The organism is Gemmiger sp. An120 (assembly GCF_002160955.1).
Classification (GTDB): Bacteria; Bacillota; Clostridia; order Oscillospirales; family Ruminococcaceae; genus Gemmiger_A; species Gemmiger_A avium.
Genome location: NZ_NFLN01000021.1, coordinates 1 through 44,832, shown reverse-complemented (window position 1 = coordinate 44,832; position 44,832 = coordinate 1). Strand labels below are relative to the sequence as shown.

The 44,832-nt window shown below is 65.1% G+C and carries 42 protein-coding genes and 1 tRNA gene; 18 read left to right on the top strand and 25 right to left on the bottom strand.

Annotation, left to right across the window (positions count from 1 at the left end; translation table 11 throughout):
* From B5E65_RS16865 to B5E65_RS13585, 7 genes are all read left to right on the top strand, one after another.
* Positions 1-157: hypothetical protein (locus B5E65_RS16865; protein WP_158098601.1), on the top strand; the 157-nt coding region annotated here is incomplete at its 5' end.
* A complete protein-coding gene (locus B5E65_RS13610; RefSeq protein WP_087172311.1) occupies positions 154-648 on the top strand; it encodes a metallophosphoesterase family protein in 495 nt (164 codons plus the stop codon). The genes B5E65_RS16865 and B5E65_RS13610, both read left to right, overlap by 4 nt.
* On the top strand, positions 645-1,376 hold the full coding sequence (locus tag B5E65_RS13605) for a biotin--[acetyl-CoA-carboxylase] ligase (RefSeq protein WP_087172310.1): 732 nt from the start codon (positions 645-647) through the stop codon (positions 1,374-1,376). The genes B5E65_RS13610 and B5E65_RS13605 overlap by 4 nt, the downstream gene beginning before the upstream one ends.
* A gap of 142 nt (positions 1,377-1,518) precedes the next feature.
* Positions 1,519-1,595 (top strand) — tRNA-Arg (locus tag B5E65_RS13600).
* A gap of 161 nt (positions 1,596-1,756) precedes the next feature.
* Positions 1,757-2,824, top strand: coding sequence for a branched-chain amino acid aminotransferase (locus B5E65_RS13595; protein WP_087172309.1), 1,068 nt, complete (start codon positions 1,757-1,759; stop codon positions 2,822-2,824).
* Positions 2,825-2,851: 27 nt separating this feature from the next.
* Complete coding sequence (locus B5E65_RS13590) at positions 2,852-3,340, top strand: PH domain-containing protein (protein WP_087172308.1); 489 nt, start codon at positions 2,852-2,854, stop codon at positions 3,338-3,340.
* Positions 3,341-3,495: 155 nt separating this feature from the next.
* Entirely contained in the window at positions 3,496-4,140 is a 645-nt protein-coding gene (locus B5E65_RS13585; RefSeq protein WP_087172307.1) for a nuclease-related domain-containing protein, read from the top strand.
* A 480-nt stretch (positions 4,141-4,620) separates the two neighbouring features.
* Here the strand turns inward: B5E65_RS13585 and B5E65_RS13580 are convergent, their stop codons facing one another.
* The 3 genes from B5E65_RS13580 to B5E65_RS13570 all read right to left on the bottom strand — a co-directional run bounded on the left by B5E65_RS13580 (position 4,621) and on the right by B5E65_RS13570 (position 6,630).
* Entirely contained in the window at positions 4,621-5,025 is a 405-nt protein-coding gene (locus B5E65_RS13580) for a GNAT family N-acetyltransferase (RefSeq protein WP_087172306.1), read from the bottom strand.
* A gap of 97 nt (positions 5,026-5,122) precedes the next feature.
* Complete coding sequence (locus tag B5E65_RS13575) at positions 5,123-5,809, bottom strand: tRNA1(Val) (adenine(37)-N6)-methyltransferase (RefSeq protein WP_087172305.1); 687 nt, start codon at positions 5,807-5,809, stop codon at positions 5,123-5,125.
* The gene (locus B5E65_RS13570; RefSeq protein WP_087172304.1) at positions 5,806-6,630 is read right to left on the bottom strand and encodes an MYG1 family protein; all 825 of its coding nucleotides are present in this window, start codon (positions 6,628-6,630) and stop codon (positions 5,806-5,808) included. The genes B5E65_RS13575 and B5E65_RS13570 overlap by 4 nt, the downstream gene beginning before the upstream one ends.
* 243 nt (positions 6,631-6,873) lie before the next feature.
* Here B5E65_RS13570 and B5E65_RS13565 point away from each other — a divergent pair, with 243 nt between their 5' ends.
* The 5 genes from B5E65_RS13565 to B5E65_RS13545 all read left to right on the top strand — a co-directional run bounded on the left by B5E65_RS13565 (position 6,874) and on the right by B5E65_RS13545 (position 12,763).
* Positions 6,874-9,036 (top strand): N-acetylmuramoyl-L-alanine amidase family protein, encoded by a 2,163-nt coding sequence (locus tag B5E65_RS13565; RefSeq protein ID WP_087172303.1) that lies wholly within the window; start codon positions 6,874-6,876, stop codon positions 9,034-9,036.
* Between the two features lie 659 nt (positions 9,037-9,695).
* On the top strand, positions 9,696-10,358 hold the full coding sequence (locus B5E65_RS13560; RefSeq protein ID WP_087172302.1) for a rhomboid family protein: 663 nt from the start codon (positions 9,696-9,698) through the stop codon (positions 10,356-10,358).
* An 89-nt stretch (positions 10,359-10,447) separates the two neighbouring features.
* Entirely contained in the window at positions 10,448-10,771 is a 324-nt protein-coding gene (locus tag B5E65_RS13555; protein ID WP_087172301.1) for a cyclic-di-AMP receptor, read from the top strand.
* Positions 10,771-11,682, top strand: coding sequence for a hypothetical protein (locus B5E65_RS13550; protein ID WP_087172300.1), 912 nt, complete (start codon positions 10,771-10,773; stop codon positions 11,680-11,682). Before B5E65_RS13555 ends, B5E65_RS13550 begins: the two co-directional genes overlap by 1 nt.
* Positions 11,683-11,917: 235 nt before the next feature.
* Complete coding sequence (locus tag B5E65_RS13545) at positions 11,918-12,763, top strand: PSP1 domain-containing protein (protein WP_087172299.1); 846 nt, start codon at positions 11,918-11,920, stop codon at positions 12,761-12,763.
* Positions 12,764-12,823: 60 nt separating this feature from the next.
* Here B5E65_RS13545 and B5E65_RS13540 read toward each other — a convergent pair whose 3' ends face one another.
* From B5E65_RS13540 to B5E65_RS13520, 5 genes are all read right to left on the bottom strand, one after another.
* Entirely contained in the window at positions 12,824-14,086 is a 1,263-nt protein-coding gene (locus tag B5E65_RS13540; RefSeq protein ID WP_087172298.1) for a shikimate kinase, read from the bottom strand.
* A 33-nt stretch (positions 14,087-14,119) separates the two neighbouring features.
* Positions 14,120-14,602 (bottom strand): GNAT family N-acetyltransferase, encoded by a 483-nt coding sequence (locus tag B5E65_RS13535; protein ID WP_087172297.1) that lies wholly within the window; start codon positions 14,600-14,602, stop codon positions 14,120-14,122.
* Positions 14,603-14,939: 337 nt separating this feature from the next.
* Positions 14,940-16,334 carry an NAD(P)/FAD-dependent oxidoreductase gene (locus B5E65_RS13530; RefSeq protein WP_087172296.1) on the bottom strand — a complete coding sequence of 465 codons (1,395 nt, stop codon included), beginning with the start codon at positions 16,332-16,334 and terminating at the stop codon, positions 14,940-14,942.
* Between the two features lie 210 nt (positions 16,335-16,544).
* Positions 16,545-17,126 (bottom strand): HdeD family acid-resistance protein, encoded by a 582-nt coding sequence (locus B5E65_RS13525; RefSeq protein ID WP_087172295.1) that lies wholly within the window; start codon positions 17,124-17,126, stop codon positions 16,545-16,547.
* 16 nt (positions 17,127-17,142) lie between these two features.
* The gene (locus B5E65_RS13520; protein WP_087172294.1) at positions 17,143-18,096 is read right to left on the bottom strand and encodes a hypothetical protein; all 954 of its coding nucleotides are present in this window, start codon (positions 18,094-18,096) and stop codon (positions 17,143-17,145) included.
* 214 nt (positions 18,097-18,310) lie between these two features.
* Between B5E65_RS13520 and B5E65_RS13515 the strand changes: the two genes are divergently transcribed.
* On the top strand, positions 18,311-19,375 hold the full coding sequence (locus B5E65_RS13515) for a tetratricopeptide repeat protein (RefSeq protein WP_087172293.1): 1,065 nt from the start codon (positions 18,311-18,313) through the stop codon (positions 19,373-19,375).
* Positions 19,376-19,397: 22 nt separating this feature from the next.
* Here the strand turns inward: B5E65_RS13515 and B5E65_RS13510 are convergent, their stop codons facing one another.
* The 5 genes from B5E65_RS13510 to B5E65_RS13490 form a co-directional block, all read right to left on the bottom strand.
* Positions 19,398-20,222 carry a hypothetical protein gene (locus tag B5E65_RS13510; RefSeq protein ID WP_087172292.1) on the bottom strand — a complete coding sequence of 275 codons (825 nt, stop codon included), beginning with the start codon at positions 20,220-20,222 and terminating at the stop codon, positions 19,398-19,400.
* A 252-nt stretch (positions 20,223-20,474) separates the two neighbouring features.
* Complete coding sequence (locus B5E65_RS13505; protein ID WP_087172291.1) at positions 20,475-21,188, bottom strand: hypothetical protein; 714 nt, start codon at positions 21,186-21,188, stop codon at positions 20,475-20,477.
* A 16-nt stretch (positions 21,189-21,204) separates the two neighbouring features.
* Entirely contained in the window at positions 21,205-21,834 is a 630-nt protein-coding gene (locus tag B5E65_RS13500; protein ID WP_087172290.1) for a hypothetical protein, read from the bottom strand.
* A complete protein-coding gene (locus tag B5E65_RS13495) occupies positions 21,831-22,739 on the bottom strand; it encodes an ABC transporter ATP-binding protein (protein WP_087172289.1) in 909 nt (302 codons plus the stop codon). The genes B5E65_RS13500 and B5E65_RS13495 overlap by 4 nt, the downstream gene beginning before the upstream one ends.
* Complete coding sequence (locus tag B5E65_RS13490) at positions 22,736-23,128, bottom strand: GntR family transcriptional regulator (RefSeq protein WP_481810361.1); 393 nt, start codon at positions 23,126-23,128, stop codon at positions 22,736-22,738. The genes B5E65_RS13495 and B5E65_RS13490 overlap by 4 nt, the downstream gene beginning before the upstream one ends.
* 181 nt (positions 23,129-23,309) lie before the next feature.
* Here B5E65_RS13490 and B5E65_RS13485 point away from each other — a divergent pair, with 181 nt between their 5' ends.
* Positions 23,310-24,341, top strand: a complete 1,032-nt coding sequence (locus B5E65_RS13485; RefSeq protein WP_087172287.1) for a LacI family DNA-binding transcriptional regulator — start codon at positions 23,310-23,312, stop codon at positions 24,339-24,341.
* A gap of 188 nt (positions 24,342-24,529) precedes the next feature.
* On the opposite strand, the gene B5E65_RS13480 is transcribed toward B5E65_RS13485, so the two are convergent.
* The 9 genes from B5E65_RS13480 to B5E65_RS13440 form a co-directional block, all read right to left on the bottom strand.
* Positions 24,530-25,912 carry an MATE family efflux transporter gene (locus B5E65_RS13480; protein WP_087172286.1) on the bottom strand — a complete coding sequence of 461 codons (1,383 nt, stop codon included), beginning with the start codon at positions 25,910-25,912 and terminating at the stop codon, positions 24,530-24,532.
* A 21-nt stretch (positions 25,913-25,933) separates the two neighbouring features.
* Positions 25,934-26,524, bottom strand: a complete 591-nt coding sequence (locus B5E65_RS13475; RefSeq protein WP_087172285.1) for a cytidylate kinase-like family protein — start codon at positions 26,522-26,524, stop codon at positions 25,934-25,936.
* Positions 26,525-26,573: 49 nt separating this feature from the next.
* On the bottom strand, positions 26,574-27,926 hold the full coding sequence (locus B5E65_RS13470; RefSeq protein ID WP_087172284.1) for a C39 family peptidase: 1,353 nt from the start codon (positions 27,924-27,926) through the stop codon (positions 26,574-26,576).
* Positions 27,927-27,981: 55 nt separating this feature from the next.
* Positions 27,982-28,878 (bottom strand): GNAT family N-acetyltransferase, encoded by an 897-nt coding sequence (locus tag B5E65_RS13465; protein ID WP_158098600.1) that lies wholly within the window; start codon positions 28,876-28,878, stop codon positions 27,982-27,984.
* A 78-nt stretch (positions 28,879-28,956) separates the two neighbouring features.
* Positions 28,957-29,124: a DUF362 domain-containing protein gene (locus B5E65_RS13460; protein ID WP_087172282.1), complete on the bottom strand. Its 168-nt coding sequence runs from the start codon at positions 29,122-29,124 to the stop codon at positions 28,957-28,959.
* Positions 29,125-29,964: 840 nt separating this feature from the next.
* Positions 29,965-30,822 carry a diaminopimelate epimerase gene (gene dapF, locus B5E65_RS13455; protein WP_087172281.1) on the bottom strand — a complete coding sequence of 286 codons (858 nt, stop codon included), beginning with the start codon at positions 30,820-30,822 and terminating at the stop codon, positions 29,965-29,967.
* Between the two features lie 25 nt (positions 30,823-30,847).
* Positions 30,848-32,605 carry an ABC transporter ATP-binding protein gene (locus B5E65_RS13450; protein ID WP_087172280.1) on the bottom strand — a complete coding sequence of 586 codons (1,758 nt, stop codon included), beginning with the start codon at positions 32,603-32,605 and terminating at the stop codon, positions 30,848-30,850.
* Positions 32,602-34,350: an ABC transporter ATP-binding protein gene (locus B5E65_RS13445; protein WP_087172279.1), complete on the bottom strand. Its 1,749-nt coding sequence runs from the start codon at positions 34,348-34,350 to the stop codon at positions 32,602-32,604. Before B5E65_RS13445 ends, B5E65_RS13450 begins: the two co-directional genes overlap by 4 nt.
* A 459-nt stretch (positions 34,351-34,809) precedes the next feature.
* On the bottom strand, positions 34,810-35,604 hold the full coding sequence (locus B5E65_RS13440) for a ZIP family metal transporter (RefSeq protein WP_087172278.1): 795 nt from the start codon (positions 35,602-35,604) through the stop codon (positions 34,810-34,812).
* 237 nt (positions 35,605-35,841) lie between these two features.
* Here B5E65_RS13440 and B5E65_RS13435 point away from each other — a divergent pair, with 237 nt between their 5' ends.
* Genes B5E65_RS13435 through B5E65_RS13425 form a run of 3 tightly spaced genes read left to right on the top strand, consistent with a single transcriptional unit; the run spans position 35,842 to position 40,363 of the window.
* Positions 35,842-36,366, top strand: a complete 525-nt coding sequence (locus B5E65_RS13435) for a MarR family winged helix-turn-helix transcriptional regulator (protein WP_158098599.1) — start codon at positions 35,842-35,844, stop codon at positions 36,364-36,366.
* The gene (locus B5E65_RS13430) at positions 36,360-38,510 is read left to right on the top strand and encodes an ABC transporter ATP-binding protein (RefSeq protein ID WP_087172276.1); all 2,151 of its coding nucleotides are present in this window, start codon (positions 36,360-36,362) and stop codon (positions 38,508-38,510) included. Before B5E65_RS13435 ends, B5E65_RS13430 begins: the two co-directional genes overlap by 7 nt.
* Positions 38,510-40,363 carry an ABC transporter ATP-binding protein gene (locus tag B5E65_RS13425; protein ID WP_242957561.1) on the top strand — a complete coding sequence of 618 codons (1,854 nt, stop codon included), beginning with the start codon at positions 38,510-38,512 and terminating at the stop codon, positions 40,361-40,363. The genes B5E65_RS13430 and B5E65_RS13425 overlap by 1 nt, the downstream gene beginning before the upstream one ends.
* 123 nt (positions 40,364-40,486) lie before the next feature.
* On the opposite strand, the gene B5E65_RS13420 is transcribed toward B5E65_RS13425, so the two are convergent.
* From B5E65_RS13420 to B5E65_RS13410, 3 genes are all read right to left on the bottom strand, one after another.
* Entirely contained in the window at positions 40,487-41,221 is a 735-nt protein-coding gene (locus B5E65_RS13420; RefSeq protein WP_087172275.1) for a class I SAM-dependent methyltransferase, read from the bottom strand.
* A gap of 54 nt (positions 41,222-41,275) precedes the next feature.
* Positions 41,276-42,658: a sodium-dependent transporter gene (locus tag B5E65_RS13415; RefSeq protein WP_087172274.1), complete on the bottom strand. Its 1,383-nt coding sequence runs from the start codon at positions 42,656-42,658 to the stop codon at positions 41,276-41,278.
* Between the two features lie 98 nt (positions 42,659-42,756).
* Positions 42,757-43,413: an HAD family hydrolase gene (locus B5E65_RS13410; protein WP_087172273.1), complete on the bottom strand. Its 657-nt coding sequence runs from the start codon at positions 43,411-43,413 to the stop codon at positions 42,757-42,759.
* 230 nt (positions 43,414-43,643) lie between these two features.
* Here B5E65_RS13410 and B5E65_RS13405 point away from each other — a divergent pair.
* On the top strand, positions 43,644-44,832 hold a 1,189-nt coding region (locus B5E65_RS13405), incomplete at its 3' end, for a PIG-L family deacetylase (RefSeq protein ID WP_087172272.1).

Genomic DNA, 44,832 nt, shown 5'->3' with positions numbered 1-44,832 from the left:
CGCCACCCCCGAGGACGGCGCGGCGCTGGCCCGCCGCCTGATGGAGGAGGAGGGCCTCTCCCCCGCCGCCGCCGCCAAGGAGGCCGCGGGGCGCACCGGCGCCAACCGCCGGCAGATCTACAAAGCCCTGCTGGAGGGCGAGGAGGAAACCGAATGACCAAACTGATCGTCGCGTCGGACAGCCACGGCAGTTCCATGGCGCTGCAGCGGGTGCTGGATAAAGAGCAGGACGCCCGGGCGCTGTTCTTTCTGGGGGACGGCCTGCGGGACCTGGAAACCGCCTGCGCCCCCTTCCCCGGCCTGTGGGTCTACGCCGTGGCCGGCAACTGCGACATGGGCGCGCTGGAACCCAACGAAGCCGTGACCTCCTTTGACGGGGTCAACCTGCTGTATACCCACGGCCACCTGTACGGGGTCAAAAGCGGCGAGGAACGGCTCTGGTACGCCGCCCGCAGCCGGGGCGTCCAGCTGGCGCTGTTCGGCCATACCCATATCCCGTTCTGTGAAGAGTCGGAGGGGGTCACCCTGTTCAACCCGGGCAGCGTGGGCCGGCCCTGGCGGGGCCAGGCCACCTACGGCGTGATCCTGCTGGATAAAGGCAAAATCGTGGAGTGCCGGCATGAGAACGTCCCGGCACTGTGGGAATGAGCGCCCCGCTGGTATACCTGCCCCGGGTGGACAGCACCAACACCTGGGCGCGGGATCACATGAACGAACTGGCCCCTTTCGGGGCGGTGTACACCACCTGCCAGACCGCCGGCCGGGGCCGCCTGGGCCGGGCCTGGCAGGGCGTGGAGGACGGCGGCCAGCTCTGCGTGACGGTGGCCTTTGCCCCGCCGCTGGCCGACCCCTCCGGCCTGCCGCTGCTCACCGGGCTGGTGCTGGCCGCCCGGCTGGAGGCGCTGTACGGCGTGACCTGCCAGGTCAAATGGCCCAATGACATCCTGATCGACGGCAAAAAACTCAGCGGCACCCTCTGCGAGGGGGTGCCCGGCGGCTGGCTGTCCGGCACCGGGGTCAACCTGTGCCAGACCCAGAGCTATTTTGACCGGATGAACCTGCCCCACGCGGTCAGCTTGCGCACCGCCGGGGCCGCAGTGGACGAGCAGACCGACCCCGCCCGCCTGGCCCGGGATATTCTGGAAAACGGCTTTGCCCCCCTGCGGGAAGAGTTTGCCGCCCGGGGCATCGCCCCCTTTATGGAGGAGTACCGGGCCCGCTGCATCAACCTGGGCCGGCAGGTCTGGTTTGAGGGCGGCACCGGCATCGCCCGGGACATCGACGACGAGGGCCGCCTGGTGGTGGACACCCCCGACGGCCGCCGCCTGGTTTTCACCGGCGACGTGAGCGTAAAGGGCATCTACGGCCGGGTGTAAGCCACCAGGTTTCCCACAATCCGCGCCGCGGATGTGGAAAACTTCCCCGCTTCGCCTCCACTAAAAAGAAAATTGAAAATAAATCAAAAAATCGTTGACATTCGCCGGCAACTGTGCTATCATATCTCTTGCACTCGAAGATGCGCTGGTAGCTCAGTTGGATAGAGTGTCTGGCTACGAACCAGAAGGTCAGGGGTTCGAATCCCTTCCAGCGCACCAAAAATCCCGGATGCTTTTGCATCCGGGATTTTTATTTTTCCCGGGAAAAATCGCCGCCCCCCTCTTGTTCTTGCCGGCACAGTTTACTATAATAAAGAAAATGCCGGCCGCGGCCGCCAGCTGGCCCCCGCCTCCGGAGATACAGAAAGAGGGAAAGTATCATGTTGGATATCCAGATCACCCGAACCACACAGCCCAAGGCCCGTCCCCAGGACGAGACCAAGCTGGGCTTTGGTTCCATCTTTACCGATCATATGTTCCTGATGGACTATGACGCCGGGCAGGGCTGGCACGACGCCCGCATCGTGCCCTACGCGCCGCTGACCCTGGACCCCTCCGCGCTGGTGTTCCACTACGCCCAGGAGTGCTTCGAGGGCATGAAGGCCTACCGCTGCGACGACGGCCATGTGCAGCTGTTCCGCCCGGAAAAGAACGCCGAGCGTATGCAGTCCACCCATGACCGGCTGTGCATCCCCCGCATCCCGGTGGAGGATTTTGTGCAGGCGGTCAAGGCGCTGGTCAAGGTGGACGAGGCCTGGGTGCCCAGCGCCCCGGATACCAGCCTGTACATCCGCCCCTTCACCATCGCCACCGAGGCGGTGCTGGGGGTCAAGGCCAGCAGCAAGTATCTGTTTGCCATCATCTGCTCGCCCTCCGGCGCGTATTATGAGGAGGGCATGGCCCCGGTGAAAATCTATGTGGAGGACGAGTACGTCCGCGCCACCCCCGGCGGCACCGGCTACATCAAGTGCGGCGGCAACTACGCGGCCAGCATCATCGCCGGCGAAAAGGCCCACAAGCTGGGCTACAGCCAGGTGCTGTGGCTGGACGGCGTGGAGCGCAAATACGTGGAAGAAGTGGGCAGCATGAACATCTTCTTCAAGATCGACGGCGAGATCTACACCGCCGCCACCGTGGGCACCGTGCTGCCCGGCATCACCCGCATGAGCTGCATCGAGCTGCTGAAAGAGTGGGGCTACACCGTGCACGAGGGCAAGCTGCCCATCGCCGACGTGATGGCCGCCGCCAAGGACGGCCGGCTGGAAGAGGTGTTCGGCACCGGCACCGCCGCGGTGATCAGCCCGGTGGGCAGCCTGATGCTGGACGGCGACACCGAACAGGTGGCCGACGGCCAGACCGGCCCCGTCACCCAGAAACTGTACGATACCCTGACCGGCATCCAGTGGGGCCGTCTGCCCGACGAGCGCGGCTGGACCGTGCGGGTATAAACCCGGAACGACAAGGAGGTACTTCCCATGGCCAAGACCCGTCTGAAAAGCGGAGAATTTGCAATGGAGCTGGAGCAGGACCCGCCCCTGTGGACCGACCGCAAGCGCATCCTGGGCCTGCCCATCAGCTTTACCCGCTATACCCTGACCGCCCGCAAGCTGCTGCTGAACACCGGCCTGCTGAACCTGCGGGAGGAAGAGGTGCTGCTGTACCGGGTGCGGGACGTAAGTTTGAGCCAGAGCCTGCTGGACCGGCTGTTCGGGGTGGGAACCCTGTGCGTGGATTCCAGCGACCTGAGCGTGCCGCATCTGCATCTGCGCCATGTGAAGAACCCGGATAAGGTCAAGGCGGCGCTGAGCCAGTGTGTGGAAGAAGCCCGGCGCAAGAACCGCATCCGCTCCACCGAGCTGATGGGCGTGCCCGACGAGGGCGAGGACGGCCTGCCGGACGATCTGGACGGCGACGGCGTGCTGGACAACCCCGGCGACGAGGGTGCCGACGTGGCGGGCGATTAAAAACCAGACAAAACCCGCAGGGGCCATGGCCCCTGCGTGTTTTTTGTAAAGGGGCCCGGCCCGCCTTGTTTGCCGGGGCAAACCGTGCTATACTATTGTTTAACTGACAAATACCGGGCGTATCCGCGCCCGCAGGGACCGGAGGTTGACCCCGTATGAACGAACAGATGATCTACACGATTGTGGTGGTGGCCGCGATGGCGCTGGCCGCCGCGCTGGTGGTGTATTTTACCACCCGCGGCAATTCCGGCGGTGAAAAGGTGGCCAAGGGCGGCGTGGGCGCCGACGAGAAGAACGGCGCGTCCGATGTGGTGGCCCGGGTGCGCCGGTACGCCCGTCTGAATGATTTTCAGGTAGTGGTGCCCGCCCGCTGGGCCAAGGACGGCAAGCTGGCCGAGTTTGACTGCGTACTGGTGGGCTATTTCGGCGTGCTGGGGATTCGCTGCATGGGCTACAGCGGCCGGATCTTCGGCGGCGAGAAAGAGGCCGCCTGGGTGCAGACCAAGGGCGACAAGCGGTACGAGTTTGAAAACCCGCTGGACCGCAACGCCCGGGACGCCCGTATCCTGCGGGAGGTGCTGATAGGCGGCGGCCTGCGCAATACCCCGGTGGAAACGGTGCTGGTCTGCACCGGCGGCAAGAACCAGGAGCTGGCCCTGCCCCGCAGCACCCCGTTCTATACCCCCAAGGCCCTGGGCCGGTACCTGAACACCAGCCATTTTGACCAGGACAAGAAGGTGGACGTGGAAAAGACCGCCGAGCTGCTGCGTCAGGCCGTGGTGCAGGTGGAACAGCGCTGAACAAAAACAAAACTGCCCGGGCCGGAAATCCGGCCCGGGTATCCTTTTGCAGCGGGGTAAAACCCGTGCATCTTTGAGAAAATGCACAATTTACAATTTGTTCACAGCCCTGCTATATTTTACACGCATCTTATGGATATACTAAAATCACAGGAACGGCGGAGCCGCAACCGCCACCCTGTACATGATTCCTCCTCACACCAAAGCGATACCCCAAGAAAGCACCCTGTGAACCGCAAGCGCAGGGTGCTTTTCCTTTTGTATTGCCAATCTGGGGGGACAACGGGGGCTGCGGGCGCAGCAACGATGCGCCCGCTCGGCTGCGCCGACCGCCCTGCCGGTCCAAGGCCACACCGTGGCCTTGGCCGCTTCGCGGACCCGGGCCCCCATACCCCCATTTGACGGGCCGGAATACTCCGGCCCTGGAGATATTTTATAAAGAAGGCCCACGCAAACTTTTTGAGTTTGCGCGGGCCTTAGTCAGAATATTTTCAAAAAAGAAAGGCAGCCGATATCCGGGGCCGGGGTGAAACCGGCGGATGTATAGAAGCGGACCGTCTTTTCAGTGTTGTCGGTCATCAGGATTTTTTGGTAGACGTGTCGGTAGTCTTCCAGAACCCGCCGCAGCAGCGCGGCGCCGATGCCTTTCCGCTGATAGTCCGGCAGCACCAGGATATCCTGGATATACACGATCGAATACCCGTCCCCCACCACGCGGACAAGCCCTACCAGCATTTCGTCCTCATAGGCGGCCAGCACCTTTAAGGAATGGCGGAACGCATTTTCCAGCATCGCGGGCCGGGCGGTGTAGTTTGTCCATCCCACCTGCTCATACAGCGGCAGAATCTCCTCTTCCCTGTAACCCCGGTATTCCCTGATAACCACCGGCCTGACCTCCCTGCGTATTTTATCCCCTGGGGTCGGAGTATTCCGGCCCCGTTTTTTTGGGGGGGCTGGGGGGATATATTATATTCCCCCAGATTCAGCTATCCCTGCCATACCGCGCGCCCGCCTGCAAACACAGGTCGGGTTCCACCCGCAGGCCGGGGCGGCGGTTTTTCTGGGCTTCGCACAAAAACAGCCAGGGCGCGCGGTCCGGCTCCTTCTTCACAAACCGCAGCCGTTTCGGTTCCAGCCGGGCCGCCGCCAGCGCCGCGAATGCCTGGGCCAGCCGGTCCGGCGGCAGGCAGAACGCAAATTTTCCCCCGTCCCGCAGCAGCCGCCCGGCGCAGTCCGCCACGTCGGTGAAGGCCGCCGTCTCCTCGTGCCGGGCCGCCGCCCGCTGTGGGTCCGGGCTGGGCCGCCCCGCCGTGAAATAGGGCGGGTTGCAGGCCACCAGATCAAAGGCCGGGGCCTGCCCGGCGCCAAACTGCCGCAGATCCCCCAGCACTGCCCGGATATGCGCCGCCGCTTCGGGCTGCTCGGCCAGCGCCTGTGCCAGCAATCCGTGGGCCGTGCCGTTCAGTTCCACCGCCGCGCAGGGCCCCCGGTGCCCGGCGTCGTGCCAGGCCAGCGCAATGATGCCGCACCCGCTTCCCAGATCCGCCGCCCGCTCGGCCCGCCGCGGCACGCAGAACCGGGCCAGCAGCAGCCCGTCGGTGCCGATCCGGTGGGGCGGCGCGGTGCATACCACCGTGCCGTTGTCCAGGATTTCCCGCCCGGGGTTCATCGCTTGGCCGCCCGCAGCGCCCGGCGGCAGGCCTCGATCACATCCGCCTTTTCCGCGCCGGTCACCATAAACCGGCTGGCATGGCAGAACCGCAGCCCCGGGATCCCGCTGCGCTGGGCCAGGCCTTCCCCGTTCTGCCCCGCCCAGGCCGCCGGGAACGGGATCTTGCTCTTTTTGGTGCGCCGGTCGGTCACCGCCTGGGCCGCCCATCCGCCCCGCTGGCTGGGATATACCACAAACAGCGCGTCGGTGCGGTACAGCGCGTTCTTCCAGGGCGCGTAGCAGGGCAGGATCACAATGCCGTCCTGCATCCGGTCGTAGGCATCCCGTACCAGATCGTCCGCCCGGTTCACCGCCTGGGCTTCCCCGATCCGCTTTTCCAGAATATTCTGCGCCACGGCCACCGCTTCCCAGAAGGGTTCGTCGCCCCGGTCCGGCTCGTCCCAGCGGGGATTGAACGCCCCGATGGCATCGGCCAGACTGTCCTTTTCGCCGGTGTTGTCGTTCAGATCCAGCGGCTGGATGAAATTCTCGTCCATCAGCCGGGCCTGGTTCGCCCCCACCAGCTGTGTACCCAGCAGCTGCCACAGCAGCCCGAACGCCGCGTAGGGCACCCCGTTGGGCCGGATGGGCCGGGGCTCGAAATGATGGTCAAACATCCCGCCGCCGATGTCGTATACAATGCCGTCGAAATTCTCCGGAACTTCAAAACCCCGGGTGATCTGGATATCCGGGCGCACGATCCGCAGCAGCGCGGTGGAAAAAACATCGTCGGCGTGGAATTTGCCGGCGTGGGTAAAGCCTTGGGCGGGGATCTTCATGGGTCTGCCTCCTGTGGTAAACAAAATCATATACTTTATTATTATAGCATGAGCGCCAGCGAATGGTATAATTCGCCATCTTTTTCGGTTGCCCCGCAAGGGGCGAGAAAAAGGGCAATTTAGATAATGGGCCGCTTGCGGTCCATTATAGCATACAAACGCCCGGTGGAGAAATGTTCCGGTGTCCCCCGGCGTAGATTTATGTTATACTGAACGTAAGATTTCCCAAGGAGGACCCGTTTCATGAAAACCCGAACCCGCCGCTCGGCGCTGCCCGCCGCGCTGGCCTGCTTTCTTTGCCTGGCGGCTCTGGCCGCCCTGCTGATCCTGGGCGTCAGCCTGCTGCGGCCCTCGTCCCGCAACGCCCTGACCCTGACCCGCCCCACCGCCTTGGTGCTGGACGACGCCTGGGCCGACAGCCTGAACAGCCTGTCCGACGCGGCCGCCGTGCGGCAGGCGGTCACCGACGCGCTGGACACCGCGTCCGCCGCCGGGGCCGATACGGTGTTGTTCAGCGGCCTGTCCGGGCAGGGGGCGCTGTTTGACACCAAGGAACTGACCGCCGCCCCCGCCGCCGCCATGCCGGACGGCTTTTTCCGCAAACTGGACCCGGTGGCCGAGCTGATCAAGCAGGCCGCCGAGCGGGGCATGGGCGCGGGCCTGCTGGCGGTGGACGATACCGGCGCGGCGCTGGCCCCCGGCAGCGAGCTGCCCGCCTGGGCCGCCGACCTGGCCGGGACCTACGACCTGCTGGTCTATTACCTGACCCCCGCCGACCCGGAAACCCCCGGCGCGGTGGACGTGTACACCGCGGAGGGCGGCACTCCCCTGCTGCGCCGGGACGACAGCCCGTCGGTGCTGGCGGCGGCCCGCCGGCAGCAGACCGGCGCGGGGCTGGTGCTGGGCAGCTGGGGCCAGCTGCCGGAGGAAAAAGGCCGCATGGCGGTGACCCTGGCGTTTTGCGCCGGGGATGACGAATCCGGCAATGTGACCCTGCTGAGCAGCGGCGTGTCCGGCGAGCTGGCGTTCAGCTATCCCGACCCGGACGCGGTGGTCTACACCGATACGGTGTTCCTGATGGGCACCAGCGACCCGGCCGAGACCCTGACCGTCAACGGCCAGGAGGTCACCCGCTACGGTACCGAGGGCGTCTGGGGCCTGCTGGTGGAGCCGGAGCTGGGCGAGAATACATACACCGCCAGCCAGGGCGGCCAGGAGGTCTCCCTGACCATCACCCGGCGCAAATCCAGCTGGACCAGCGCCAAGCCCACCTCCGACGGCAGCCGTGCCGCCGAGGAGGGCGAATATGTGCGGATCACCGAAACGCTGGCCAGCGTGCTGTCGGACAAGGCGGTGAACGGCAGTATCCAGACCACGGCCTATGCGGGCGGTATGGCCCGGGTGGCGGACAGCGTGCGGTTTGTGCGCAGCAACAAGTATACCTATGCCTATCAGCTGGATACCGGGGATTACGTGCTGGCCAAGGACTGCGAGCTGGTGGAGGACGCGGACGCCGCGGCCTTTACCGGCCTGACCGCCGCCCAGGAGGATGGCGGCGACGTGGTGCTGACCCTGCCGGGCAGCGGGTCGCCGATCTGGTACGCGGAGCAGACCGAGACCGGCCTGACCCTGCGGTTTTTGTCCGCGTCGCTGGAGGGCGATGTGGCCGGCAGCTGCGGGTTTGCGAAAGCGGTGTCGGTATCGGATTGGGACGAGGGGCAGGGATTTGCCCTGACGGTGGAATTTGACGCCGCCGAACCGCTGTGGGGCTATACGGTGGACTATACCGCCGACGGCATGCGGGTGTATCTGCAGCACGCCCCCGCCCGGGAAACCGACGACGCGCCGCTGGCGGGCGTGAAGGTATTGCTGGACCCGGGCCATGGCGGCGATGATAACGGCGCCATGGGCGCGGCGGGCATGAGCGCGCCGCTGGAAAAGGATCTGAACCTGGCGCTGGCCCAGACCGCCGCCGCCCGGCTGGAGCAGCTGGGGGCCACGGTGACCTTTACCCGGCAGGACGACACCGCCCTGAGCCTGGGCGAGCGGGTGGAGATCCTGCGGCAGGAAAAGCCGGATTTCTTCATAGCGGTGCACCACAACAGCGCCGCGCTGACCAGCGATCTGAACCAGACCGGCGGGACCGAGGCCTATTATTTCTTTGATTCGGGCGCCACGCTGGCGGAAAACCTGACCGCTTATATGACCGGGGTCACCGGCCGGGCGCTGCGCGGCAGTTTCCAGGATTATTATTATGTGACCCGCAGCGCGGTCTGCCCGGCGGTATTGCTGGAAACCGGGTTCATGACCGTGCCCGCCGAGTACGAAACCTGCGCCGACGAAACGACCCTCTGGGCCGAAGGCGGCGCCATCGCCCAGGCCGTCCTGGCCAGCATGCCGGGGTAAAAGCTAATCTGGGGGGACAACGTCCCCCCAGACCCCGGAAATCATGGCCAAAACAATTTGGCCATGGGAAAATATATAATAGGAGGCCCGCACAGAACCATTATGGTTTTGCGCGGGCCTTGTTCTATATCATTCCCTGGGGCCGGAGTATTCCGGCCCGATCTCCGGGGGGTATGGGGGCCCGGGTACGCGAAGCGGCCGGGTCTCCGGTGGAGACCCGGACCGGCAGGGCGGTCGGCGCAGCCGGGCGGGCGCATTCTTGTTGCGCCCGCAGCCCTTGGTTCTATCCCCCCATATCAGCAAATTCCCCGTCACACTTTATTCACAAAAAGGATGCAAATTTCCATGTCCGGGTTTTCCACAGCGTTTTCAACAGACTGTTGAAAATTATGCCGATTTTTCCACGATTACAGGTTGTATATTCCCCAAACCCCGGATTTCGGTGGAAAACTCTGTGGAAAGTGTTGAGAACCCTATATTTTGGGGTGGGTTTTTCCACACGAGATTCCACGAAAACTGCCGGTCGATAACTTTTTGTTGAATGCGGCTGGGGAAAATGGTACAATATCCCCATGCCAGCGCGCCGATTGCGGCCAAAACGCGCGGGCAACAATTTTACAAAACACCGATTGTGAACAAGAAAGAGAGGCCTCTGGCATATGCAATCCTGGCTGCAGAAACTCGAATACAAATACGGCCGCCGCGGCGGTATTCCCAACCTGATGATAATCCTGATCGCGGGGCAGCTTCTGATGTACGTCGCCTACAATCTGGGCATGTACAACCTGCTGGGCATGATCAGCCTGACCCGCAGCGGCGTGCTGCACGGGCAGGTATGGCGCCTGATCACCTTTGTGTTCATGCCGTCCAGCGGTTCCAACCCGTTGTTCTTCCTTTTATATCTGTACTGTGAATACTGGATCGGCATGGCGCTGGAACGCGCCTGGGGCAATTTCCGGTTCACCGTCTATGTGGCGGCGGGCATCGTGGGCGCCTGGCTGGCCTGCCTGCTCACCGGCTGGTCCGATAACCTGGGCATCTACTATTCCCTGTTCTTTGCCTTTGCCTGCCTGTATCCGGAGCAGCAGCTGCTGCTGTTCTTCGTCATCCCCATCAAGGTCAAGTGGATCGGGCTGTTCTCGGGCGCTTTGTACCTGCTGCAGATCCTCACCATGCCCGGCCTGCTGAACAAACTCAGCCTGGTGCTGGCGCTCAGCGGTTTTCTGCTGTTCTTCGGCCAGGACCTGTGGCACGACGGCATCAACAGCTACCGCAACTATAAACGCCGCCGGGATTGGCAAAACCAGTGGAAGAATCGCTGACAGTGTGATACAATAGAAAAAAGCGCGGGGCAGTGCCCTGCGTGTTTATCCACCGCCCGCAAGCGGGCGGTACAGGGAGGTTTGCCGTTATGAAAATGATCACCGCTATCGTCAACAAAGAGGATTCCCGCGCCGTGTGTACCGAGCTTATCAAGGCCGGGTTCAGCGTTACCCGTCTGTCCACCACCGGCGGATTCCTGATGGCCGGCAACATGACCCTGCTCATCGGTACCGATGACGAAAAGGTTGACAACTGCATCGCCGTGATCGCCCGCTGCTGCAAGCAGCGCACCGAGGTGGTTCCCAGCACCGCCAGCTATGGCCTGGGCGTGGCCACCGCCTACCCGCTGGAGGTCACCGTGGGCGGCGCTACCGTCTTTGTCACCAACGTGGAGCGGTTTGAAAAGCTGTGATGCTGGCCCGTCTGGCCGGCAATGAGCTCACCCGCCAGGCCCTGACCGAGGCGCTCAGCGCCGGCCGGCTGGGCCACAGCGTGCTGCTGTGCGGCGAGGCGGGCTGCGGCGCCGGGTTTGCCGCCCGGTGCCTGGCGGCCGATTACCTGTATCCGGCGGGCGGCCCCGCCGCCGAAGCGGTACTGCGGGGCGAAAGCCCGGAATGCGCCGCGCTGCGGGGCTCCGGCAGCGGCGGCATCATCAAGGTGGAGCAGATCCGCGCCGCCCGCGCCGCGCTGTACGAGACCAGTCTGTCCGCCGCCGGGCGTGTGCAGATCGTCTACGGCGCCCATAAAATGAACCCGGCCAGCGCCAACGCGCTGCTGAAGATCCTGGAGGAACCCCCGCCCGGGGTGCTGTTTATCCTGACGGCACCCGGGGCGGGTTCCGTGCTGCCCACAATCCGCAGCCGGTGCCGTCTGTACACGGTGGCTCCTCTGCCCCAGGCGGACTGCGCCGCCCTGCTACGGGCGGAATACCCCGCCTGTGACGAGCCCCATGCCCAGGATCTGGCCCGGGCGTTCGGCGGCCGGGCGGGCGCGGCGCTGGCGCTGCTGCAAAGCCCCGACGGGGACGCCCTGCTGCGGGAAGCCCGGGAACTGGCGGCGGCCGCCGCGGCCCGGGACCGGTATGCCTGCATGCGGGTGCTGGCGGGCGTGGAAAGGGACAAATCCCGGGCCACCCGGCTGATCGAGCTGCTGCGCAGTTTGTGCGGCGCCTGGATGCGCTCCCCCGCCCCGGAAGATCCCCTGCCCCCCGCCCGGGCGGCCCACGCGGCCCGGCAGGCAGGCCGCGCCCTCACCGCGCTGGAATCCAACGCCAACCCCCGCCTGACCCTAACCGCCCTGGCCCTGCGCCTATGTCGTGTATAATTTTTGTCAATTATACGAAATGTATTACACGTGCGGCCTTTTGCGTATGCAAAAAGGTTAAATGTGATTTCCCCCGAGGGCCAATGTATTGGCCCGACAAAGGGGGGCATGGGGGTCTTTGACCCCCATATTGGCTATATAATAGCATTCCAACCTTATCAAACCCCAGCCCAACCCACTGCCGCGCGGGCCGGGACGTGACACCCAATGCTTGCGGCAGAGAAAAAGGAATGGTATGAAGAAAATCGTATCGGTGCGGTTCAAACCGGCCGGAAAAGCCTACTATTTTGACCCGGTAGACCTGGACTGCCAGCCGGGCGACTACGTGATCGTGGAAACGGCCCGCGGCGCGGAATGCGGCGAAGTGGTGCCGGGCCCGGCGGAACTGCCGGACAGCCAGATCCCCCGGGAACTGAAAAAGGTTCTGCGCGCGGCGGACAGCCTGGACGTGCGGGCCATGAAACAGAACCGGGCCGATGAAAAGAAAGCCTTTACCATCTGCCAGGAGCGCATTGCCAAGCACGGCCTGGAAATGAAGCTGGTGGACGCGGAATACAACCTGGACCGCAGCAAGATCCTGTTCTACTTCACCGCCGACGGGCGTGTGGATTTCCGGGACCTGGTCAAGGACCTGGCGGGTGTGTTCCATACCCGGATCGAGCTGCGCCAGATCGGCGTGCGGGACGAGAGCAAGATGCTGGGCGGTATCGGCATCTGCGGCCAGCCCTTCTGCTGCAGCCGTTTCCTGCGGGACTTCCAGCCGGTCAGCATCAAGATGGCCAAGGAACAGGGCCTGAGCCTGAACCCCACCAAGATCAGCGGCAGTTGCGGCCGGCTCATGTGCTGCCTGGCCTATGAGCAGAAAAGCTACGAGTACCTGAACAGCATCACCCCCATGAACGGCAGCATCGTCCGCACCCCGGACGGCGAGGGCGTGGTGCTGGAAGCCAACCCGGTTTCCGGTATGCTCAAGGTCCGGGCCGAGGGCAGCAGCCTGGCCCCCAAATGGTACAAGCGCAGCGAGTGCACCTACCTGCGGGGCGGTAAACGCGCTCCCAAGGTGGCCGATCCCAAGGAATAAGAAAAAGCAAGGCCCGCGCAGGGACGGTATCCGTCCCCGCGCGGGCCTTGTTCTGTTTTGTTATAACACCCCGGCATCCAGTGCCTGGCGGAATGCCGCCAGCACGTCCCGGCGGGCCAGGCTGGGCGGGCCGCCGGTGTTGAACACCACCCGGTGCGCCGCCGCCTCGTAGAGGGGCGCGCGGGCGGCGAGCATCTTTTCCAGTGCCTCCCGGCTGGAACTCAGGGGCCGGTTGCCCCCCACCGCCAGCTGATCCAGCGACCGCTGCATGTACACGATCACGCCGTTCTGGCGCAAAGCCCGCACATTTTCCCCCCGCAGCACCGCGCCGCCGCCGGTGGCGATCACCAGCCCGGTGCGGGCGCCCAGGATTTCAGCCACCCGGGTTTCCCGGTCCCGGAAGCCCTGCTCCCCTTCCCAGGAAAAGATATCCGGAATGGACATCCCGGCGGCTTTTTCAATCTCCGCGTCCATGTCCACAAAATCCCGGCCCAGCGCCTGCGCCGCCAGACGGCCGATGCGGGTCTTGCCGCAGCCGGGCATCCCCACCAGCACCAGGTTGGCCAGACGGCCCAGCAGGGTGCGGTGTACCCGGTCGATCTCCTCGTCCGGGATGGAGCGGCCGGTGAAATGCTCCGAGGCGTATTTCGCCTGCCCCACCAGCATGGCCAGACCGTTCACCGCGGGCAGACCCCGCTGCTTGGCCTGCCAGAGCAGCCGGGTTTCCAGTGGGTTGTATACCGCGTCAAACACCGATTCCAGCGCGGGCCAGACCGACAGATCCACCAGGCATTCCCCGTTGTGGGGCCACATCCCGGCGGGGCTGGCGTTCAGCACCACCTGCACGTCGGCGCGGCGGGCAGCTTCCCCGTAGGTCAGTACCCCGTCGCCGCCGCTGCGCCCGGCCACCAGGATCTCCCGCGCGCCCTCGTCCCGGGCGATGGCGGAAAAGGTGCGGCGGGTGCCGCCGGTGCCCAGAATCAGCACCACCCGGTCCGCCAGCTCTACCCCGCCCCGGCGCATGGCGCGGCGGGCCCCGGCGTAGTCGGTGTTGTAGCCGGAGAGCACGCCGTTCCGGTTCACGATGGTGTTCACCGCGCCGATGGCTTTCGCCGCCGGGTCCAGGTAGGCGCAGGCCGGCATCACCGCCTGCTTGTAGGGGATGGTCACGTTGATGGCCTTGAACTCCCGCTTGCGCAGAAACTCCGCCAGCGCGGTTTCGTCGGGAAGTTCCCGCAGCTGGTAGCGGTAGCCGCCCAGCTCCTCATGGATGGGGGCGGAAAAGCTGTGGCCCAGTTTTTTGCCGATCAGTCCGTAGTCCATGGCGTCCTCCTTGGCGGTAGGGTGGGAAAAGGGTCAGAATTCCAGCAGCATGTCGTACCAGACCGCGCCGCCGTGCTGGGACGCGGACAGGCCCAGAAGCCGGTATCCGAACTTTTCATAGTAGTGGATCAGCGCCTGCTTGCAGGTGAGCGCCGCGCCCCGGCGGCCCTCGGCGCGGGCGGCGTCCAGCAGCGCATTCATCAGCGCGGCGGCCACGCCGCGGCGGCGGTAGTCGGGCAGGGTGTTCAGGCCGTACACCGCCTGCCAGGCGCCCAGCGGCCGGTGCAGCGACGGGTCTTCAAACATCGCGTCGGTCAGGGTGGGGCGGTCGATCACCGCCCCGTCGATGAAGCCGATCACGTTGCCGTCTTCTTCGGCTACAAAGAATTTGTCCGGGAACACCGCCAGCCGGGCGGCGATCTGCGGTTCGGTGGCCGCCTCCGCGGCCGGGAAACAGGCCGCTTCCACGGCGGCCAGCGCCGCTGCGTCAGCGGCAGTTGCGTTGCGAATGGTCATGATTGTCCTCTCTTCTCCCGCGGGGCTCATCTCCCGCACAGACCAAAGGCCCGGCGCCCCGCCTTGTTCGTTTGTTCAAACACGCATCAGTATAACACGTTTTGGGCAGCGGTGCAAACGGGAGATAGGCTAATCTGGGGGGACAACGTCCCCCCAGACCCCGGAAATCGGGCCGGAATACTCCGGCCCTGGGGAAAAGAAAACAGATAAGGCCCGCGCAGACAAAAAATGTCCGCGCGGGCCTTATCTTGTATAAATTTCCCCTATGGCCGAAGATATTCGGCCATGTGTTCCGGGGGGTATGGGGGGATAGGTTCTATCCCCCCATATTTGCCAATTACCGCACGCCCATGATCTTGCGGGCCATGAGCACGCCCATGACGCTGGCCATCATCAGGCCGCGGGTCCAGCCGGAGGAATCGCCCAGGCAGTACAGGTTCCGGATGCTGGTACGCAGTTCCTCGTCCATGTTCACCCGGTTGGAATAGAACTTCAGTTCCGGGCTGTACAGCAGGGTCTCGGTGCTGGCAAAACCCGGCACCACCTGATCCACCATCTGGATAAACCCGATGATGTTGGTCATGGCCCGGTAGGGCATGGCGGCGGTGATGTCACCGGCCACCGCGTCCTTCAGGGTGGGCCGCAGGTTGCTGAACGCCAGCTCCTTCTGCCAGGTGCGCTTGCCGTCCAGAATATCGCCGAACCGCTGCACCAGGATATGCCCCGCGCCCAGCATGTTGGTCACCTCGCCGATCTTCTGGGCGTAGGCGATGGGCTGGTTGAACGGCTCGGTGAAGTTGTGGCTGCACAGAATCGCCACGTTGGTGTTGTCGCTCTTCTTCTCCTTGTAGCTGTGGCCATTCACCACCGCCAGGTCGTTGTCGTAGTTTTCCTGGCTCACAAACCCGCCGGGATTCTGGCAGAAGGTGCGCACCTTGTTCTTGAACGGCCGCGGATACCCGATCAGCTTGCTCTCATACAGCACCTTGTTCACCGTCTCCATCACCTCGTTGCGGCACTCCACCCGCACGCCGATATCCACGGTGCCGGGCTTGTGGTCGATGTGATGCTCCGCGCACAGGGCCTCCAGCCAGTCCGCGCCGCGGCGGCCGGTGGCCACCACCACCGTCTTGCCGCTGATCTCGGTCTCCTTGCCGCCCTCGGCCACGATCACGCCGGTGCAGGCGTCATCCTTCAGCACCAGGTTGCGGCACTCCACGCCGAACCGGATCTCCACCCCGTGCTCCAGCAGATACTGCTGCAGATCGTAGTACAGCTGCTGGGCCTTCTCGGTGCCCAGATGCCGCACCGGGCAGTCCACCAGCTTCAGGCCCGCCTGAATCGCCCGCTTGCGGATGGCCTTGATCTCGTCAGTGTGCTCCACACCCTCGATATGCTCGTCCGCGCCGAACTCCAGATAAATGCCGTCGGTATAGTCGATCAGCTCCTGGGCGTAAAACTCCCCGATCAGGCTGGGCAGATCCCCGCCCACCTCATGATTCAGGCTCAGCTTGCCGTCCGAAAACGCGCCCGCGCCCGAAAATCCGGTGGTGATATGGCAGTAGGGCTTGCAGTTCATGCAGCGGCCGGTCTCCGCCTTGGGGCAGTGGCGCTTCTCCACCGGCCGCCCCTTTTCCAGCAGCAGGATCTTGTGACGGCTGCCCTTGCGCAGCAGTTCCAGCGCGGTAAAGATGCCGGCCGGGCCGGCGCCAACGATCACAACGTCATACATGGTGTGCATCCTCCTGCAAATTGCTTTCTTATTTGTACGCAGCAAAAAACCAGCTGCCGCCTAGAGCAACGCCCGAAACCGGACGGCGGCCCGGCGGCGGGCAGCTGGTTACAAAGCCATAGGAGTTTATAGCATACGGGGGCCTGAAAGTCAAGTCTTTTTGTGCAGAAAGGCAAAAATTCACAGAATAAGTACGACTTTTGGGGCTGCTTAGACCTCCATCAGGTCGTCGCCGGCATCCCGCACGGCCTTTTCCAGTTCCCGCAGCACCAGGCTGGTGTAAAGCGCGCAGGCCAGCCCCAGCACCGATTCGATCAGCAGCACCGCCCCGATCACCCGCACGGTGGTGGTCAGCGCCGCAAAGGGATTGATCAGGATCAGCACGCCCAGCACCACGCTCAGCAGCGCGAAAAACAGCATCCCCCACCAGCGCACCAGGCCGGCCCGGCGCAGTTCCAGCGCGTTCTGGATCCGGCCCAGACTGTCCAGCAGCACAAACACCCCGAACACCGCGGGCAGGACGGTCAGCACCGTGTCCGGCTGCACCAGCAGAAAGATGCCCAGCACGGTGAACAGCACCCCGTATACCAGGCTGAACCAGGCAAACAGCAGCCGCTCCTGCCGGGCGGCGGCGAACCGCCACACCGCCAGCAGACCCACCGCCAGCAGCGCCGCGCCGCAGGCGTAGCACAGCACCCGGGCCGACATGTCCGGCGCGAACACCAGCGCCAGACCCAGCGCCAGGTAGACCAGCTGCATCACAAACATACTGGCTTTCAGATGACGAAACATGGGTTTTCCTCCTTTGTTACAGCTGGGGCCCGGGGCCCTGCAGCGGACGGACCACGCCGGCCTGGCGGCTTGCGCGCAGCCCGGACAGCACCGTGGGCACCATGCCCAGCAGCAAGAACAGATACAGCATTACCAGGTTGCCCCAGTACATGGCGCCGTCGATGGCCTGCATTTCCAGCAGCACCCCCACCGAGCGGAACCCGGTAAACACATCCACGCCCAGTTCCCGGGCGATCACGATGCCCCAGTCCAGCCGGTCGGCCGCGTAGGTCATGAGCAGCATGATCACCACGCTGACCGCGGCCCCCTTGCCCGAAAGCCGGCCGCCCAGCATCTCGTAGCCCTTGATGGCGCACACCCCCATCACCAGGCCGCTCAGCGCCGCCACATAGCCCAGCTGGCTGAGCAGGATGATGCACGCCGCGCCCGCCAGGCTGCCGATCAGCGCGCCCACCGCCCCGGCCACCGGGTTTTCCGGCTTGACGGGCGCGGTGGCCGCCTGCTGCTGCATCCGGGCCAGACATTCCGGACAGAGCTGCAGCAGCCGTCCGCCGGCAAAGCAGCTTTGGGTTTCGCCCGCCGCGCCGCAGCTCTGGCAGACATTTTCAAAGCCCGCCTGCCGCAGAAACTCCGCAAAGCCGTCCAGCAGCCCGGGCAGCACCTCCGGCATGTGTTTGGTTACCTTCAGCGAGTTCTTGATGGTCATGTTCACCGTCTGCCCCTGCTGAAACAGCCTGGCGCAGGCCCACTGCCCGGCCCGGAACTCCTTGATCTCTCCGGCGGTCAGCGGCCCGGCGGCCCGCTGCACGCAGACGGTCACGGTCAGGATGCCCGGCTGGGAGGGCTTGAGCGGATGCACCAGAAGGTCGAACCCGCCCCGATTGCCAAACAGAGCCGGCTGTCCTGCGTCCGGCGTCAGCCCGGTGGCCTCGGCCACCATCTGATAGAACTTCTGAAAACGGTTTGCCATGCGCAATCCTTCCTCTCTTTTCGGTTTGCTTTCAGTATACCATATCCGGTGAAAACCGGCGAAAAAAATCGCCGCACCGGCCTAAAAAACTCCTTTTTGCAATTTTCACCCGGTTGGGGTCGTTTTTGGTTCTGGCAGGCGATTCCCGGGAGGCGCTATACTGAAAGAAAGCGGGCGTCTGTACCCCGCCACGAGAAAAGAGGAGAGAGGAACCATGAAACGAAAAATCCTGTGCCTGCTGCTGGCGCTGGCCCTGCTGGCGGGCTGCGCCAGCCTGGAGGAGCGCTGGCAGGAGCAGTACGACCTGGGTATGCGCTACCTGACCGAGGGCAGCTTTGACGAGGCGCTGGCAGCCTTTACCGACGCCATCGCCGTGGACCCGAACCGGCCCGAGACCTACCTGCAGCGGGCCGAAGCCTACCTGGCCCTGGGCATGGTCAATGAGGCCCTGGCCGATTATGAGACGGCCCGCAGCCTGGACGGCGGCGCAGCGGCCTGGGCAGGCATGGTGGAGGTGTACATCCAGCAGGAGGACTATGACGTCGCCCAGCGCGTGCTGGACGAGGCCCTGGCCCTCTACCCGGAGGACCCGGCCCTGGCCGAGCTGCAGGCCCGGCTGGAGCAGCTGATGATCCCGGAACCGGGCAGCGACGAATTTCTGGAAGCGGCCGCCGCCCATCTGGATACGGCCGCCATCTTCACCGGCGTGAGCCTGAACGGCATCCCGGCGTCACAGGCCAGTATGGAGAGCTTTCTGCCGATGCTGCCGTACTACCAGATGGGCAACTTTACCAACAACCCGGATCTGGGGATCACCCTGTCCGGCGACTACGACTATTTCATGGCCCACCGGGACAATGAGGAAACCTATGCCAGCCTGATGACGATCACGGTCATGCGGTATGACGACACCGAACCCCGCCGCCCGGCCATCTGGCTGGACGAAGGGCAGCTGGCCGGTATCCAGCCGGAGGACACCCTGGCCACCGCCCTGGAAAAGCTGGGCTTTACCCCGGAGGAGATCCAGTGGCTGGCCGGCTGTACCTACATCGGACTTGCAGAGCAAGCGGATGGAGGGGTGCGGCTGAGCGTCCGCCTTCCCGGAGAAAACGCCAACGATGCACAGAGCAGCTGTGCCCTGTCGATCGGTGACCAGACGGGGGTCAGCAGTACCTTCACCTTTGTGATGAACCCGGCGGAACGGCACGCCGACACCCCCGCGATAAATGGGGATGCCCGGCTGATCGAACTGCAGGTCTTCAACGGCAACGCCGCCTGACGATAGCAAAAAACAGGACGCATCACCGATGCGTCCTGTTTTTTATGGATTTATGGAAAGCGCAGGCGTCCTCCCGCTGGGCGCGGCGCAGCAGCATCGCCAGCTGGGCGGCGGCCAGGGGCAAGGTCCAGATGTCCGCCAGGCCCATGGGCAGGGTCAGGTCCAGGGTCAGGATCAGGATCACCACCGCGCAGGCGGCCACCGCTACCGGCGCCAGGCGGGCGGCGCCCATCCGGCGCAGGCCGGCGGGAATGGCCAGCGCGATCCCGGCCAGGGTGAACAGCAGGTTCAGCAGCGCCCAGTGCGCACCGGCGGTCTGGGCCAGCGGGGCGGGCTCCTCCTCCACCGTCTCTGCGGCGGCGGGGGCGGCCAGGGTCTGCACGGTCACAGCGGCCGGGGCAGCGGTCAGATTCTGCACCGGGGCCGGAGCCGGAACAGCCGGGGTCACCGTGCTGCCGCCATTGCTGCCGGTGTTGCCGGAATTGCTGCTGCCGCCATTGTCGCCGGTGTTCTCGCTGTCGCCAGTGTTCACACCGTCATCTTTGTCATCATCGTCGTCGTCGTGATCATCGCGATCGTCGTCATCATCGTCGTCATCATCTTTGTCGGGCTTGTTGTCCGGCTCCGAATCCTCGCCGGTCAGAGAGCCGTTGCCGGTGCCGTCCTGGCCGTGGCCGGTGTTGGCGTTGTTGCCCTGATCAAAGCCCGGGGTGCCCTGGGTCTGGCTGTTGCCCGGATGATTGTTGCTGGGGCTGTCGGCAAAGACGCCGGTGCTGGCGGCCGAGGTCAGCATCCCGGCGGCGATCAAATCGCAGATAAAGCGGCGGATGTTGTGGTTCTTTTTCATGATTGGTTCCTCTCCCTGTATAGCAGATACCTGGCCGTCCGGCAGGGCGTTTCGGTTGTTTGGCGGGGCGTGTTCGCTCCCTGTGGTTATAGAATACCACCGGCCGGTCACAAAACAGGAAAATCAGGACAAAGGCCCGGCTGATCCCGGTCAGAAAAGCCGATCCCCACCCAAAAGGTTAAAAATGAGCTGTTAAAAGGTTAAAAAATCTCCCGGAGAATTGAATCTCCGGGAGAAAAACTATTATTTGGGTCAGCCTCCGCCGCCGGTAGCGGGCAGACGCAGTATCCAGCGGGCGCAGAGCACCAGATAGACCAGCGCCGCCGCGGTGCCCAGAATACCCAGCCCCAGCGGGTTTGCCGCCACAAAGGGGCCAAAGACCCCGCCGAACAGCCGGGACAGCTGGTCGTCGAACAGCACCACCGCCATCCAGATGCACCAGAGCACCCAGCCGGCCTTGCCGCCGAACTTCAGCAGCGGCGCGCCGATCAGGTAGGCCACCGCGACGGGCCCGGCCAGCAGCAGCGCCAGCACCGCCGGGCTCATGAAGGTCCAGACCGAGAACACCAGCTGCACCCCGCGGGGCTGCCACAGCAGCCGGTAGATGCCCTCGCTCACCCCGGCCAGGGCCAGCGCCAGCCCCACCGGCGCCAGACTGTGCAGAACACAGGCCAGCATCTCCCCCGCCAGCAGCCCGCGGCGGGTGGCCCCCAGCCGCAGCCCCCGGCGGAAATCCATCCATACCCGGCCCACATTGATAAAGGCCGCCATCACCGCGGTGCCGAACACCGCCAGCGTCCCGGCAAACCCCACCGTGCCGCAGGCGGGGCCGTCCTTATAAAAATAGTATCCGGTCACCAGATTGGTGCCCAGCTCCACCAGCAGCCAGACCCCGGCCACGGCGGCCAGCTCCAGCCACAGATCCCGCAGGCTGATGGCCACGCAGGCTTTGATGGTTCGCAGCATCAAAACTCCCTCCTTGTCACGCGTTTTTCGGGGCCAGCCGCATCGCCAGCCGGTGGCTGGCCGCAAACAGCGCCACCACCGCCACGGCGCAGACCACCTGTGCCGCCATAAAGCCGGGGTCGGGCAGTATCCCGGTCTCGTGCATCGCGCCCAGGATCAGCCCGCCCAGCATCAGCACAGAACCGCCCCCGGCCACCAGACCCCGGCCCAGCCGGCCTTCCAGCAGCCCCGCCGGCAGCGCCAGCTGCCCGGCCAGGGCCAGGAACAGCCCGTTGAACACCGCTCCGCTGGAAAAAATCGTCTCCATCCCGAAGGCCTGCCCCGCCCGGAACATCCCCAGGCTTACCACCAGCAGCACCGCCCAGCACAGCCAGGTCACGATCTGCATCCCGGCCCAGGCGGCCCGGCGGGTGCAGCCCATGGCCACCATCAGCGGCAGCATGGGCATGGCCATCGACGCCCCGCTTATCAGAAAGATAAACTCCGCCAGCAGCGGAAAGGCGATCAGATAGTTGGCCATAAAGTTTTCCCGGCTGTCGGTGCCCCACAGGGCGGCGGAGCCCAGCGTGATCAGGGCAAACAGCACCACCACGCCCAGCAGCATGGCCGCCCACCGCAGCGAAAACCGAACTGCCCGCGCCGTCATGCCGCGCCGCCCCCTTTCTCCTCGTGGCCGCACAGAGTCACGAACACCTTTTGCAGGGTCAGGGGTTCCACGTACACCTCACTGCCGGCACGCAGCGCCCCGGGCCCGCCGGGCAGCCGCACCACGCACTGTTTCTGGCGGCCCAGCCGCTCACAGGTCAGCACCCTGTGCCCGGCGCAGACCGCGTCCACCGCTTCCTCGGCGCCGGTCACCGCCGCAAACTGGCCCACCAGCTCGTCGGTCTCGCCCATTTCCAGGATGTTGCCCTCGTCCAGCAGGATGACCTCCTCAAACACCGAGGCGGCCTCCTCAATAATATGGGTGCTGATCACAAAGGTGCGCTCGGTCTCGGCGTAGTCCTCCAGCAGCAGCTTGTAGAAGTCCTCCCGGGCCACCACGTCCAGGCCCGCCACCGGCTCGTCCAGGATGGTGATGGGGGCCCGGCTGGCCAGGGCGATCACGATGGTCACCATGCTCAGCATGCCCTTGCTCAGCTTGCAGATCTTCTTGCGCTCGTCCAGCCCGAACCGTTCCACCAGCCGGGCGGCATACTCCTTGTCCCAGTGGGGCAGAAACAGCGCCGCCGCCTCCAGGTAGTCCCGCACCTTCATGTTGTTGGGGCCGCCGCCCAGGGTGGTGCCGATCTCCCGGGAAAAGCACAGGTTTGCCAGCGCCGCCGGGTTCTCCCACACCGGCTGCCCGCCGCACATCACGGTGCCCTCACTCACCGCCAGCTGACCGGTCAGGCAGCTGAGCAGGGTGGTCTTGCCCGCCCCGTTGCGCCCCACCAGGCCGTAGATGCAGCCCGGACGCAGGGTCAGGTCGATGCCGTGCAATACTTCGTTCTTTCCGTACCGCAGCCGCAGGCCGCGGGCCTGCAGTTCCGGGTGCTGGTTACCGTTCATCCTTGTTCCTCCTTTTCGGCGGCGGCCCGGCGCACCATCTGCGCCAGCTCCTCCGCATCGATACCCAGGCTGGCGGCTTCCTTCGCCAGCGCGATCACATAGTCGTTGTAAAAGGCTGCCTTGCGCCGGGCGGCGATGGCCTGCGCCGCCCCCGGGGCCACAAACATCCCGATGCCCCGCCGCTTGTACAGAATCCCCTCATCCACCAGCAGGTTGATGCCCTTGGCCGCCGTGGCCGGGTTGATCTTGTACACCCGGGCCAGCTCGTTGGTGCTGGGCACCTGTTCTTCCGCGGGGTAGATCCCCCGCAGGATGCCATCCTCCAGCATCCGCGCCACCTGCAGGTAGAGGGCGCTCTGGTCGTTAAAGGGTTGCAGCAACCCTCTCACCTCCTTATCTGTCCGTTCTACCCATGGGTTAAGTGGTTCATTACTTGTGTAACTAACCATAGCACCTAAACCGGACGCTGTCAAGGGGACGGGGGCAAAAAAATTCCCGTCTTGTCAAAAAGGCGGGAACTGGGTATGATAAAAGACAAGGAAAACGTTTGCGCGAAAGGAGGCGCATTCCATGGCAACGCTGAAAGAGGTGGCCCGGCTGGCGGGGGTATCGGCCAGCACGGTGTCCCGGATCATCAACGGCAAGGGCGAAAAATGTGCGGGCGCGGCGGTGCAGAAGCGGGTGTGGGACGCGGTGCGGGCCACGGGCTATGTGCCGAATCAGGAGGCCAAGCGGCTGAAGGAGGGCGGCGGAACACCGAAGGAGGCCATCACGGTGAGCTGCCTGTTTGCGCGGGCGGAGGATTATAAAGAGGACAGTTTTTTCAACGCGCTGGCGGCCTGTGTGGAGGAGGAAGTGCTGCGGCAGGGGTGCCGGCTGGGGCTCCGGTACAGCCATAAGGACGCGCTGCGTCTTTGCCGGGAGGAAGCCTTTGCGCCGGGCCGCACGGAGGGCCTGGTGGTGCTGGGCAAGAGCGGGCCGGACTGCGAGGGGCTGATCGGCCGGTTCAAGAAACGGGTGGTGCACATCACCCTGAATCAGATGGAGATACGCCGGGATCACATCGTGTGCGACGGATGGCACGCAGCGGAGATGGCGCTGCAGTATCTGTACGAGGCGGGGCATCGGGTGATCGGGTACGTGGGCGAGACGGAAAAGGAGATCCGCTACCGGGGATACCGGGCGTTCATGCTGGATGTGGGATTGACGCCGGGACCGATTTTTCCGGCGGCGATGAATCCGGCGGGCGGGCACCGGGCGGTGGAGCGGATCCTGGCGGCCAAAACCCGGCCCACGGCGCTGTTCTGCGCCAACGACGCCACCGCCCAGGGGGTATTGCGGGGATTGGCGGAGGCCGGGGTGGCGGTGCCGGCGCAGATGAGCGTGATCAGCATCGACAATATCCCGGAAGCGGAACAGACAAAACCCCTGCTGACCACCGTCAAGGTGCCGTTCCGGGATCTGGGCAGTTTCGCCGTCAAGACCCTGCTGGACCGGATCGATCACGGCCATACCGTGCCCCTGAATATCTTCATGCCCTGCGAGCTGGTGGTGCGCCAGAGCGTCGCGGCTCCGCGCAGCGATGCCAATATGGGGGGATAGAACCTATCCCCCCATACCCCCCGGAAATCAGGGCCGGAATACTCCGGCCCTTGGGAAAGAAAATGAACAAAGGCCCGCGCAGACCAAAATGGTTTGCGCGGGCCGTATTTTATATTTATCCCCAGGGCCGAATAGTTTCGGCCCTGATTTCCGGGGTCTGGGGGGACGTTGTCCCCCCAGATTGGCCTTTACGCCGCAGCCTGGCGGGCTTTTTCCACCAGGGGATGGATGATAGTTTTTTTCACCCGCAGCAGGAAGAACAGGGTCAGCGCCAGGCTGACCAGTTCGGCGGCGGGGAAACTCCACCAGACGGCGGTCAGGTTGCCGGACAGGCTGAACAGGTAAGCCAGCGGCACCAGCACCAGCAGCTGCCGGGCCACGCTCACGATCAGGCTGAACAGGCCCTGGCCCACCGCCTGGAACACCGATCCGCACACCACCGCGACCCCCGCCAGCAAGAAACTGACCGAGATGATCCGCAGCGCGGGCACGCCGATGGCCAGCATGGATTCCGAGGCGTTGAACATCCGCAGCAGCGCGTCCGGCAGCAGCTGGAACACCGCGAACCCGATCACCATGAACCCTTCGCCCAGGATCATGCTCAGCCGCATGGTGGCCCGCATCCGGTCGGGGCGCAGCGCGCCGTAGTTGTAGCTGATGATGGGCACCATGGCGTTGTTCATGCCGAATACCGGCATGAACACGAAGCTCTGCAGCTTGAAGTATACACCGAACACCGCGGTGGCCGTTTCGGAAAACACCAGCAATACCTGGTTCATGCAGAAGGTCATCACGCTGCCCACGCTCATCATGGCGATGCTGGGGAACCCGATCCCGTAGATCCGACGGATGGTAGCGCCGTGCGGCCGGAAGATCCCCCGCAGGGTCAGTTTGACCTCCTTGTTATGGAACTGCTGCAGATACAGCCCCAGCGCAAAAGCCAGGCACTGGCCGATCACGGTGGCCCAGGCCGCGCCGGCCACGCCCATGGCCGGGCATCCCAGCAAACCGAAGATCATGATCGGGTCCAGGATGATGTTGGTCACCGCGCCCACCATCTGGCAGATCATCGACAGCATGGTGCGCCCGGTGGCGCTCAGCAGCTTTTCCATCATGGTCTGGCCGAACACCCCGATGCTGACCACCGTCACGATGGTCAGATAGGCCGTGCCGGCCTCCCCTACCGCCTGCGATACGTTCTGCATCCGGAAATACGCGCCGCTGAACAGCCCGCCCAGCACCATGAACACCACCGTGCTCACCAGCGCCAGAAAAATACCGTTGTCGGCGGCCCGGTCGGCCTGGTCAAAATTCTTCTCGCCCAGGCTCTTGCTCAGCAGGGCGTTCACACCCACGCCGGTGCCCACGCCCACCGCGATCATCAGGTTCTGGATCGGGAACGCCAGCCCCACGGCGGTCAGCGCCGCCTCCGATACCTGGCTGACAAAGATGCTGTCCACCACATTGTACAGCGCCTGCATCAGCATGGAGGCGATCATCGGCAGCGCCATGCTGATCAGCAGCGGGCCGACCGGCCGGGTTCCCATCTTGTTTTCCGCAAGTTGATTCATCCTGTCTCCTTGTTCCTTCCTTTATTTGGCCGCCTTGTAGGCCGCCAGCAGCGCCTGCACGCAGGCCTCCTCTCCCAGGGCGGCGTTCAGCGCCAGGTCACAGTGGCGCACGTCCCCCCACCGGTTCTGGGTATAGTATTCATAGTAGGACGCCCGGGCCTTGTCCTGCTTGTAGATGCGGGTGTCCATCTCCTTGTCCTCGCCGGTCCAGCCCAGTATATCCCGGGCGTACTGGCGGCGGAACTCCATCGGGGCATGCACCATCACCCGCAGAAGCCCCGGATGATCCCGCAGCACATAGTCGGCGCAGCGGCCCACGATCACGCAGGGGCCCTCCTGCGCCAGCTTGCGGATCACCTGGCTCTGCGCCAGGAATACCTGATCCCCCAGCGGCAGCTCGGCGGTCATGGAATACAGGCTGTACAGCAGGCTGCCGGTGCGCCGCTGTTCGTTGGCAGCCACCGCCTGCTCGCTCAGGCCGCTCTCCCGGGCGGCCATGCTGATGAGCTCCTTGTCATAATAGGGGATGCCCAGCGCCGCCGCGGCCTTTTTGCCTACGTCACAGCCGCCGGTGCAGACCTGCCGGCTCAAAACGATGATGGATGCGCTCATAACCATTCCTCCTTACAGCCTGTTTGGATTATGCAGCCGGCGCCCGGGCTCAGGGTTTGAGCTCGGCCACCAGGGTGCTTCCCGTGTTGTCGATCGCGTATACCGTGATCTTTTTGCCTTCCGCCATCACCGGGGCGGGCAGCTGGATGTTGCCCTCCGGCGTGACCGAGGCATAATAAAACCGCTTGTGGGCGGTGGTGGCATGGGCCACCGGTTCCGCCAGGGTGTAGGCCAGGGTTCCCGCCGGGCGCTGGGGCGTGCCCAGAAAATCCGCCGGCAGCGGGTACGGCTGGCCGAACGCCTCAAACCGGTACATCCCTACCGGCCCCACCGGGCGCAGCACCGCGCTGAACCGTTCCGGATGGCCGTTGCCCGCGCCCTTGCGCTTGCGGTGCACCAGGCAGCAGGCCCCCGTCCAGCAGGCCAGGAACTGCTCCAGATCGTAGCAGCGTTCCGCCGCCGCGTCGTTGGGGCTGAACGGGTCGTTCACCAGCACCGCGGGCCGGTCCCCGGCCGCCCGGTCGGTCACAAAACCCCGCACCACCAGCGTGTGCCAGGGCGCCACACCGTCCGCGCCCTCCAGCCAGGGCAGACCCTCCGGGCTGGCGGGATCGTTGGTGTACCGCACGCAGCAGATCACCCCGTACCCGGCCTTGATCTGGGCTTTCAGCCCCGCCAGATCCAGCCAGGCCAGATAGGCCTCGTAGCCGTAGGCCCCCGCCGCCGCCGCGGCGAACGCCCGGTTGCCGCAGCCGGCCTCCTCGTCGTACATGGCCAGCGCCAGCTCCTCCGGCAGGATGTCCTCCCCCCACCGGTTCATCAGCATGGCCACGCACACCGGCAGGCAGCCCGCCGCGCCGAACGCCGGGTCCCGGTTCAGCTGGCTGTAGGCCGGAATCCTCAGCGCCCGGTCCAGCGCCGGGCCCTCCTGCCGGTTCCAGTCCCTGGGCCGCACGCTCACCGCCAGCAGCCGCAGCGCGCAGGTGATCTGGGGATCCTCGCTGTACAAAAATACCCGCACCTGGGCCTTGACGGCGCCGCCCGGCACGCAGAGCACATCCCCGTCCATCCAGGCGGGATCCGCCTCCGGCTGGTGCACGCCCGCCCGGCTTACAAAGGGGCTCCACCGGCCGAACCCGTACCAGCCCGACCACTTGTCGCCGCAGAACACCCGCACCTCGGCCTCCAGACTGGTGCCCCGGGGGGTGTCCGCCCCCCAGCTGACCATCAGCCGGTCAAAGGCCGAGAAAGGCAGCACCGGGGTCAGGTAACAGCCCCGGGGGCTGTAATTGCCGGTGGTGCGCTCCAGCACCAGCGCGCCGGTGCTCAGCGCCAGATTGACCATCTCGCCCCGGGCAAAGGCCTCGGTGCCAAAGATGACCACTGTATTTTTTGCTTCCATGCAACCACCTCGCGGCGGGGCGCGCCCACAGGGCGCAGATCCCCATTCTCTGAGTTTATCCTATCCCATCGGACGCGTACTTGTCAAGCAGCGCGGCCAGCGCCTGCCCGGCGGGGGGCGGGGCCACCGGCGCGGGGGCGGCGCGGCCCTTTTTCAGGGCCCGGCACCAGGTGGACAGCCCCACCCACCGGTCCAGCTTGTAGCCGGTGCGGGGGCAACGCCCCTGGCAGACAAACCCCAGCCGGGCGTGGAACCGCTCGCTGGCGGGGTTCGGGTCGGCAATGCGGGCATAGGCGTTCCACACCCCCTGCACGGCCAGCGCCTCCAGCAGCGCGGCATAGAGCGGCCGGGCAATCCCCCGCCCCGCCGCGCCGGGATGGCAGTAGATGGTGGTCTCCACGTCCCAGCTGAACGCCTCCCGGGTGCCCCAGGGATGGGCGCAGGCGTAGCCCAGCAGCGCGCCGGAACCGCTGCGGGCGATCAGGAACGGGTACTTCTGCCCCGCCGCGGCGATCTCGGCGGCCCAGTCCTCCACGGTGGGCTCGGTGCAGGCAAAGGTGGCGGTGCTGTTGCGCACATACCAGCCGTATACCGCCGCGATGTCCGCCGCGTCGGCGGGGGTGGCAGCACACAGGCGGGGCCGCATCTCCTCGGCCCAGGCGGCGCACAGGGCTTCTTTTTGGGGCTTGTCCAGCCGTTTCAGCGCGGCCTCCACCCGCATGGCCGTGCCCTGGTCCGGCAGCAGCGCGCACCAGGCCAGACCCACCCCTTTGCGGGCGCGGGTGTAGCGGGCCCCCTTGCCGGCGGTATGGGCCGCCACCCGACGGGCCAGGTCGCTGGTCCAGCCCGCGTACAGGCTGCCATCAGCGCAGCGCAGCAGATAGGCCCAGGCCAGCCGGTCGGGCACCGGCCCGGCGGGCAGCAGCGGCAGCGAAAACAGATCGATTTCCATACAGCGTGCGCCTCCCATGCGCAAAAAAGGATAAAAATAAGGCGGGCGAAACCGCCCGCCTTACTTCTGGTGCTGGGATCAGCCCTCGATGGCGCCAACAGGGCAAGCGCCGGCGCAGGTGCCGCAATCCAGGCAGGCAGCCTCGTCGATGACATACTTGCCGTCGCCCTCAGAGATGGCGCTGACCGGGCACTCGCCGGCGCAGGTGCCGCAGGCGATGCAGGCATCGGTAATCTTGTAAGCCATAGTCGTTCTCCTTTTTCTCCGCGCCCATCGTATTTTTTCGGGGATGCTCCGCCGCCGGCGCGGAGGCCGCGGCCCTGCAAGAGAGATACCCCTCTTGCAGGTTATTGTAGCAATTTTTGCCCGCGTTTTCAAGTGTATTTTGTGCGGCTGTACGGGCAGAAAATGCGGTTCATTGCATTTTTGAAAAAAACAGGGGGCCGGCGTGTTCCGGCCCCCGGTTTGGGGTGTATCAGGTTGTGCGCCCCGGGCCGCTCCCGGGTGCTCCGGGCGGCGGGATAAATGGCCTGCGGCCACCCGGGCCGTCCCGCGGCCCGGCCCCCGTCGTCCTGCGCACCCGTCCACTGCGTAAGGGATACATCTGTGGATTCATCGCCCCTCTGCGAGGGCCGATTCATCTCACAGCTGTAGATCACCCGTTGTCACAGGGCGGTGCGCCCCTTTCCTTGCGGTGGCGTGGACGGGTTATGCGCCCCGGGCCGCTCCCGGGTGCTCCGGCCTGTGGGATAAATGCCCTTCGGGCACCCCGGCTTCGCCGGGCCCCCACAGCCCTGCGCACCCGTCCGCTGCGTAAGGGATACATCTGTGGATTCATCGGCCCTCTGTGAGGGCCGATTCATCTCACAGCTGTAGATCACCCGTTGTCACAGGGCGGTGCGCCCCTTTCCTTGCGGTGGCGTGGACGGGTTATGCGTCCCGGGCCGCTCCCGGGTGCTCCGGCCTGTGGGATAAATGCCCTGCGGGCACCCCGGCTTCGCCGGGCCCCCACAGCCCTGCGCACCCGTCCGCTGCGTAAGGGATACATCTGTGGACTCATCGCCCCTCTGCGAGGGCCGATTCATCTCACAGCTGTAGATCCTCATCTAAAATATACCCGGTTGCCACCAGGTTGGTGGGGCCGGTGAGGAACAGCTCCTCCACCGAATCGCCGGCCCAGCGGCAGTCGATGATCAGGTCGTCGCCGGGGTTGTGCACCGTGACCGGCGCGCCCTTGGCCACCAGGCCCATGGCCTGCAGGGCGGCCACGGTGCTGCCGCTGCCGGTGCCGCAGGCCAGGGTGAAGTCCTCCACCCCGCGCTCGTAGGTGCGGATCAGCACCTCCCGGGGTCCCAGCACCTGGCAGAAGTTCACGTTGGCGCCCTTGGGCAGCAGCGGATGGAACCGCAGCTCCCGGCCGGTCTCAAACAGCCGCTCACCGTAATCCTCCATCTCCGCCAGGCCCGGCACCGGCACCACCAGATGGGGCAGGCCCGGGTCGCCCAGCTCCACATAGGCTGCCCGCAGCGGGCCGCCGTCCGCGCCCTGGGTGGGCCAGCCGGTGCGCAGCACCGTGGGCCGGTTCAGCAGCACCTTGTACAGCCGGTCGGTCTGCCGCCAGGCGGGCACGTCGCCGCTGGTGGCCTCAATGATGATCTCGTCCTTGGCGGCGAAATGCTCGTACACGAACCGGCCGAAGCACCGGGCCCCGTTGCCGCACATCTCCCCCACGCTGCCGTCGCTGTTGAAGAACCACATCTTCGCGTCGCCGCCGTGCTGGGGCTCGTCGGCCACCATCAGGCCGTCCGCCCCCACGCTGGTGCGCCGGGCGCATACCTTGCGCGCCAGCAGGGGCATCTGTTCCGGGGTCAGGCGGGCGATCCGGTTGTCGATCACCACAAAATCATTGCCCGCGCCCTGCATCTTGCAGAATTCCAGTTTCATGGCCTGTCATCCTTTCTTTGCTGTCTCAGTGAACAAACTGGCTGTTCCACAGGTTCGCGTAGAACCCGTTCTGCGCCAGCAGCTCGTCGTGTGTGCCCTGTTCCACCACATGGCCGTCCCGCATGACCAGGATCACGTCCGCCTCCCGGATGGTGGACAGCCGGTGCGCCACAATGAAGCTGGTGCGCCCCTGCATCAGCCGGGCAAAGGCGCTTTGGATCTTCTGTTCGGTACGGGTATCGATGCTGCTGGTGGCCTCGTCCAGAATCAGCATCGGCGGCAGGTTCAGCATGACCCGGGCAATGCACAGCAGCTGTTTCTGCCCCTGGCTGAGCATCCCGCCGTCCTCGTTCACCATGGTGTCATAGCCCTGGGGCAGCCGTTTGATAAAGCTGTGGGCGTGGCTGGCCTTGGCCGCCGCGATCACCTCGTCCAGGCTGGCGTCCGGGCGGCCCATGGCGATGTTCTCCCGGATGGTGCCGGCGCGCAGCCAGGTATCCTGCAGCACCATGCCGTAGCTGCGGCGCAGGCTGCGCCGGGTCATCTGCCGCACCGGATGGCCGTCCACCCGGATCTGGCCCGCGTCCGGCTCATAGAACCGCATCAGCAGGTTGATCAGGGTGGTCTTGCCGCAGCCGGTGGGGCCCACGATGGCCACCCGCTGGCCCGGCTGTACCGTCAGGTCAAAGCCCTCGATCAGCGGGCGGGACTTGTCGTAGCTGAAATAGATGTTCTCCAGCTCCACCTGGCCCTCGGCGTTTTCCAGCACCAGGGCGTCCGGGTCGTCCGGCCGCTGGGGATGGGCCTCCAGCAGTTCAAAGATCCGCCCGGCGCAGGCCAGGGCGTTCTGCAGTTCGGTCACCACGCCGGAGATTTCGTTGAAGGGCTTGGTGTACTGGTTGGCGTAGCTGAGCACTGTGGACAGCTGCCCCACCGAGATCAGCCCGCCGATGGCGCACAGCGCGCCGGTCAGGCCGGCGCCGGTGTAGACCAGGCTGTTCACGAACCGGGTGGCGGGGTTGGTCAGGGAGGAGAAGAAGGTCGCCTTGAAGGAGGCGTCGGTCAGCCGGCCATTGATCTCGTCAAACCGGTCCTGCACGGCAGGCCCCTGCCCAAAGGCCTGCACCACCTTCTGGCCGGAGACCATCTCGTCAATCAGGGAGGTCTGCTCGGCGCGGGCATCGCTCTGGCGGCGGAACATGAAGTAGGTGCTGCGGGCGATCCAGGCGGCCACAAACAGGCTGACCGGGGTCACCGCCACCACCACCACCGTGATCAGCGGGCTGATGGTCAGCATGCAGATCAGGGTGCCCAGGATGGTCAGGATACCGGTGAACAGCTGGGTAAAGCCCATGAGCAGGCCGTCCGCGAACTGGTCCACGTCGGCAATGATCCGGCTGACCAGCCCGCCGGTGGGATGGCTGTCCAGATACCGCAGGTTCAGCTGCTGCAGATGGCCGAAGGCGTCCCGGCGCATATCCCGGATCACGCAGTAGGTAATATGGTTGTTGCACAGGCCCATGAGCCACTGGCTCACCGCCGTGCCCGCCACCGCCAGGGCGGCAGCGATCAGGATGGGCGGCAGCGCCGCAAAGTCCACCTGGCCGGGGCCCAGGATCTGGTCCACGGCCTGCCCGGTCAGGATCGGGAACCAGAGGGTCAGCACCACCGTCACGGCGGCCAGAACCAGGCTGGCCAGCACCCAGAACCAGTACCGGCCTACCCGGCGCAGCACCCGCAGCAGCACCTGCCCCTGGCTCAGAGAGGGTTCATAATGGGTCATGCACCCTCACCTCCTTTGCGGCTGGGCTCAAACTGGGATTCATAGATCTCCCGGTACACATCGCACCGGGCCAGCAGTTCTTCGTGGGTGCCCATGTCGGCCGCACGGCCGTCCTCCAGCACCAGGATGCGGTCGGCATGCATCACGCTGGCCGCCCGCTGGCTTACAATAAATACCGCCGGCTTCCAGTCCAGACGGCGCAGCGCCCCGCGCAGGGCCGCGTCGGTAGCATAGTCCAGCGCACTGGCGCTGTCGTCCAGGATCAGAATGCCCGGACGGCGCACCAGCGCCCGGGCGATGGTCAGCCGCTGGCGCTGGCCGCCGCTCAGGTTGCGGCCGCTCTGCTCCACCGGCGCGTCCAGTTCGCCGGGCTTGCCCCGCACCACTTCGGCGGCCTGGGCGGATTCCAGCGCGGCCCACAGCTGCGCGTCGTCCGCCTCCGGGTTGCCCCAGTGCAGATTGTCCCGGATGGTGCCCTTGAACAGCAGGGCTTTCTGGGGTACAATGCCGATGCCCGCCCGCAGGGTTTCCGGGTCTTGCCGGCGCACGTCCACGCCGTTTACCAGCACTTCGCCGCCGGTCACGTCATAGAACCGGGGGATCAGGTTCACCAGCGTGGATTTGCCGCTGCCGGTGCCGCCGATTATGCCCACCGTCTCCCCGGCCCGGGCGGTAAAGGTCACATCGCTCAGCGCGTCGTCGCCGCCGCCGGGATAGGTGATGGATACCTTGCGGAATTCCACCGCCGGCACATCCGGCCGGGCGGGGGCCGCCTGGGGCGCCGCGGGGGCAGGCATGGCGCCGTCCACCTTCAGTACGCTCTCCACACGGGCGGCGCAGGCCAGCGCCTTGCTGGACAGGATGATGGTGTTGGCCAGCTTGATCAGCTCCACCGAGATCTGGGTCATGTAGCCCAGCAGGGCCACCAGCTGGCCCTGGGTGATGGCGCCGCCGTCCACCCGCCAGGCCCCTTGCTGGATCAGCACCACCGCCGCCAGGTTCAGCAGCACGTAGGTGCCCGGGTTCATCAGGGTGCTCACCGCGCCCACCCGCAGATGGCGGTTGGTCAGGTCCTCGTTGCGCACGGCGAACTGCTCCACCTGGGCGTCCTCCTGGCCGAAAGCGCGGATCACCCGCACGCCGGTCAGGTTTTCCCGCGTCAGGCCCAGCACCTTGTCCAGGGCGGCCTGCACGTTTTTATAGCGGGGCATGGTCCACCACAGAACCCCGGCGATCACCAGGCTGATCAGCGGCACCACCACGGCAAAGATCACCGCGCTGCGCACGTCGATCAGAAAGGCCGCCAGCACCGAGCCCAGCACCACGAACGGGCTGCGCAGAAACAGGCGCAGGGCCATGTTCAGGCCGCTCTGCACCTGGTTGATGTCGCTGGTCATGCGGGTGATCAGGGTAGGCGCACCCTGGGCGTCCATGGCCGCATAGCTGAAGGACTGCACGTGGGCAAACAGCGCGCTGCGCAGCTTGCCGGAAAAGCCCACCGCCGCCCGGGCAGAGAAGAACTGCCCGGCCACCGAAAAGCCCAGACCCGCCGCGCCCAGCAGAACCAGCACGCCGCACATCCGCAGTACGTAGGGGGTGTCGCTCATCCGCACGCCCTGATCAATGATGGAGGCCATCACCACCGGAACAAACAGTTCCAGCGTGGCCTCAATCAGCTTGCACAAAGGCCCCAGCACACAGTCGGTGCGGTAGGCCTTCAGGTATCTCCAGATGGAGTGTTCCATAAGTATGTTCCTCCGACACAGGATTCATCAAAAAAACACCCCTTATTATAGCACTCCCGCGGGCGGTGCGCAAACGGGGGGCTATATAGGCCGATATGGCCAATATGGGGGGAATCAACGATTCCCCCCATACCCCCGGAAATTATTTATAATTCAGGCTGTGCGTGCGGGCCGCTACCGGGACATCTGTGGGCTCATCGGCCCTCTTTGAGGGCCGATTCACCGCACAGCTGTTACCCGCCTGTACAGTTTAGGCGGTGCGCCCCTTTGAGAGTAGCAGAGTTGATGAGGTTACCGCCCCGGGCCGCTACCGGGTGTTGCGGGCTGTGGGATAAATGGCTGCGCCACCCGGGCCGCCTCGCGGCCCGGCCCCCACAGCCCTTCACACCCGTCCGCTGCGTAACCGGGACATCTGTGGGCTCATCGGCCCTCTTTGAGGGCCGATTCACCGCACAGCTGTTACCCGCCTAACGCCACGTCCAGCACCATCATGGCCAGGAAGCCGGCCATGACGCCCAGGGTGCCGGGGTGGGAGTGCTCGCCCAGGTGGGCTTCGGGGATCAGTTCCTCGGCCACCACGTAGAGCATGGCGCCGGCGGCAAAGGCCAGCAGCCAGGGCATCAGCGGCTGGATGCCGCCCGCCGCCAGCACCACCGCCATGCCGAACACCGGTTCCACCACCCCCGACAGGCTTCCGTACACAAAACTGCGGGTGCGGGAAAGCCCTTCCTGCCGCAGCGGCAGCGAGATGGCCGCCCCCTCCGGGAAGTTCTGGATGCCCATGCCCGCCGCCAGCGCCAGCGCGGTGGCCAGCGCCGCCGGTTCACCGGTCTGGGCCGCCAGGGCGAAGCTCAGGCCCACCGCCATACCCTCCGGAATGTTGTGCAGGGTCACCGCACTCACCAGCAGGGTGGTGCGCCGCCAGCCGCAGGACGGGCCCTCGCACTGGGCCGCCCCCGGGTGCAGGTGCGGCATCAGGTGATCCAGCGCCAGCAAAAACCCTACCCCCAGCACAAAGCCGCCCGCGGCGGGCAGCCAGCCCGGCCCGCCCGCTGCCTCGGCCTGTTCGATCGCCGGGATCAGCAGGCTCCACACCGAGGCCGCGATCATCACCCCCGCCGCAAAACCCAGAAATCCCTGCTGCATCTTCCGGGTGATACTGCCCCGGAACAAAAATACCGTGGCCGCGCCCAGGCTGGTCATCAAAAAGGTGAACCCTGTGCCCGCCGCCGCCCAAAGAATCGCGCTGTTCATGGTTATGTGCTCCTTTCCTGAAAAACGGAATTCTCCTCCGCGTAAAACCTATACTATTTGTATATGGCGGACAAACCGCCAGCTGTGTTTATAATACACTAAAAAAGTATATTTTGCAAGGCGGCGAAAATATGAACGCCGCGTAAACTTTTTAGAACATGTCTTGACTTGCTGTGCGGCGGTGCTACAATGGTCCACGCTGAATGGTTAACGTACTTAACTTTACGGGAGGCAGCCATGGAAAACGATACAAGCCGGGCGCTGCAGATGTTCCTGACCATGGACCGGATGCGCCGCGCCTGGAGCGAAGTGATCCCCTGTGCGGGGGTAAGCAAATCCCAGTTCGCCACCCTGATGGTGATTTTATACGGCGGGCGTCCGCCCCACGGGGCGGGGCTGCTCAGCGCTTCGCTGCCGCCCCCGGAGGAAAGCGCCGGGGTCAGCCTGTCGGAGGTGGCGGCGGTCATGGGGCAGACGGTGCCGGCGCTGAGCCAGCGGGTCAGCCGGATGGAAGCCCTGGGTTATGTGGAGCGTCTGCCCCACCCCACCGACCGGCGGGCGGCGCTGCTGCGGGTGACCCTCGCCGGGCGTCAGCTGCTGGAGCAGGCACGGCGCAACATTACCTGCCGGATGGAGAAGATCCTGGCCGGTATGGGCGAGCAGTCGATGGATGAACTGCTGGCCCTGCTGGAAAGGCTGGCGGACCTGATGGAACAGAGCAACGCGGGCGACCCCGCCCGGGAAGGAGATTCTGTATGCTGAAACTGAAACGCTATATGAAGCCCTATCTGGGCCTGCTGGCGGCGGCGATCCTGCTGCTGTTCGGGCAGGCCATGCTGGAGCTGACCCTGCCCAACTACATGAGCGACATCGTGAATGTGGGCCTGCAGCAGGGCGGCATTACCCAGTCCGCCCCGGAGGCGATCGACGCGGCGAGCATGGCCCTGATGCAGCGGTTCATGAACGAGGACGACGCGGCCGCCGTGGCGGCGGCTTATGTATCCGCGGGCGAGAGCGCCGAGGGCCTGGCCCACTGGCAGAAAACCTACCCGAATCTGACCGAAAGCGACTGGGTGCTGGCCGCCGACGCCGAGGACAGCGGGGCCAACGGGGCCTTTTCCCGGGCGGCCTATGCCCTGGTGCAGGCGGCGGGGGCTTCGGCCATGGACCCGGCGGCCCTGGCCACCCTGGACCAGAGCGACATTGACGAGGCGGTAAACACCGCCGCCGTCACCCCGGACAGCCTGCTGGGCCAGACCGGCGCGGTGCTGGTCAAGCGGTTCTACCAGACCCTGGGCGCCGACACCGACGCCATCCAGACCGGGTATATCCTGTCGGTGGGTGTGCGGATGCTGGGGCTGACCCTGCTGCTCACCGCCTGCGCCATCAGCGCGGGCTTCTGCCTGTCCCGTCTGGGCGCGGGCGTGGGCCGGGATCTGCGCCGGGACGTGTTCACCCGGGTCACCTATTTCAATAACGCGGAGATGGACCAGTTCTCCACCGCCAGCCTGATCACCCGTTCCACCAACGACATCACCCAGGTGCAGAACTTTTTGAGCGTGGGCCTGCGGATGCTCTGCTTTGCGCCCATCATGGGCCTGGGCGGCCTGATCATGGGCCTGCGCAAATGCCCTCAGCTGGCCTGGGTGCTGGCGCTGGCGCTGACCCTGATGCTCACGTTGATCCTGGTGCTGTTCAAGGTGGCGCTGCCCCGGTTCAAAAAGATGCAGAGCCTGGTGGACCGGCTCAACCTGGTCAGCCGGGAGGAGTTGTCCGGCCTGATGGTGGTGCGGGCCTTTGCCAACCAGGACTTTATGCAGAAGCGGTTTGATTCCGCCAACAAGGACCTGACCGGCAACACCCTGTTCGTCAACCGGGCCATGGCCACCATGCTGCCGGTGATGACCCTGGTGATGAACGGCATCAGCCTGCTGATCGTCTGGTTCGGCGGCAAGCAGATCGCCGCCAGCAGCCTGCAGGTGGGCGATATGATGGCCTTTATCCAGTACGCCATGCAGGTGATCATGAGCTTCCTGTTCATCAGCCTGATGTTCATTCTGGTGCCCCGTGCCAGCGTCTCGGCCGACCGTATCTGCCAGGTGCTGGACACCGAAAATTCCGTGGCCGACCCGGAAAGCCCCGTGCCCATGAACCAGCCGGTCAAGGGCGTGGTGGAGTTCAGGGACGTGAGCTTCCGGTACGGCGGCGCGGACGCGGACGTGCTGGAGCATATCAGCTTCACTGCCCGCCCCGGCGAGACCACCGCCTTTATCGGCTCCACCGGTTCGGGCAAGTCCACCCTGATCAACCTGATTCCCCGGTTCTATGACGCCACCGAGGGCCAGGTGCTGATCGACGGGGTGGATGTGCGGCAGCTGCGTCAGCAGGATCTGCGCGCGGCCATCGGCTATGTGCCCCAGAAGGGCCTGTTGTTCAGCGGCACCATCGCCTCCAACCTGCGCACCGGCGACGAAAACGCCGACGACGAGACCCTGCGGGCGGCGGCCGCGGTGGCCCAGGCCACCGAGTTTGTGGATAAACTGCCCGGCGGCATGGACGCGCCGGTCAGCCAGGGGGGCACCAACGTGTCCGGCGGGCAGCGGCAGCGCCTGTCCATCGCCCGGGCGCTGGTGAAGAAAGCCCCGATCTATATTTTTGACGATACCTTCTCCGCGCTGGACTTCAAGACCGACGCGGCGCTGCGCACCGCGCTGCGGCCCTGGACCCAGGACGCCACCGTGCTGATCGTGGCCCAGCGGGTCAGCACCATCATGCACGCGCAGCAGATCATCGTGCTGGACGAGGGCCGCGTGGTGGGCAAGGGCACCCATGAGCAGCTGCTCCGCACCTGCCCCGAATACCGGGAGATCGCCCAGAGCCAGCTTTCAAAGGAGGAATTGGGATAATGGCAGCCAATACCAACCATCGTCCGATGGGCCCGCGGCCGGGCGGCCACGGCCCCGGCGGCATGATGCCCGGGGAAAAGGCCCGGGATTTCAAAGGTTCCATGAAAAAACTGCTGGGATATCTGGCGCCGTTTCTGCCCGGTATCGTGGTGGCGCTGGTCTGCGCCGCCGCCAGCACCGTGTTCTCCATCTTCGGGCCCAAGATCCTGGGCCGCGCCACCACCGAGCTGTTCAACGGCCTGATCGCCATGCTCACCGGTACCGGCGGCATTGATTTCGGGGTGATCGGCGCCATTCTGCTCACCCTGGCGGCGCTGTATCTGGCCAGCGCCCTGCTGAGCTACCTGCAGGGCTGGCTGATGAGCGGCGTGGCCACCAAGATCAGCTATTCCATGCGCCGGGACATCAGCAACAAGATCGACAAGCTGCCCCTGTCCTACTTTGACCGGGTGCAGAGCGGCGAGGTGCTCAGCCGCATCACCAACGATGTGGACACGGTGACCCAGACCCTGAACCAGAGCCTGTCCCAGATCGTGACCAACGTGGCCGCCCTGATCGGCGTGCTGGTGATGATGCTCACCATCAGCCCGGTGATGACCCTGGTGGCGCTGTGCATCCTGCCGGTCAGCGTGCTGATCGTCAGCCAGGTGGTGCGCCGCAGCCAGCCGTTTTTCCGCCGCCAGCAGGAGATGCTGGGCCATGTGAACGGCCACGTGGAGGAGATGTACGGCGGCCATGTGATCCTGACCGCCTTCAACGGCCAGCAGGAGAGCATCGAGACCTTTGAAAAGCTGAACCAGGACCTGTACAAGGCGGGCTGGAAGAGCCAGTTCCTCAGCGGCATGATGATGCCTCTGATGAACTTTGTGGGCAACCTGGGTTATGTGGCCATCTGTGTGCTGGGCGGGTTTCTGACCCTGAACGGCTCCATCACGGTGGGCGACATCCAGGCGTTTACCCAGTATGTGCGGCAGTTTACCCAGCCGATCACCCAGATCGCCAACATCTCCAACGTGCTGCAGCAGACCGCCGCGGCCGCCGAGCGGGTGTTTGCTTTCCTGGCGGAGGAAGAGGAACCCGCCGACCCGCCCGCCCCGGTGCCTGCCGACAAGGCCGAGGGTGCGGTGTGGTTTGCCCATGTGCAGTTCGGCTATCTGCCGGAAAAGACGATCATTCATGATTTCTCGGCCATGGTCAAGCCGGGCACCAAGGTGGCCATCGTGGGCCCCACCGGCGCGGGCAAGACCACCATGGTCAAGCTGCTGATGCGGTTCTATGACGTGACCGAGGGCGCCATCCTGCTGGACGGCTACGACCTGCGCCAGTACGCCCGGGGCGATCTGCGGGATACCTTCGGCATGGTATTGCAGGATACCTGGCTGTACAGCGGCACCATCCGGGAGAACATCCGGTTCGGCCGGCTGGACGCCACCGACGAGGAGGTCTACGCCGCGGCCAAAGCGGCGCAGGTGGATCATTTCGTGCATACCCTGCCCGACGGGTATGACACCATCCTGAACGAGGAAGCCAGCAACATCAGCCAGGGCCAGAAACAGCTGCTGACCATCGCCCGCACCATCATCTCCGACCCGAAGGTGCTGATCCTGGACGAGGCCACCTCCAGCGTGGATACCCGCACCGAGCTGAGCATCCAGCGGGCCATGGACGCCCTGACCGCCGGGCGTACCAGCTTTATCATTGCGCACCGGCTGTCCACCATCCGCAACGCCGACATCATCCTGGTGATGAAGGACGGCGATATCGTGGAGACCGGCAATCACGACGAATTGCTGGCCAAGGGCGGCTTCTACGCCGAACTCTACCAGAGCCAGTTCGCGGACACCGCGGGCTGATATGCCAATCTGGGGGACCAGTCCCCCAGCCCCCCATCTGTCGGGCCGAATACTCGGCCCTCGGGAAAAACAAAAAGCAAGGCCGGTGCGTATCCGTGTACGCACCGGCCTTGTTTTTTACGGTTACAGGGGTTTTCGCGCCCGCACCAGCAGCATCATGGGGCGGCGCAGTTCGTCCCGCATGCCGGGGATATCCAGCATCTCCGGGGGCGGGGTGGGTTCCGCCACCCGTTCCAGCGTCAGGCCCGCGGCCAGCACCGGGTCCAGCCAGCCGGTCAGGGTGCGGTGGTATTTCACCACCTGCTCCCCCAGAAAGGTGGCGGTGCGCTTGCCCTCCTCAAAATACCGGTCCACCGGGAAGTGCAGGATGTTCCCCGCCTCGTCGTACCACCAGTCCTGTTCGGGGCGGCAGGTGTACACCGGATGTTCCGCCGAGAACACCAGATGCCCGCCCGGCCGCAGCCATTTGGCGATGCGCTCCATCAGCGGGGCCAGGTCGGCCACATAGTGCAGCGCCAGCGAGCTGAACACCAGATCAAAGCTTTCCGGGGCAAAGTCCAGGTCCTCCATGGCCGCCCGGCGGTATTCCACCCGGGGATCCGGGTTGCGGGTTTGGGCCTCGGCCAGCATCCGCTCGGACAGATCGGTGCCCAGCACCCGGGCCGCCCCCTGTTCGGCGGCGTACTTGCAGTGCCAGCCGTAGCCGCAGCCCAGATCCAGCACCTGCGCACCGGTCAGGTCGGGCAGCAGCGCCCGCAGGCAGGTCCACTCCCCTGCCCCGGCCAGCCCCAGCCGGGACCGGGCCATCTGGCCGTATTTGTCAAAAAAGGTCTTGTCGTCGTATCGGTTTTCTTTCATAAGGGTATCTCCTGATACAAAAAATGGGGCGGACTGCCGCCCGCCCCGCAAACATTATGCCACAAACAGGAACTTCAGCTTGCTCCACAGGCCCATGACCAGCAGCACCGCCACCATGACCGGCAGGATCCAGGTCAGGTAGAAGCGCAGCGCCCGGGCCATCTTCAGGCCTTTGCCGGTGTTGGCTTCCTCCAGATAGGCGTCAAAGCCCCAGCCGCTGCGGCGGGTGCAGAACAGCAGATACAGCAGCGAGCCGAAAGGCAGCAGGATGGTGCTGACGATGAAATCTTCCAGATCCATCACCACGGTGCCCGCGCCCAGCGGGTTGAAATTGCTCCATACATTGAAGCCCAGCGCGCAGGGCACGCTGCCCAGCGCCAGGATCACCAGGTTCACCAGCACCGCTTTCTTGCGGGTCCAGCCCCACTTGTCCATGCAGCAGGCCAGGATGTTCTCAAACACCGCCACCACGGTGGTCAGCGCCGCAAAGCTCATGAACAGGAAGAACAAAGCGCCCCACAGCCGGCCGCCGGCCATGTTGATGAACACGTTGGGCAGGGTCACGAACAGCAGGTTCGGGCCGCTGTCCGGGGCCACACCATAGGCAAAGCAGGCCGGGAAGATGATCAGGCCCGCGGTGATCGCCACAAAGGTATCCAGCGCGGCAATGCCCACGCTCTCGCCCAGCAGGGTGCGGTCCTTATCCATGTAGCTGCCGAAGATGGCGATGGCGCCGATGCCCAGGCTCAGGGTAAAGAAGCTCTGCTCCATGGCGCCGGCCAGGCAGTTCACCAGGCCTACCTTTTTCAGGTTTTCCAGGTTGGGCATCAGATAGAAGGCCAGGCCCTCGCCGCCGCCGGGCAGGGTCAGGCTGCGCACCGCCAGCACCAGGATCAGCGCCAGCAGGGCCACCATCATCCATTTGCTGATCCGCTCCACGCCCTTCTGCAGGCCGCCCAGGCAGATCACAAAGCCAATCAGCACCACCACCAGCATCCAGGAGATCATCTCCGCCGGATCGCTCAGCATGGAGGCATAGGCCGCCTGCACACCCTCGCTGTCCAGCCCGGCCAGGCTGCCGGTCAGGTACTGCACAAAGTAGTTTACCAGCCAGCCGCCCACCACGGTGTAGAAGAACATCAGCATGTAGTTGCCCAGCATGCCGAAGGGGCTGTACCAGTGCCATTTGCTGCCGGGCTTTTCCAGGGTTTCAAACTCCCGGATGATGCTCTTGCGGCTGGCACGGCCCACCGCCAGCTCCATGCTCAGGATGGGCAGGCCCATGATGATCAGGAACAGCAGATAGAACAGCACGAAGAACGCGCCGCCGTTCTGGCCCACCATGTAGGGGAAGCGCCATACGTTGCCCAGGCCGATGGCGCACCCGGCGCTGAGCAAAAGAAAGCCCAGCCGGGATTTGAATCGTTCGCGTTGCATTGAATACTCCTCCTCCTCGGGACGCGCTGCCGCGTGCCCTCTATCCGGCGGCCCGCAAAAGCCGCCTCACAGCGGCACGAAAACCGCCTGTGCCCTTTTTACAGCCCCAGCATCCGGGCCAGCTGCGCCGGGTCGGCCGCGATGCGCGCCGCCCCCGCCTCTTCCAGCACCTGCCGGGACCGGAACCCCCAGCTTACCCCGATGCCGTCCAGCCCCGCGTTGCGGGCCGTCTCCACGTCCACGTCGGAATCCCCGATGTACACCGCCTGTCCGGGCGCAACCTCCAGCTGCCGCAGCGCCTCCAGCACCGCGTCCGGCGCGGGCTTCTTGCGCACGCCGGGCTTTTCCCCCACCGCCAGCGCCACCCGCGGCCCGAAATACTCCCGGGCCAGCTCCTTCACCGCCCCGTCGAACTTGTTGCTCACCACCGCGGTTTTCGCCCCGGCCGCGGCCAGCGCGTCCAGCAGCGGCAGAATCCCCGGATAGGGCGCGGTCTTGACGCGGCAGTGGGCCGCATAGTATTCCTTGAAATACGCCAGGATCTCCTCAAACTGCGGATGCTGCGCCCCGCCGGGCACCGCCCGCTCCATCAGCAGGCGCACCCCGTTGCCCACAAACTGCCGCACCTCGTCCACCGTGCGCACCGGCAGGCCAAAGGCGGTCAGCGCCGCGTTGGTGGCGTCCGCCAGATCTTCCAATGAGTTCAGCAGGGTGCCGTCCAGATCAAACAGCACCGCTTTGTATTGCAGCGACATCCCTTCCGCCGCCTCCTTGTACACTTTAGTCAACTGATTCAGTATATCGCTTTATGGGGCGGGATGCAACACAATTCCTGCGATTTTGCTGCTTTTTCCCCGGCTGCGGGAAATTTTTATCGGAATGAAAGGTTTTTGCCCGATCGCGCGTATTATGCTATAGTATATGCTATAGTATAGGACAACCCTCTTTTGCCCCCGGGCCCGGCCCGGAGAAAGGACCATCCCCTATGTCCCTTTCCGTTTTTCTGCGCCGCGCCGCGGTCTGCGCCGCCGCGCTGGCGCTGCTGCTGGCCGCCCCGGTCCGCGCCGCCCAGCCCGAAGAGGCCCTGCCCCTGACCGTCTCGGTGGGCGGGCAGGCTGCCTCCTCCCTCACCGACGGCAGCCGCTCCACCAAGGTGACCCTGTCCGGCAACACCGTGACCGTCACCGCCGAGACCCCCTTTGATGCCCTCTATGTGATCTGGGACCAGCCCCCCGGGGAGTGGATCCTCACCCCGGACGGCGGCCAGCCCGCCTCCACCTGGGGCCGGCAGGGGTTTCTGCATGAATACGTGACCCTGCCCCGGGCCGCGTCCTCCGCGACGATTGAAGCGCCGCAGGGGGCGATCCTCTGCGAGGTCTACGCCCTGACCGGGGACACCCCGCCGGCCTGGGTACAGGTGTGGCAGCCCCCCTGCGAGGACGCGGACCTGCTGGTGCTGCCCACCCACGCCGACGACGAGCATCTCTGGTTCGGCGGCACCATGCCCTACTACGCCGGGGAAAAGGGCATGGCGGTGCAGGTGGCCTACATGACCAACCACTGGGGCGAGCCCTACCGCCCCCACGAGCTGCTGGACGGGCTGTGGACGGTGGGGGTAAAGAACTACCCGGTGATCTCGGAGTTCCCGGACCTGTACGCCTCCAAGGCCAGCCTGGAATCGGCCATCCAGGTCTATGGAGAGGATACCATCACCGCCTGGCAAGTGGAACTGCTGCGCCGGTTCAAGCCGGAGGTGGTGGTGGCCCACGACATTAACGGCGAGTACGGCCACGGGGCCCACCGGCTCAACGCCAAGACCCTGCTGGCCGCCCTGCCCGCCGCCGCCGATCCGGCCCAGTACACCGATCTGCCCTACGAGCCCTGGGAGGTGCAGAAAGCCTATCTGCATCTCTGGCCGGAGAACACCATCACCATGGAATGGGGCCAGATGCCTCTGGAAGCTTTCGGCGGGCGTACCGCCCTGGAGATGGCGGCCGAGGGCTTTGCCTGCCACGCCAGCCAGACGGCCTGGTTCTCGGTAAAGGATTCCGGCAAGAACGACTGCCGGCAGTTCGGCCTGGCCTACACCACCGTGGGGCCGGATACCGCCAAAAACGATTTCTTTGAAAACGTGGTCTGGCCGCCGGAGCCTACCCCGGAGCCCACCCCCGCGC

What these genes read in the sequence shown, in the direction of transcription:
- B5E65_RS13610 (WP_087172311.1), top strand. Translation starts at nt 154, where the DNA reads ATGACCAAACTGATCGTCGCGTCGGACAGCCACGGCAGTTCCATGGCG.
- B5E65_RS13605 (WP_087172310.1), top strand. Translation starts at nt 645, where the DNA reads ATGAGCGCCCCGCTGGTATACCTGCCCCGGGTGGACAGCACCAACACC.
- B5E65_RS13595 (WP_087172309.1), top strand. Translation starts at nt 1,757, where the DNA reads ATGTTGGATATCCAGATCACCCGAACCACACAGCCCAAGGCCCGTCCC.
- B5E65_RS13590 (WP_087172308.1), top strand. Translation starts at nt 2,852, where the DNA reads ATGGCCAAGACCCGTCTGAAAAGCGGAGAATTTGCAATGGAGCTGGAG.
- B5E65_RS13585 (WP_087172307.1), top strand. Translation starts at nt 3,496, where the DNA reads ATGAACGAACAGATGATCTACACGATTGTGGTGGTGGCCGCGATGGCG.
- B5E65_RS13575 (WP_087172305.1), bottom strand. Translation starts at nt 5,809, where the DNA reads ATGAACCCCGGGCGGGAAATCCTGGACAACGGCACGGTGGTATGCACC.
- B5E65_RS13570 (WP_087172304.1), bottom strand. Translation starts at nt 6,630, where the DNA reads ATGAAGATCCCCGCCCAAGGCTTTACCCACGCCGGCAAATTCCACGCC.
- B5E65_RS13565 (WP_087172303.1), top strand. Translation starts at nt 6,874, where the DNA reads ATGAAAACCCGAACCCGCCGCTCGGCGCTGCCCGCCGCGCTGGCCTGC.
- B5E65_RS13560 (WP_087172302.1), top strand. Translation starts at nt 9,696, where the DNA reads ATGCAATCCTGGCTGCAGAAACTCGAATACAAATACGGCCGCCGCGGC.
- B5E65_RS13555 (WP_087172301.1), top strand. Translation starts at nt 10,448, where the DNA reads ATGAAAATGATCACCGCTATCGTCAACAAAGAGGATTCCCGCGCCGTG.
- B5E65_RS13550 (WP_087172300.1), top strand. Translation starts at nt 10,771, where the DNA reads ATGCTGGCCCGTCTGGCCGGCAATGAGCTCACCCGCCAGGCCCTGACC.
- B5E65_RS13545 (WP_087172299.1), top strand. Translation starts at nt 11,918, where the DNA reads ATGAAGAAAATCGTATCGGTGCGGTTCAAACCGGCCGGAAAAGCCTAC.
- B5E65_RS13540 (WP_087172298.1), bottom strand. Translation starts at nt 14,086, where the DNA reads ATGGACTACGGACTGATCGGCAAAAAACTGGGCCACAGCTTTTCCGCC.
- B5E65_RS13535 (WP_087172297.1), bottom strand. Translation starts at nt 14,602, where the DNA reads ATGACCATTCGCAACGCAACTGCCGCTGACGCAGCGGCGCTGGCCGCC.
- B5E65_RS13530 (WP_087172296.1), bottom strand. Translation starts at nt 16,334, where the DNA reads ATGTATGACGTTGTGATCGTTGGCGCCGGCCCGGCCGGCATCTTTACC.
- B5E65_RS13525 (WP_087172295.1), bottom strand. Translation starts at nt 17,126, where the DNA reads ATGTTTCGTCATCTGAAAGCCAGTATGTTTGTGATGCAGCTGGTCTAC.
- B5E65_RS13520 (WP_087172294.1), bottom strand. Translation starts at nt 18,096, where the DNA reads ATGGCAAACCGTTTTCAGAAGTTCTATCAGATGGTGGCCGAGGCCACC.
- B5E65_RS13515 (WP_087172293.1), top strand. Translation starts at nt 18,311, where the DNA reads ATGAAACGAAAAATCCTGTGCCTGCTGCTGGCGCTGGCCCTGCTGGCG.
- B5E65_RS13510 (WP_087172292.1), bottom strand. Translation starts at nt 20,222, where the DNA reads ATGAAAAAGAACCACAACATCCGCCGCTTTATCTGCGATTTGATCGCC.
- B5E65_RS13505 (WP_087172291.1), bottom strand. Translation starts at nt 21,188, where the DNA reads ATGCTGCGAACCATCAAAGCCTGCGTGGCCATCAGCCTGCGGGATCTG.
- B5E65_RS13500 (WP_087172290.1), bottom strand. Translation starts at nt 21,834, where the DNA reads ATGACGGCGCGGGCAGTTCGGTTTTCGCTGCGGTGGGCGGCCATGCTG.
- B5E65_RS13495 (WP_087172289.1), bottom strand. Translation starts at nt 22,739, where the DNA reads ATGAACGGTAACCAGCACCCGGAACTGCAGGCCCGCGGCCTGCGGCTG.
- B5E65_RS13485 (WP_087172287.1), top strand. Translation starts at nt 23,310, where the DNA reads ATGGCAACGCTGAAAGAGGTGGCCCGGCTGGCGGGGGTATCGGCCAGC.
- B5E65_RS13480 (WP_087172286.1), bottom strand. Translation starts at nt 25,912, where the DNA reads ATGAATCAACTTGCGGAAAACAAGATGGGAACCCGGCCGGTCGGCCCG.
- B5E65_RS13475 (WP_087172285.1), bottom strand. Translation starts at nt 26,524, where the DNA reads ATGAGCGCATCCATCATCGTTTTGAGCCGGCAGGTCTGCACCGGCGGC.
- B5E65_RS13470 (WP_087172284.1), bottom strand. Translation starts at nt 27,926, where the DNA reads ATGGAAGCAAAAAATACAGTGGTCATCTTTGGCACCGAGGCCTTTGCC.
- B5E65_RS13465 (WP_158098600.1), bottom strand. Translation starts at nt 28,878, where the DNA reads ATGGAAATCGATCTGTTTTCGCTGCCGCTGCTGCCCGCCGGGCCGGTG.
- B5E65_RS13460 (WP_087172282.1), bottom strand. Translation starts at nt 29,124, where the DNA reads ATGGCTTACAAGATTACCGATGCCTGCATCGCCTGCGGCACCTGCGCC.
- dapF (WP_087172281.1), bottom strand. Translation starts at nt 30,822, where the DNA reads ATGAAACTGGAATTCTGCAAGATGCAGGGCGCGGGCAATGATTTTGTG.
- B5E65_RS13450 (WP_087172280.1), bottom strand. Translation starts at nt 32,605, where the DNA reads ATGACCCATTATGAACCCTCTCTGAGCCAGGGGCAGGTGCTGCTGCGG.
- B5E65_RS13445 (WP_087172279.1), bottom strand. Translation starts at nt 34,350, where the DNA reads ATGGAACACTCCATCTGGAGATACCTGAAGGCCTACCGCACCGACTGT.
- B5E65_RS13440 (WP_087172278.1), bottom strand. Translation starts at nt 35,604, where the DNA reads ATGAACAGCGCGATTCTTTGGGCGGCGGCGGGCACAGGGTTCACCTTT.
- B5E65_RS13435 (WP_158098599.1), top strand. Translation starts at nt 35,842, where the DNA reads ATGGAAAACGATACAAGCCGGGCGCTGCAGATGTTCCTGACCATGGAC.
- B5E65_RS13430 (WP_087172276.1), top strand. Translation starts at nt 36,360, where the DNA reads ATGCTGAAACTGAAACGCTATATGAAGCCCTATCTGGGCCTGCTGGCG.
- B5E65_RS13425 (WP_242957561.1), top strand. Translation starts at nt 38,510, where the DNA reads ATGGCAGCCAATACCAACCATCGTCCGATGGGCCCGCGGCCGGGCGGC.
- B5E65_RS13420 (WP_087172275.1), bottom strand. Translation starts at nt 41,221, where the DNA reads ATGAAAGAAAACCGATACGACGACAAGACCTTTTTTGACAAATACGGC.
- B5E65_RS13415 (WP_087172274.1), bottom strand. Translation starts at nt 42,658, where the DNA reads ATGCAACGCGAACGATTCAAATCCCGGCTGGGCTTTCTTTTGCTCAGC.
- B5E65_RS13410 (WP_087172273.1), bottom strand. Translation starts at nt 43,413, where the DNA reads ATGTCGCTGCAATACAAAGCGGTGCTGTTTGATCTGGACGGCACCCTG.